The organism is Paracoccus sp. L-17 (genome assembly GCF_056857655.1).
Genome location: NZ_JBSXNM010000044.1, coordinates 112,705 through 169,093 on the forward strand (window position 1 = coordinate 112,705; position 56,389 = coordinate 169,093).

Here is a 56,389-nt window from a genome sequence, read left to right on the forward strand (position 1 = left end):
TTCATGCGCGATGTCGGTCATTCGCTGCAACCGGGCGGATCGGCGGTTTTCATCCTTCTGCGCAAGATGACCGCCGACAAGGTGCTGGCCCGTCTCGAGGGCTTTCACCATCGCGGCCGGATCCTGCAAACCTCGTTGTCCCAGGAGGATGAACAGAAGCTGCGGGATGCGCTGTCGGGCGGCGGCGTGCCGCCCGTCCCGCCGGCATCGCCCGCCGGTTGATCCGCGCAACCCGCGCTTGACGGCCCGAGGCGCGGCGTGACAAAGCCGCCCTCATGATCCTGCGCGCCCTCATCAGACCGCCTGCCGCGGATCCGGCGGATCCCCGGCCGGGCGGGCGCCGCCGCTGGCGCCCGCTGCGGCGGCTGGCGGTGTGGATGCGGTGGTTCGCGCTGCGCGTGTTCGTGCTGATGGCGATGCTGGTGGGGATCTATGCCTTCATCAACCCGCCGACGACCCTGACCATCGTCGGCGAGGCGCGCAAGCGGCCGATCACGCCGCGTGTCTGGGTCGATCTGGGCGACGTATCGCCCCAGATGCGGCGGGCCGTGGTCGCCGCCGAGGATGCGAATTTCTGTCGCCACTGGGGTTTCGACATGGACGAGATCCGGCGCGTCGTGGCCTCGGGATCCAGCCGGGGGGCCTCGACGATCAGCCAGCAGACCGCGAAGAACGTCTTTCTGTGGCAGGGCCGAAGCTGGCCGCGCAAGGCCCTGGAGACAGTCTTCACACCGCTGATCGAAGCCTTCTGGTCCAAGCGGCGGATCCTCGAGGTCTATCTGAACCTGGCCGAATTCGGACCGGGCGTCTTTGGTATCGGGGCGGCGGCGCGCGAATTCTATGGCACCACGCCCGATCGACTGGACGCGGTTCAGGCGGCGCGGTTGGCGGCGGTCCTGCCCTCGCCCAAAACGCGCGATCCGCGGCAAGCCTCGGCCCGGTCGCGGTCCATCGCCGATGGTGCGGCCACGATTCGCCGCGATGGGCGGGCGGATTGCTTCTAGCCGGGACCGCCGTGGTTGAAACACCGGGTATCGGGGCGTATCAAGACGGCCGATCGTCACGAGGAATGCCGAGCAGCCGATGAACACCAACACGCAGACCACGCGGCTTTATCATTCGACCCTGTCGCCCTTTTGCCGGAAGGTCCGCCTGGTTCTGGCCGAAAAGAAGATCGAGGTCGAACTGGTCGAGGAGAAATACTGGGAGAATCCGCCCGATCTGAAGCGCCGCAATCCGGCCGGCAAGCTGCCGGTCCTTCGTTTCCGCGGTACCATGCTGGCCGAAAGTCAGGCCATCGTCGAATATATCGACGAGGTCGTGTCCGAATCGCCGCTGATGCCCAGGGGTGCGCTGGACCGGCACGAGGTGCGCCGGCTTTGCGCCTGGTTCGACGACAAGTTCAACAGCGAAGTCACCCAGCCCATCCTGAACGAGCGGGTCTGGAAGAAGATCCTGCGTTCGGGCTATCCGGACAGCCGGGCGGTCAAGGATGGCCTGCGCGCGATCAAGGAGCACATGGATTATCTGGCCGGACTGCTGGAAGACCGCCGCTGGCTGGCAGGGGGCGCGATGTCTCTGGCCGACTTCACAGCCGCGGCGCATTTTTCCTGCCTGGACTACATCTCGGACGTCGATTGGGATCGGTCCGAGGTCTTGCGGGACTGGTATGCAACGATCAAGTCGCGCCCGGCCTTCCGGGGCGTCCTGGCCGATCAGGTGCCCGGCATCCAGCCGGCCCCGCATTATGCCGAACTCGATTTCGGATAGGCAAGCCGATGCGGGATTGCGTCCCGCGACGGCCGGGGGGCCGGCCCCCCGGACCCCCCGGGGTATTTCGGCAACGCAGATGAAAGAGGCGCTGGCGGCCGAGGCGCTGGCCGCCGGGTTTGCCAAGATGCGGGTGGCGCGACCCGATGCCATTCCCGAGGCGGCGGGCCGTTTGCGTGCGTTCCTGCAGGCCGGGCGGCACGGCCAGATGGGCTGGATGGCCGAGCGCAGCCATTGGCGAGGCGATCCGGCCGCCCTGTGGCCCGAGGCGCGGTCGGTGGTCATGCTGGCCGATCTCTACACGCCGGATCACGATCCGCTGGCCGTGCTGGAGGCGCGCGACCGGGCGGCGATCAGCGTCTATGCGCAGGGGCGGGATTATCACGATCTGGTCAAGAAGCGTCTGAAGCGGCTGGGTCGCTGGATGCTGACGCGCCATCAGGACGAGGCGATCAAGGTTTTCGTCGATACCGCGCCGGTGATGGAAAAGCCGCTGGCGCAGGCTGCGGGGCTGGGCTGGCAGGGCAAACACACCAATCTTCTGGCCCGTGATCTGGGTAGCTGGTTTTTCCTGGGCGCGATCTTCACCACGCTGGATCTGCCGCCCGATCCGCCGGAGGACGAGCATTGCGGGTCCTGCCGGGCCTGTCTGGACATCTGTCCGACCGGGGCCTTCCCGGCGCCGTTCCAGCTGGATGCGCGGCGCTGCATCTCTTACCTGACCATCGAGCACAAGGGGCCGGTCGATCCCGAATTGCGGCCCCTGATGGGCAACCGCATCTATGGTTGCGACGATTGCCTGGCGGTCTGCCCGTGGAACAAGTTCGCGCGCGAGGGATCGGAGATGCGCTATCGCGGGATCGCGGGGGCACCGACGCTGGCGGAGCTGGCGGAGCTGGACGATGCCGGGTTCCGGGCGCGGTTCGCGGGCTCGGCGATCAAGCGGATCGGGCGCAACAGGTTCATCCGCAACGTCTTGTACGCCATCGGTAATTCCGCCGATCGCCGGCTTGCGCCCGTGGCACGGAATCTGCGCGGCGATGCCGATCCGGTGGTCGCGGAGGCCGCCACATGGGCCGAGGCGCGGCTGACTGAGCGTTAGAGCAGGAAATCGTCGCTGTCGAGGCCAAGCTGGCCGTCCAGCCGGATATGCAGGTCGGCCCGCCCGTCACCGTCGAGATCTGCAAAGACATGGGTGTCGCCACCCGATTGCGTCCATCGAAGCTGGTTGTCACCGGAAAAGCCGCGCCTGCCGACAAATTGCAGTCGCAGGGCCGACAGATCCAGGAGGTCGATGCCGGGCCGGAAATCCTGGATGAAATCGGGCGATCCGATGCGGCTGTCGCTGACGGAATCAAAGCGGAAACGGTCGCGACCCGAGCCGCCTTCCAGTCGGTCCGCCCCCGCGCCCCCGATCAGCCAGTCGTCGCCCGCGCCGCCGATCAATCTGTCATTGCCAGCCCCGCCCCAGAGGCTGTCATCGCCGGTCTGCGCCGACAGAACATCGTTGCCGTCCGAACCGCCGATGCGGTCGTTGCCGCCCCCGCCCAGGATCGTGTCATCGCCCTGCTGCCCGGCCAGGTAATCGTTGCCATCATCGCCGTAGAGCCTGTCGTTCTGCGTGCCGCCATACAATCTGTCCGCCCCCGCGCCGCCGATCATCACATCGTCGCCGGATTCGCCGTAAAGCCGGTCATTGCCGCCGCGTCCCTCCAATCGGTCCCGGCCGCTGCCGCCACGGATGAAATCGTTGCCGGAATAGCCGTAGAGCCGGTCATCGCCGGCCTGCCCGTAAAGCCGGTTGTTGCCCCTGCCGCCACTGAGCCAGTCATCGCCGTCCCCGCCGACCAGGGTGTCGTCGCCATCCTCGCCGCGCAGTTGGTCATTGCCGCTGCCGCCCTCGAGCCAGTCGTTGCCGTTGCCGCCGAAGATCGTGTCCCGGCCCTCTTCTCCGAAAAGAAGATCGCGTCCCGAACCGCCGTCAAGCCGGTCTCTGTCCTCGCCGCCGCGCAGGAAATCGTTGCCGGAATATCCGAACAGCCGGTCGTTGCCCGATTGCCCGTAGAGCCGGTCGTTGCCGCCGCCACCGCTGATCCAGTCATTGCCATAGCCGCCGATGACGGTGTCGTTGCCGTCATCTCCGCGCAGTTCGTCGTTACCGTTTCCGCCTTCCAGCCGGTCGTCATCCGCGCCGCCTTGCATCAGGTCGTCGCCATTGCCGCCGTTGAGATAGTCGTCGCCGTCCTCACCCTCCAGCACATCGTTCCCGGTGCCGCCGTACAGCCGGTCATTGCCCGCCCCGCCGCGCAGCGTATCCTGGTTGGCACCGCCATCCAGCCGATCGTCACCGTCATGGCCGCCCAGCAGGTCGTCGCCGCCGAAACCGTAAAGCTTGTCGTTGCCGGTTCCGCCCGATAACCGGTCGCGCCCGGACTGGCCGATCAGCGTGTCGCGGCCGGCGCCTCCGATCAGGTAGTCATTGCCCGATACCGCCTCCAACCGGTCATTCCCATCGCCGCCGATCACGGTATCGTCGTCACCGCCCCCATAAAGCAGATCATCGCCATTCCCCCCTGCCAGCCAATCTCGACCATCGCCGCCCTGCACGATGTCGTTGCCGTCATTCCCGCCCAGCCGGTCGTTGCCGTCTTCGCCCGCCAGCAGGTCATTGCCCTGCCCGCCATAGATCATGTCGTTGCCGGGGCCGCCATAAAGCCGGTCATCGCCCGCATCGCCATAAAGCCGGTCGTTCTGGTCCTCGCCCAGCAACGTGTCCTGTCCCGATCCGCCACGCAGCAGGTCCTGGTCGGCGCCGCCGCGCAGCATGTCGCGCCCGGCCCCGCCGATCAGGGTGTCCCGGCCGCCGCCGCCGCCAAGCAGGTTGTCGCCCGCCGTCGCCTCCAGCAAATCGTCGCCGTCATTGCCCCAAAGGGTGTCGTTGCCGTTCCCGCCTGTGATCACGTCATCGCCGGAATTGCCATAGACGCGGTCGTTTCCGTCGCCGCCTTCGATGCGGTCATTGCCGCTGCCGCCGTAGATGTAATCGCCGCCGGCTTCGCCATAAATCTGATCGTCCTGGTTGTCGCCGAAGATCGTGTCCCGGCCGGCACCGCCATAAAGCAGGTCAGCGCCGTCATGTCCGCGCAGAAGGTCTTCGCCGTCTCCGCCGAAGACCGTGTCCGCACCGCCGCCGGCCGCGACCGTATCATTGCCCGCCTTTGCCTCGATCCGGTCCGGGCCGGCCTGTCCCAACAGGCGGTCCGGAGCCTCGGAGCCAAAGATCCAGCGGCCGACGGTCGAGGGCACCTCGGACGGGTCGATGGTGGAGGGGTCCAGTTCGGGCACCCAGTAATGGGCGATCGGGAACATCTCGTTGCCGAAATCTGATGCAGCCAGCGTGGTGCCATCGGCGGAAAAGATGTCAATGACCGAATTGCCGTAGAAAATCTTGATGCCATAGCTTTGCGGCGCGAAGGTCAGTTGCCATGTGCTGCGGATCATGCCCAGCATCGACAGATCCAGCCGGTCGACGCCCTTTTCGTAGTCGAGGATCGCAATCCGGCCGTCAAAGCGTGTGGCGACGAAGATGTCGGCGCCGGCGCCGCCGGTCATCGACACGCTCTGGCTTTTCGAGACAAGGATATCGTCGCCGTCCCCGCCGAACAGGCGCGTCGTGCCGTCGCGGGCGACGATCAGGTCATCGCGGGCGGTGCCGCCGGCATTGCCGGTCGTGCCGCTGCCGGTCATGCCCAGCCGGCCCGGATCGAATTCAAGCTGTGTGATTCCGGTCTCGGTGCCGCTGGCGACGAACAGCGCGATCTTGCCGCCCATCACCTGCGCCTCGATATCGCTGACATCGGCAAGGGTCAGCGCGTCCGTATCCTCGATCGTGGCCAGATGCAGAAGCCGTCCATCCGGCAGGACCGTGAAGACGCTGATCCCGTCATCGGCGCCGCCGGCAAAGACATAGGCGCGCCCATCCACCACGGCCGTCGCCATCGCGGTCGCGGACTGAAAGCGCGTCGTCCTTTCATCGATGACGTGATCGACCGCCGTCACCTCGCCGGTCGAGGAAAGCTGGAAGACCGACAGCGAGGACGAGGTTCCGCCCGCGACGATCAGAAAGGATTTGCCGCCGAACTGGACCGCCTCGATGTCGGTCGGGATGTAATAGCCGGTTCCCTGCGCCGAGGCATGAACCTTGCCACCATCCAGAACGCCGTCCTCGCCCACCAGGTGGGTCGAGATGAAATTGCCCAGGCCCGAGATCGCGACCAGCATCCGCTGGCCCTGGACCGTCAGGCCGATGATCTTGTCCAGCGCCGCGTCCGGCGGGGCGCTGCTGATCGGGATGCTGGCCGATGACGTATCCAGAAGACTTCCGTCATCGCCGATGCGACGCGTTTCCAGCGTCAATGTCCGCGCATTGGCCGAATAGAGAAATCGCCCCGCCTCGGTCTCGAACGTGCCGATCGCGCTGATCGCGGCGCCCGGTCCGGACCCGCCCAGGATCGTGCGGAAACTGCCCAGATCGCCGTTCGCGGCGACGGCGATTCCCAGATCCGCGGCCCCGCCCAACTGCCCCAGATGCAGTTGTGGCCCCTGGGCCAGGGCGAGAACGCTGATTTCGGGATTGCCCTGATAGCTGAATTTGTCGCCGAACGCGATGCTGTCGATGCGTGTCAGCGGCGTGCCCGATCCGTCGGTCGCAAAACTGGCGATCCCGCCCTGGAACGTGTTGCTGCTGACAAGCACCAGCCGTCCGCCGAACCAGACAATCGCCAGATCGGTGAGGTTAGACAGAAAGGCGTTGTCCGCGGTCCCCGTCGTGACCACGTGGCTATAGGTGAGCATGGTTCAACCGGCTGAGTTGGGCCGTCGGAGAAGGCTAGGTCAGGCGATTTAACAGGGCCTTAAACCGCGCCGCCGCGCCATCCGGATCTGATTTGCATTTTATGCAACCCGATGCCGCGGGGTGAGCGGGTCAGGTTCGGGGTGACGGCGCATTCGCAGCAGGCCGACCGAACGCCAGCGGACCATAAAGGATCAGACCCGGCTGCGTCACCCGCGTCCGGGCCATGATCCGGGCCAGGCTGTCAATGTCGGTGCGCAGCAGCCGCTGTTCGGGATGGCCGACCGCCTCGGCGAACAGCGCCGGGGTGGTGCCGGGCAGGCCGTGCACGCGCAGACCTTTCGCCAGTTCCGGGAAACTGCGCTGACCCATGAAGACGACGGTGGTGACCTGCGGATCGGCCAGGGCTGCCCAGTTGATGTCCTGCGGCAGATGGCCGGTCACGTCGGCACCGGTCACGAATTGCAGGCGCCGGGCGGTCAGGCGGCGGGTCAGCGGAATCGACGCGGCGGCTGCGGCGGCCGCGGCCGAGGTCACGCCGGGCACGATCTCGAACGGGATACCGGCCTCGGTCAGGGCCACGATCTCTTCCTCGAGCCGCCCGAAAATTCCCGCATCCCCCGATTTCAACCGAACCACGCGGCGGTTCCGGCGCGCATGTTCGACCAGCAGCGCGTTCACGTGTTCCTGCCGCGCCGAAGGCCGCCCTGCCCGCTTGCCGACCGAGATCATCTGCGCCGCCGGATCGGCGTGGTCCAGCACCGGCCCCGAGGCGAGATCGTCGAACAGGACCACATCGGCCTCGGACAGTCGCCGCGCGGCCTTCAGCGTCAGCAGTTCGGGATCGCCCGGCCCGGCCGAGACGAGCGAGACGAAGCCGGGGCGAAGGGCGGATCGGATCACGGGCAGGACTTTCGGGGTGGCGGGTCTGATCCAGCTATACCACCGACGGCGGGGCTGACAATGGCGCGCCCGGCCGGCTCCTTGCGCTTTGCTTGAAACTTTCGGCCGTTTCATGCGTGTCTTTGCAGGCAACTAACAGGGTTGGACGATGACGGTAATCTGCTGGTTTCGACGTGTGCTGCGGCTGGACGATCATCCCGCCCTGGTCGCGGCAGCCGGTTCGGGACCGGTCATCCCGCTTGTGATCCTGGATCCGGCAGAGGCGCGCGATCATCCGGCCAGCGCCCAGCGTCAGGCGCTGTCGCTGCCCCGGCTTCAGGCCGCGCTGCATGGCCGCAACAGTCGCCTGATCCTGCGCCGGGGCGATCCGGCCGAGGTTCTGGAACGGATCGCGCGCGAGACCGGCGCCACGGCAATCCACACGACCGAGGGCTTCCCCTTTGCCAGCGATCACGGGTTGAAGGCGGCCGCCCTGCGCGGCGGGGCCGCGTTGCACCTGCATCCGCTGGCCGATCTGGTGCCGCGCGGCTCGGTCACGACGCAGCAGGGCGGCATCTACAAGGTCTTCACGCCATTCTGGCGGGCGCTGCGCACGACCCGGATCGAGGCGCCGCTGAACCCGCCCTCGCTGACCCTGCCCGAGACATGGCCCGACAGCGACGGCACCGACTGGCCCGAGGCGAGGGCGGTAATGGATCGCGGCTGGCCGGTCGTGGCCGATCATGTCCAGCCCGGCGAGGATGCCGCGCGCGACCGGCTGGACGATTTCCTGCACGGGCCGGTGCGCGACTACGCCGATCACCGCGACCAGCCCTGGCGGGACGGCACCTCGAACCTGTCCGACGCGCTTGCCGTGGGCGAGATCAGCGCCCGGCGTATCTGGCATGTCGGGCAGGCGGCGCGCGAGGCGGGGCGGCAGGGGGTCGAGGGTTTTCTTCGCGAGGTGGCCTGGCGGGAATTCGCGCGGGAATTGTTCCACGAGATGCCGCAGATGGACCAGACCTGCTGGCGCGAGGAATGGAATGATTTTCCGTGGAAGCGCGACAACAACGACGCCGAAAATTGGCGACGCGGCCTGACCGGCGTCGCGATGGTCGATGCCGGGATGCGCGAGCTGTTCGTGACCGGACGGATGCATAATCGCGTCCGCATGATCGCCGGCAGCTATCTGACCAAGCATCTGCTGACCGATTGGCGCGTGGGCCTGGACTGGTTCGCCCGCACGCTGATCGACTGGGACGCGGCCTCGAACGCGATGAACTGGCAGTGGGTGGCGGGATGCGGGCCGGATTCCGCCCCCTATTTCCGTGTTTTCAACCCCGACACCCAGGCCGGAAAATTCGATGCCGCCGCGCGCTATCGCGACCACTGGCTGAAGCCTGATGCCAGGGGCGCGCAGGCTTTCGCCAGGGCGGCCCCGCGGTCGTGGCAGATCGATCTGGACCGGACGCCGATGCCTGCGATCTCTCTGTCGCAGGGCCGATCACGGGCGTTGACGGCTTACAAGGATTTCAAGGATTAGCATGATGAAGATGATCATCCTCTATTTCTCGACACTGATCGTGTTTCTTGCCGTGGATGTGGTGGGGATCAGATTTCTGATCCGGCCGATCTTCGAGCGTTCCATCGGCGATCTGCTGGCCGATCCGTTCCGGCTGGGCCCGGCTGCGGCCTTCTATGCCTTCTATGTGGTGGGGCTTTTGTATTTCGTTTCGGTCCCGGCCTTGCGGGACGGAGCGCCGGTGCAGGCTTTGCTGGCCGGCGCGCTGCTGGGGCTGATGTGCTATGGCACTTATGAATTCACCAGCCTTGCCATCATGCGCGACTGGTCATGGGCGCAGGTTGTCGCGGACACCGCCTGGGGCGGTTTTCTGACCGGGCTCTCGGCCTGGGCTGGTGTGACGATCGTCCGCATGGTCGGCTGATGCGGGCGCTGGTTCTGGGCGCTTCGGGCGGGATCGGCGCGGCGGTCTGCGATCGCCTGGCCCGGGACGGCGCCAGGGTGACGCGCCTGTCGCGCCGCGATGACGGGTTGGATCTGACAGACCCGACGACACCGGGCCCGCTGGCAGCCCGGCTGGAGCGGCCGTTCGATCTGATCTTCAACGCAACGGGCGCGCTGGTGATCGGCGGCCATGAACCGGAAAAAAGCTTCGCGGCAATCGACGCGCAGGCGATGGCGCGGCAATTCGCCCTGAACGCGACCGGCGTGGCGCTGGCGATCCGCCATTTTGCGCCGCTTCTGCGCGACAAGGGGCGGGCCGTCTTTGCCTCTCTGTCGGCGCGGGTCGGCTCGATCGGCGATAACGGGTTGGGCGGCTGGGTGTCCTATCGCGCAGCAAAGGCCGCGCAGAACCAGATCATCCGCACCGCCGCGATCGAATGGCAGCGGCACAATCCCGACAGCATCTTCGTCGCGCTGCATCCGGGCACGGTCGAGACACCCCTGACCGCAAAATATGCCGCCCGCTATCGGACCATCACGCCCGACCGCAGCGCCCGCGCGCTGCTGGACGTGATCGCCGGGCTGACGGCGCGGGACAGCGGCGGGTTTCGCGACTGGAAGGGCGAGGTGGTGCCGTGGTGATCGGCCTGGCCGTCGCAAGGGACGTGACAGCCTGACGGGCGCCCGCCGCCCGCGCCGGCGCTGCGAACGGCCTAGTCGCCGTCGCGGCTGAGCCTTCGGGTCAGGCGCAGCGAGGCGGCATAGGGCAGGGCGCGGATCAGCTTCAACGTCCGGGTCAGGCGATGCGGAAAATGGATCTCGAACTGCTTGCCGGCGAGCCCTTTCATGATCGCGGCGGCGGCCTTGTCGGCCGGCATGATGGCCGGCATCCGGAACCGGTTCCTGCGCGTCATCCGGGTGTCGACGAAGCCGGGGCAGATCAGCCGGACATCCACATCCGGTCGTTCGGCGCGCAGGCTTTCGGCCAGATTGATCACCCCGGCCTTGGTCGCGGAATAGATCTGGCCCTGCGGCAGCCCGACATAGCCTGCGACCGATCCGCACAATGCCAGCTGACCGTGCTTGCGCAGCAGCCTCGGTCCGACCTGTGCGATGTGAAAGCTGCCGGTCAGGTTCACGGTGACAAGCTGCGCGGCCTTCTCCGGATCCAGATCGGCGATCCGTCCGGGATCGTAAAGCGCCGCCAGATGCACGATCCGGTCCAGCTTGCCGCCCGCGGCGATCGCCGCCGCCGCGGCCTCGATCGAGGCGCGGTCGGCCACGTCGAGCGGCAGGATTTCGGCCTCGCCGGCTTCGGCCGCGACCTCTGCCAGCTTGTCCCTGCCGCGTGCCGACAGGATCAGATCCGCCCCTTCGCGGGCATAGGCCAGCGCCAGTTCGCGGCCGATCCCGTCGCTGGCGCCGATGATCCAGATCCGTTCAGCCATGGGACATGCGATATTGAATGACATCGGTGCGCCCGACGCTGAACGATGCGGCGCAGGCGGCAAGATAGAAACGCCAGACGCGGATGAATCCCTCGTCAAATCCCATCTCGCGGATCCGGGGCAGGCTTTCGTCGAAGCGGGCCAGCCAGTCGCGCAGGGTACGCGCATAATCCAGCCCGAAGTTGAACGTCTCCTCGATACGCAGCCCGACCGCCCGCGCCTCGGCCTCGAACCGGGTGGGCGAGGGCAGCATTCCACCGGGAAAGATGAAGCTGCGGATCATGTCGGGTCCGGCGCGATAACGGTCGAAATAGCGGTCGGCCACGGTGATTGTCTGCACCATCGCCCGGCCCTTCTGCGACAGGACCTGCGCCAGCTTGCCGAAATAATCGCGCCAGTAGCGTTCGCCGACCGCCTCGAACATCTCGATCGAGACGACATGATCGAAACGGCCGCTTTCGTCGCGGTAATCCTGCAACGCGATCTCGGCATTGCCGTCCAGCCTGCGCCGCGCGTATTCGGCCTGCTCGACCGACAGGGTCAGGCCCTTGGGCGCGAAATCGCCCCGCGACAGGGCGCGCTCGGCAAAGCCGCCCCAGCCGCAGCCGATTTCCAGCAGCCGCCCCGATTCGCCGGCCAGATTGTCGATGATGCGATCGTATTTTCGCTGCTGCGCGGCGCCCAGATCATCGCCATCGCTGAACAGCGCCGAGGAATAGGTCATGCTGGGATCCAGCCACAGCGAATAGAAATCGTTGCCCAGATCGTAATGCGCCGAGATATTGCGCCGCGCCCCGGTGCGGGTGTTGCGGTTCAGCACATATAATGCCCGCAGCGCCAGCATCCGCAGGCGGTTGCCATAGATATACCGCTCCAGCGCGTCCTCGTTCAGCAATGCCAGCGTCAGCAATGCCTCGAGGTCGGGGGTGTCGCACCAGCCGTCGCGATAGGCCTCGGTCATGCCGATGTCGCCCTTGGCGGCCAGCGCCGGAATGGTGCGCCAATCATGCACGATCAGCGCGGCCTCCGGCCCCGGAGCGGTGCCGCCGAAATGATGGACCTCGCCCTCGGGCGTGACGACGCGCAAGGTGCCGAGCCGCACCTTGCGGGCGGTGTCAAGAAATTCTCGTGTCAACTGGCGCTGAAACAACATGAACGACCCCCCAGTTCTTTCATTCTTCCCCGTCGCGATCCAGACCGGTCGCCTCTGACCTGCGGCCGGGACGCTGCGGCGGTTTTGGCAGATAACGAAGTCCACGGGCACGAAGTTTCACGGCCTGCCAGTGGATCAGGCCTATCACCTTCTGCGCCTGGAAAGGATGGCTCAGGGCGGCCCGGCGCAGTGCCGCCCGGTCCAGGGATTGCGCCGGCCCGACCATCGAGGTTCCCAATTGCCGGCTGCCCTCCGCGCTGGTCCAATCCACCCAGGCGCCGAAGCGGCCCGGCCCGCTGTCGAAGCGAAACAGATAGCGACCTTCGCGCGGCAGGAACGGCGAGACGTGGAAAATCTTTTCGCCCCCAAGCCGGTCCTCGCGGCGGATCGGCCCCCGGTCGGGCCGGTGGCACAGATAGAAATGCCGCTCGCCGAAGGTATTGGATACCTCGGCCAGCACCGCGCGCAGGTCCTGCCGGTCATCGCGGCACAGCCAGAAGCTGACCGGGTTGAAGCCATAGCCCGACGTGCGCGGTGCGGTGATCAGTGTCACCTCGCGCGCCTCGGCCAGTCCCGCATCCGACAGCACCCCCAGGATGAAATCGCGCAGGGATGTGCCGTCGCGATCACCGTAATCCCGGCGCCGCAGCGACCACAATCCGGGCCGGTCGATGGCCAGCGGCAGATCGCCTGCATCGATCCGGTCCACGGGCAGCGCCAGAAACGTGGTGCGATAGCGGAATTCGCGCGCCACGTCGCCGCGCCTGCCGTGCCAGATCCGGGCGGGTATCAGCGCGCCGTCCCACAGATCCGTCATGCGGCCTGCGCCTCGTCGGCCCAGGGGTCCTGTCCCAGAGGCCAGGCGATTCCCATCGCCTGCGCCACCCGCAGCGCCGACAGCAGTCCGTCCTCGTGAAAGCCGTATCGCGTCCATGCCCCGGCATAATAGACCCCGCCGCGCCCCTGAATCGAGGGCAAACGAACCTGCGCCGCCATCGTGGCCGTATCGAATTGCGGATGCGCCATGAGCGTCTCGTCATGGATGCCGCGCGGCTCGGTTTCCGGATTCAGGGTCACGATCAGAGGGCTTTCCGTTTTCAGGTTCTGAAGCCGGTTCATCCAGTAGGACAGGCTGACCGGCTGGTGCGGGTCAGGCCGTCGCCGCGCCGTGATATAGTTCCAGGCGGCCCAGGCGGCGGGGCGTCGCGGCATGAAGGCCGGATCGCTGTGCAGCACCATCCGGTTGGGCTGCGTGCGAAACACCGACAGGACGGCCCGCTCCTCGGCGTCGGGATGATCCAGCATCTCCAGCGCCTGCGGGGCGTGGCAGGCAAAGACCGCGCGGTCGAAACGCTGGGGCCCGTGGGGGCTGACGACGGTGACGCCCTCCTTGTCCCGGATCACGCGGAAAACCGGCGCGGCCATCGCGACGCGCGCCTTCAGCCGTGTCAGGATCGCATCGACATAGGCCCGCGCGCCGCCGGTCACGGTCAGCCAGTTCGGCTGCCCCGATGGCGACAGCAGACCGTGATTGTCGAAGAACCGCACGAAGCTGGCGGCCGGGAAATCCAGCATGGCGCGCGAGGGGGTGGACCAGATCGCCCCCGAGATTGGCAGCAGGAACATGTCGCGGAAATCCGCGCCCAGCCGCAATTCATCCAGCATCGCGCCCAGCGAATGACCGCTGGCGCCAAAGCGCGTCGCGTGGCGGAAGAAACGCAGGATGTCGCGCAGCATCAGCAGGTGGCGCGGATCGACGGCCCGCCGCCTCTGCGCGAACAGGGCCGCGGTGTTGCCGGTGCCGTATTCGTAGCGGCCACCCCCGAAACTGGCCGAGAAGGTCATGTCCGACGGCTCCAGCGCCACCCCCAGATGTTCCAGCAAAGGCACGAACAGCGGATAGGTGCGGCGGTTGCAGACGATGAAGCCGGTATCGACGCGGGCGCCCATCGCCTCGACCGTGCGGGTATGGCCGCCGGCACGAGGCTCGGCCTCGAAAAGGGTCACGTCATGATGCGAATCCAGAAGCCACGCGGTGCCAAGCCCGGATATGCCGCTGCCGATCACGGCGATACGGCGGCGGGGGCCCGGCAGGGCCGGCCGGGCTTCGCGGGGATGGGCAAGTCTGGTCACGAGGCTTCTCCTGCTGTCGGAACCAGACACGGCTGCCGGTGCGAAAATGGTGCAAGGCGCGCAGATTTTGCGATCCGTCGCAAAGCGGCCCTGCGCGCGACGATCCGGATTTTCCGGCCTCAGTCCAGCGGCTTCAGGCCGGCCTCGATCTGTGACCGGCGATCTTCCAGGAACGGCGGCAGCGACAGCGTCGTGCCCATCGTGTCGCGCGGCTCGTCGGCATCGAAGCCCGGTCCGTCGGTGGCAAGTTCGAACAGGTTGCCCGCCGGCTCGCGGAAATAGAGCGAACGGAAATAGAAGCGGTCGATCTCGCCCGACGTGGCGACGCGGGCGGCGCCGAGACGTTCGGCCCAGCCGCTTAGCGCAGCCTTGTCGGGCACGCGGAAGGCCACGTGATGCACGCCGCCCGCGCCAAGCCGTGCCCGGGGCAGGCCGGGCTGGACGGCGACATGCAGTTCCGCCGCCGCCCCGCCCGCCCCCATCTCGAAGACATGGACCTGCCCCGCGCCGTCGGGGGCGGGATAGTCGCGGACGCGGCGCATCTTCATCACTGTTCTCAGCAGGGCTTCGGTCGGGGCCAGTTCGGCCACCGAGATCGTGACCGGCCCCAGGCCGTGGATGCGGTGCTCGGCCGGAACCGGGCTGTCGGGCCAGGGCGTGCCCTCGGGGTCGGGCGCGGCGATCAGTCGCAGGCGCTGGCCTTCGTGATCTTCCAGATCCATCCCTGCGCGGCCGTCGATCAGGGTGACGCCACCATGCGGGACACCGCTGTCGCGCAGCCGCGAGGCCCAGTAATCCAGACCCGATTCGGCCACGCGCAGGCCGGTCAGGCTGATCGAATTGGTGCCGCGCCGGTCTTTTGCGGCCGGTAGATCGAAAAAGGTGATGTCGGTTCCCGGATTGCCCGCGCCGTCGGCGTAAAACAGATGATAGGCCGAGACATTGTCCTGATTGACCGTCTTCTTGACCCGGCGCAGGCCCAGGATCCGGGTGTAGAAGCGGTTGTTGCCGGGCGCGTCGGCGGTGATTGCCGTCAGATGGTGAAGTCCGGTCAGTTGCATGGGCTATTCCTCGGGTTTTCTCTCTGGCGCCCTGTCTGGCGGCCGGGGGCTTGTCCGCGCCGGGCGAAGGGCACAGGATGGTCCGGCCGCGATGAAACAGCGTCGGGCAAGGGGGTGATCATGCTGGTGGATCCGAATGCGCCGTTCTTCCGGCCGCTCTGGGTGCGTGTCCTCTGTGTCATTCTGCCGCTGATCTGGGCGGTGGTCGAGCTGCGGTCGGGCGCAGTGTTCTGGGCGATCCTGTTCGGCGCGGCGGGGTTGTATCTTGGGTTCGAATTGTTCCTGCGCCGCAAGGGCGATTAGCGGGATAACCCCGGGGCGCCCTCGATCCAGGCAAAACCGTTGGCGGGCAGCGACAGGATCCCCTCGCCCAGCATGGCCGAGGATGGACCGGTCAGGGCCGTGGCGTCGGTTTTCAGCCGAACCGGCCTTGCCGACAGGTTGAAGACACATGTCACGGCCTGTCCCTCGTGATCGCGGCGGAAAGCAAGGATCGGCTCGGCCAGCTCCAGAAACTCGGTCCTGCCCCATCGCAGCGCCGGCGTGGCCTTGCGAAACGCGATGATCGCGCGATAGGCGGCCAGCACGCTGTCATTGTCGGCCTGCTGGCCCGCGACTGCGCGCGCGGCCTGCGGTTCCTTGACCGGCAGCCAGGGGATCCCGGTCGAGAAGCCCGCATTGGCCTGCGTCCTGTCCCAGACCATCGGCGTGCGGCAGCCGTCGCGTCCCCTGACCTCGGGCCAGAAACGCAGCGCCGGGGGGTCGGTCAGTTCGGCATAGACCAGATCGGTTTCGGTCTGGCCCAGTTCCTCGCCCTGATAAAGGCTGATCGCGCCGGGAAACGACAGCAGCATCGCCGCCGATTGCCGGGCCAGCGCGTCGGGGTCGGTGGCATGGCCGGCCCAGCGGGTGACGTGGCGAACCACGTCATGGTTCGAGAAGGACCAGCAGGAATGACCGTCGGGGGCGCCTTTGCGGACGCCCTCGATCGTCTTGCGGAAATGCGCCGCGGTGAAATCGGGGCTGAGCATCTCGAAGCTGTAGCACATGTGCAGCCGGTCGTTTCCGGCGGTGTATTCGGCCATGATGTCGATGGCGGTCTGGCCGCCATCGCCGACCTCGCCCACCATCATGCGGCCGTCATATTCGTCGGTCAGCGCCCGCATCCGTTTCAGGAAGGCGATGTTGTCGGGCCGGTTCTTGGAATAGATGTGGCGTTGATAGCCATAGGTTTCGGGCCCGTCATGGTCGGGATTGGGCGGGTTGTCGCGCAACCTGTCGTCGTGGAAATAATAGTTCACCGTATCCAGCCGAAATCCGTCCACGCCTCGTTCCAGCCAGAAACGCATCGTGTCCAGCAGCGCGTCCTGCACCGGCCTGTGGTGGAAATTCAGATCCGGCTGCTGGATCAGGAAATTGTGCAGGTAATACTGGCGCCGTCGCGGCTCCCATTCCCAGGCCGGGCCGCCGAAGACCGAGGGCCAGTTGCTGGGCGGCGTGCCGTCCGGGTTTGGTTCCGCCCAGACATACCAGTCGGCCCTGGGGTTCCCGCGGTCCTGGCGCGACTGCTCGAACCAGGGATGCTTGTCGCTGGTATGGCTGAGAACCTGGTCGATGATCACCTTCAGCCCCAGGTCATGAGCGCGGGCAACCAGCGCGTCGAAATCCGCGATCGTGCCGAACAGCGGGTCGATGCCGGTATAGTCGGACACGTCATAGCCCATGTCCTTCATCGGCGAGGTGAAGATCGGCGACAGCCAGATCGCGTCGGCGCCCAGATCGGCCACATGGCCCAGCCGCCGCGCGATCCCCTTCAGATCGCCGATCCCGTCGCCGTCGTCGTCCTGAAAGCTGCGCGGATAGATCTGGTAGATCACGGCGTCGCGCCACCATTCTTTCATTGGAAACCCCGGCCATGACCTGTGTGTTGGGGTCAAGTCATGCATGAGAGTAGCCGGAAGGCCAACCGGAGTTTAGCGTCAAGCCAGACATTGCCCGAATCTTCGCGGCGGTTAGAGTGGGGACCATGGGAAAGACCGACCAGCCTTGCCCGCTGAACAGGCACGATCTGGATCTGCTGAGCGCGGGTCGTCACGATCGACCCTTCGACATCCTCGGCCCGCACGCCCAGGGGCGGCAGAATCGGATCGTGGCGTTCATGCCCGATGTCTCCGCGCTAGGCGTCGTCACGCAGGCCGGCGGCGAGATCGCAATGGAACGTCTCGAGGGCGACGTGTTCGCGGCGGTGGTTCCCGCCGGCCCATACCGGCTGAAGGCCAGATCGGGCGGCGGCGTGGAATGGGAATTCGACGATCCGTATCGCTTCGGCCCGGTTCTGGGCGATGTGGACCGCTATCTGATCGGCGAGGGAACGCATCGTCAATTGTGGCAGGCCCTCGGCGCGCATGTGATGGCGCATGAGGGCGCGCAGGGCACGCATTTCGCGGTCTGGGCGCCCAATGCCCGGCGCGTCTCGGTCATCGGGCAGTTCAATCACTGGGACGGTCGCCGCCATCCGATGCGGCGGGTGGGCGACAGCGGCGTCTGGGAAATCTTTCTTCCGGGCATCGCCGAAGGCGCGCTTTACAAATACGAACTGGTCGGCGCCGATGGCGGCGTCCTGCAGAAGGCCGATCCGGTTGGCTTCGGCAGCCAGCATCCGCCCGAAAAGGCCAGCGTCGTGCGCGACATTTCCGGATATGGCTGGGGCGACGCGGCCTGGATGGCTGGCCGCGTCGAGGCCCAGGACCGGACCGCCCCGATCAGCGTCTACGAGGTGCATCTGGGATCCTGGCGGCGGCGGTGGGACGATCATGGCCGGCCCCTGTCCTACAAGGAGCTTGCCCGCGATCTGATTGCCTATGTCAGCGATATGGGTTTCACCCATCTGGAACTGCTGCCGATCAGCGAATTCCCCTTCGACGGCTCATGGGGCTATCAGCCGGTGGGGCTTTATGCGCCGACGATCCGGTTCGGGCCGCCGCATGAATTCCGCGATCTGGTCGAGGCCGCGCACGAGGCCGGGATCGGCGTGTTGCTGGACTGGGTGCCGGGCCATTTCCCCACCGACGGGCACGGGCTGGCCCGCTTCGACGGCACGCCGCTTTACGAACATGCCGACCCGCGCGAAGGGTTCCATCAGGACTGGAACACGCTGATCTTCAATTACGGCCGAACCGAGGTCCGGAACTACCTGATCGCCAACGCCCTGTATTGGCTGAAGGAATATCATCTCGACGGGCTGCGCGTGGATGCGGTGGCCTCGATGCTGTATCGCGATTATTCACGCAAGGCCGGCGAATGGGTGCCCAACAGGCATGGCGGGCGGGAAAACCTGGAGGCCATCGCCTTCATCCAGGCCATGAACGTCGTCACCTATGGCGAGGTGCCCGGCATCATGAACGTGGCCGAGGAAAGCACGTCTTTCCCCAAGGTCTCGGCCCCGGTCGATGCGGGGGGGCTGGGCTTCGGCTTCAAGTGGAACATGGGCTGGATGAACGACACGCTGCGCTACATGCAGCAGGATCCGGTCCATCGCAAATATCACCACGATCAGATTACCTTCGGCCTGATGTATGCGTTTTCCGAGAATTTCGTCCTGCCGATCAGCCATGACGAGGTGGTCCATGGCAAGGGCAGCATGTTGCGCAAGATGCCCGGCGACGAATGGCAGCAATTCGCCAACCTGCGCGCCTATTACGGCTTCATGTGGGGTCATCCGGGCAAGAAGCTGTTGTTCATGGGCTGCGAATGGGGTCAGCCCGAGGAATGGAACCACAATGGCGAACTGAACTGGCACGCCGCCGGGCAGCCGCTGCACAAGGGTGTGCAATCGCTGGTCCGCGATCTGAACCGGCTTTATCGCGAAACGCCTGCGCTGCATGTCAAGGATTGCGATGCCGAGGGGTTTCAGTGGATCGCCACCGACCCGGCGCAATCGACCTATGCCTGGGTCCGGCGCGGCGGGGATGGCGACAGGCCGGTCGTGGTCCTGTGCAACTTTACCCCGGTCCCGCGCGATGGGTTCAGGATCGGCGTCCCGCAGAAGGGCCGCTGGCGCGAGGCGATCAACACCGACGCCGAAATCTACGGCGGCAGCGGCACCGGCAATCTGGGCGAGATCCAGGCGGACGGTCCGCCGCAGGACGGCCAGCCGGCTTCGGCCGAGGTCGTCCTGCCGCCGCTGTCGGTGGTCATTCTCGTGGCCGAGTGAGTTTTCAGGAGGGGAGTTTCGAAGATGGCAGAGACGAAAAGACTGAACCGCCGCGCGATGGCCTTCGTGCTGGCCGGGGGGCGTGGAAGCCGGCTTAAGGAACTGACCGACCGGCGCGTGAAGCCCGCCGTCTATTTCGGCGGCAAGACCCGGATCATCGATTTCGCGCTGTCGAACGCGATGAATTCCGGCATTCGCAAGATCGCCGTGGCCACGCAATACAAGGCCCACAGCCTGATCCGCCACGTCCAGCGCGGCTGGAACTTCTTTCGCGCCGAACGCAACGAATTCATGGACATCCTGCCCGCCAGCCAGCGCCTGTCCGAGGAACATTGGTATCGCGGCACCGCCGATGCGGTCACGCAGAACATCGACATCGTGGACAGTTATGATGTCGACTACATCGTCATCCTGGCCGGCGATCACATCTACAAGATGGATTACGAGGTCATGCTGCGCGAACATGTCGAAAGCGGTGCGGACGTCACCATCGGCTGCCTGACCGTTCCGCGGATGGAGGCCACGGCCTTCGGCGTGATGGCGGTGGACACGGCCGGGCGCATCACCTCGTTTCTGGAAAAGCCCGCCGACCCGCCGGGCACGCCCGACGATCCCGACAAGGCGCTGGCCTCGATGGGGATTTACGTCTTCAGATGGGATTTCCTGCGCGACCTGCTGACAAAGGATGCCGAGGATCCGGATTCCAGCCATGATTTCGGCAATGATCTGATCCCCGACATCGTGAAGAACGGCAAGGCGATGGCGCATCGGTTCGACGATTCCTGTGTGCGCGCGCCGGGCGCGCCGGCCTACTGGAAGGATGTGGGCACCGTCGACGCCTTCTGGCAGGCCAATATCGACCTGACGAATTTCACCCCCGAGCTGAACCTCTGGGACACCGAATGGCCGATCTGGACCTATTCCGAAAGCGTGCCGCCCGCGAAGTTCATCCATGACGAAAAGGATCGGCGCGGGATCGCGGTGTCGTCGATGGTATCGGGCGGATGCGTCATCTCGGGCACCGAGATCCGCAATTCGCTGCTGTTCACCCAGGTCCATACCAATTCCTATGCCTCGCTGGATCACGTCGTGGCGCTGCCCTATGTGACCGTCCATCGCCGCGCGCGGCTGACCAAGGCGGTGGTGGATGCCGGCGTGGTCATCCCCGAGGGCCTTGTCGTGGGCGAGGATTCGCGCGAGGACGCGAAATGGTTTCGCGTCAGCGAGGGCGGCGTCACGCTGATCACGCAGGACATGCTGGACAGGCGGGCGGCCTCTCTTTGATGCGGGTGCTGTCGGTCGCCTCGGAATGCGCGCCGCTGGTCAAGACCGGCGGGCTGGCGGATGTGGCGGGCGCGCTGCCCGCCGCGCTGGCCGCCCGGGACGTGCGGATGCAGACGCTGCTGCCGGGTTATCCGGCGGTGATCGGGGCGCTGAAGGATGGCGCGGCCGTCCAGACCTTCGACGACCTTTTCGGCGGCCCCGCCACGCTGCTGGCCGGTCGCGCTGCGGGGCTGGATCTGCTGGTCATCGACGCGCCCCATCTTTATGCGCGGCCGGGCAATCCCTATCTGGGCCCGGACGGGCGCGACTGGCCCGACAATCCCGAACGCTTTGCCGCGCTGTCGTGGGTTGGCGCGCGGATCGCGGCCGATGGCGCGGCGGAATGGCGGCCGCAGATCGTCCATGGCCACGACTGGCAGGCCGGGTTCGTGACCGAATATCTGCGGCAGATGCCGGCTTCGGACGTGCGCAGCGTGCTGACCATCCACAACATCGCCTTCACCGGCAATGCCGATCCCGGCCGGCTTCACGCGCTGCGGCTGGATCCGGCGCGGTTTCACAGCGATGGCTATGAATATTGGGGGATGATTTCGGCGCTGAAGGCCGGGCTGGTCGGGGCGGATGCGCTGACGACCGTATCACCCACCTATGCCCAGGAATTGATGACCCCGGAATTCGGCATGGGACTGGACGGCGTGATGCGACACCGGCGCGCGGCACTGACCGGTATCCTGAACGGCATCGACGAATCGGCCTGGGATCCGGCCACCGATCCCGCGATCACCAATTACAGGCGTCCGCGTGGCAAGGCCGCCAACAAGGCCGCCCTGCGGGCCGAGTTCGGCCTGCCCGATGCCGATGGCCCGCTTTGCGTCATCATCTCGCGCATGACCCAGCAGAAGGGGCTGGATCTGCTGCTGGAGGCGCTGCCTGCGCTGATAGACGAGGGCGGGCAACTGGCGGTGCTGGGTTCGGGCGATCCGCAGCTTGAAAACGCCTTCCGCGCGGCCGCCCTGGCCGATCACATCGCCGTCCGCATCGGCTATGACGAGGCACTGTCCCACCGGATGATCGCGGGGGGCGATGCGATCCTGGTCCCGTCGCGCTTCGAGCCTTGCGGCCTGACCCAGCTTTACGGGCTGCGCTACGGCACCGTGCCACTGGTCGCGCTGACCGGCGGGCTGGCCGATACCGTCATCAACGCCTCGCCCGCCGCACTGGCACGTGGTGTGGCAACAGGCATCCAGTTCAGCCCGGTCGATGCCGCAACGCTGCGGAACGCGCTGTCGCGCCTGTGCACCCTTTACAAGACCCCGCAAACATGGTCCCGAATCCAGGCGAATGCGATGGCGCAACCTGTCGGCTGGGATCAATCCGCGCAGGCCTATGCCGACCTCTATGCCGGGCTGACGACGACCAGATGAAAAATCCGATTGCGATGAAGGCCGGCCGCCCGACGCCGCTGGGGGCCACGTTCGACGGCGCGGGCGTGAATTTCGCCCTGTTCTCGCAGCATGGCGCGCGCGTGACATTGTGCCTGTTCGACGAGCGCAACCGCGAGACCGGGCGGATCGACCTGCCCGAACGCGATGGCCATGTCTGGCACGGCTATGTGGCCGGGCTGCGGCCGGGGCAACGCTATGGCTTTCGTGTCCATGGCCCCTATGACCCGCATCAGGGCCACCGGTTCAATCCCAACAAGCTGCTGATCGACCCCTATGCCAAGCGCCTGACCGGCAGCCCGCGCAATCATGACGCGCTGTTCGGCTATCGCGCCGGCCACGCCGACGAGGATCTCAGCTTCGATCGCCGCGACAGCGCCCAGTACATGCCCAAATGCGTCGTCGTCGATCCCAGCTTTTCGTGGGGCAAGGACCGTCCGCTGCGGACGCCCTGGACCGAGACCGTGATCTACGAGGCGCATGTGAAGGGTCTGACCGCCGGACGCAAGGACATTCCGGCCCGCGGGACGTTCCTGGCCATGGCCTCGGATCCGATTCTCGATCACCTGAACGCGCTTGGCGTCACCGCGATCGAATTGCTGCCGGTCCACGCCTTTGCCGATGACCGTTTCCTGACCGACAAGGGGCTGACGAATTACTGGGGCTACATGTCCTATGGCTTCTTCGCGCCCGAGCCGCGCTACATGTCGGGCGGCGACATCGCCGAATTTCAGCAGATGGTCGCGCGGTTCCACAAGGCCGGCATCGAGGTGATCCTGGACGTGGTCTACAACCACACCGCCGAGGGCAACCGGATGGGGCCGACCTTGTCCTTTCGCGGGCTCGACAACGCCTCTTACTACCGGCTGGGCGAGGATCGGCGCTATTACGTCAACGATGCTGGCACCGGAAACGTGCTGGATCTGGACAATCCCTTCGTGCTGCGACTGGTGATGGATTCGCTGCGCTACTGGGTCGAGACGATGCATGTCGACGGATTCCGTTTCGATCTGTGTTCGGTTCTGGGGCGCACGCAGGGCGTCTTCGACCGCGACGGACCATTCTTTCGCGCGGTGCGTCAGGATCCGGTGCTGAATCGCGTCAAGCTGATCGCCGAGCCCTGGGATATCGGGCCCGGCGGCTATCAACTGGGCGCCTATCCCGAGCCCTTCGCGGAATGGAACGACCGGTTTCGCGACCAGGTGCGCGGCTTCTGGCGCGGCGATGCGGGTCTGGTGGGAAAGCTGGCCAAGCGCGTGGCCGGATCAGCCGCGCGGTTCGACCATGACGGCCGGCCCGCAACCTCGACCGTCAACTTCGTCGCCGCCCATGACGGCTTCACGCTGATGGATACGGTCAGCTACGAGCACAAGCACAACGAAGCCAATGGCGAGGAAAACCGCGACGGCCACGACCACAACCTGTCGGGCAATTGCGGGGTCGAGGGGCCCTCGGATGATCCCGCCGTGGCCGAATGCCGCGCAAGGCGGCGGCGCAACCTGATGGCGACGCTGCTTTTGTCGCAGGGCACACCGATGATCCTGGCGGGCGACGAGCTGGGAAATTCGCAGGGCGGAAACAACAACGCCTATTGCCAGGACAACGAGATCGGCTGGGTGGACTGGTCCCGATCGGACCCGGATTTTCTGGATTTCTGCCGCCGCGCCATCGCCTTCCGCAAGGCCCAGCCGATCCTGCGGCAGCGGCGCTTCCTGCACAGCCAGCCGCGCGAACAGGACGGCCTGCCCGACCTGTTCTGGCACCGCGCCGACGGCCAGCCGATGACCAGTGAAGACTGGGCCGACCCTGAATTGCGCCTGCTGGCGGCCGAGATGCGGATGGCCTCGGGGACACCGGATTACGCGGCCTTGCCGGGGGCGGTCTTCGTGGTCTTCAATGCCGGTCCCCAGACAAGTGTGCGCCTGCCCGACACCAATGGCGACGGGCCCTGGCGGCGGCGGCTGGACAGCGCCCGCGACGACGAGCCGGACGAACAGGCCGGCGGCGTGGAAACCATCGCCGAAAACAGTGTCGCGGCCTTCGTTCTGGCGCCGCCCCGGACCGCGGCGGGCTGATCATGGCTGGCCTGCGGCGGGTCGCGCGCTCTTTTCAAGGCCATCGAAAGCTGGCAACACGTTCTCGCGGTCCGGTTGCGGGAATCGCCGCCTGACCCGATCGCCCGCCGCTGCCGCAACCGCGCGGCACGCGGACCCGTGATCCGCGCCTACCCAGGATGAGGCCCGACGTGACCCAGCTTCCCTCTGCGCAAGACCTTCGTGACCGGATCCTGCATCACCTGACCCATACCCAGGGCCGGGGCGAGGAGTTCGCCTCGACCTTCGACTGGCGCCTTGCCGTCAGCTATACCATCCGCGACCTGATCGTGACGCCGTGGATGGCGGCGCTGCGCGGGGCGCGCGACCAGGGCGCCAAGCGGGTCTATTACCTGTCGATGGAATTCCTGATCGGCCGGATCCTGGGCGATGCGATCGTCAATCTGGGTCTCGACCAGCGGATGGACGAGGCACTGACGATGCTGAACCTCGACAAGCAGGAAATCCTTGACGACGAACCCGACGCGGCCCTTGGCAATGGCGGTCTGGGACGGCTTGCGGCCTGTTTCATGGAATCGCTGTCCTCGCTGTCGGTGCCGGCTTTCGGCTATGGCATCCGCTACGAACACGGCCTGTTCCGCCAGCGGTTCGAGGCGGGGCAACAGGTCGAGACGCCCGAGGATTGGCTGAACCAGCCCCATCCGTGGGAATTCGTGCGCCTCGATTACAGCTTCACGATCGGCTTCAAGGGCCATGTCGAGGATCTGGATGGCCGCGCGGTCTGGCATCCGGGCGAAAGCGTGATCGCGCGGGCCTATGACATGCCGGTGGTCGGCTGGCAGGGCGGCTGGGCCAACACGCTGCGGCTGTGGGGGGCGCATCCGACCACGCTGCTGGACCTGCGCCGCTTCAACGCCGGCGATCACACCGCGGCGGCCGAACCCGAGGCCCTGGCCCGCACGATCAGCCGCGTGCTCTATCCCGATGACGGCACGGAATCGGGCAAGGAATTGAGGCTGAAACAGGAATATTTCCTGACCTCGGCCGCGCTTCAGGACATCCTGCGCCGCTTTCTGGCCGAACATGACGATCTGTCGCAACTGCCCGACAAGGTGGCGATCCAGCTGAACGATACCCATCCCGCCATTGCCGGACCGGAACTGATGCGGCTGCTGATGGACGATCACGGGATGGATTTCACCACCGCCCGCGATCTGGCGCGCGGGGTGCTGAACTATACCAACCACACCCTGCTGCCCGAGGCGCTGGAACGCTGGTCCACCTGGCTGATGGGCCGGGTCCTGCCGCGTCACATGCAGATCATCCAGATGATCGACGACGATCACCGCACATCCAGCGGCCGGCCCGACCGGGTGGCCATCGTCGATCACGACGAGGTGCGGATGGGCGAACTGGCCTTCATCATGGCCGGCAAGGTGAACGGCGTCTCGGCCCTGCATACCGACCTGGTCAAGGACACTGTCTTCGCCGATCTGAACAAGCTGCATCCGGGGCGGATCGTGAACCAGACGAACGGCGTCACCCCCCGCCGCTGGCTGCGCATGGCCAACCCGGCCCTGGCGCGGCTGCTGGACGACACGATCGGCGAGGGCTGGACCGGCGATCTGGACCAGCTGGCCGGGCTGGAACCCCATGCCGGCGATCCGGCTGTCCTGGAACGCCTGCGCAAGGCCAAGCGCGCCAACAAGGTCTGGCTGGCCCAAGGGCTGCTGGCCGATCTGGGCGTGAAGGCCGACGCGGACGCGATCTTCGACGTGCAGATCAAGCGGATGCACGAATACAAGCGGCAATTGCTGAACATCCTGGAAGCGATCGCGCTGTGGCGGCGCATCCATGACAACCCCAACGGCGACTGGACGCCGCGCGTCAAGATCTTCGGCGGCAAGGCCGCTCCGGGCTATTGGCTGGCCAAGACGATCATTCACCTGATCAACGACGTGGCCTCCACGATCAATGACGACCCGGTCACGCGCGATCTGTTGCAGATCGCCTATCCGCCGAATTACAACGTCTCGATGGCCGAGGACCTGATCCCCGCCGCCGACCTGTCCGAACAGATCTCGACCGCGGGCAAGGAGGCCTCGGGGACCGGCAACATGAAATTCACCATGAACGGGGCGCTGACCATCGGCACGCTGGACGGTGCGAATGTCGAGATCCGCGAAAAGGTCGGGGCCGAGAATTTCTTCCTGTTCGGCCTGACCGCCGAGGAAGCGGCGGCCGAGGTCGCGCGCCCCGGCCATGCCCGCCGCGCCATCGAGGCCAGCGAGGATCTGAAAGCTGCCCTGCAGTTGGTGGCCGAGGGCCGGTTCTCGGGCGGGCGGGCGGATTCCTATTTCGCGCTGCTGGACCGGACCTGGAACGACGATCCCTTCCTCGTGGCATCCGATTTCGAGGAATATTTCGCGGCGCAGCGCCGGGTGGACGCGGCCTATCGCGACCAGGCGGAATGGGATCGCATGGCCTGTCTGAACATCGCCCGGTCGGGCTTTTTCTCGTCAGACCGGACCATCCGTGGCTACATGGCCGATATCTGGAACGTGAAACCGGTCACGATGTGAACCGGCGCAACGGGGGCGGCGCCCTGCCGTTCCGACAGTGTGCCGGCGCCGGCGCCGGGGCGCTGCCGGACGCGGATTGGGCGCAGGCGCACGCCTGGCTGAACCGCAAGGCTTGCCGTTCGCAAGGATCATGGCTCTGGTCACAGAGGCGCGGGGTCTGGTAAGCGGGGCCGGTGGATCGGCGGGGGTGGCATGGCGGATCAGGATACGGGTTCGGTCGCGATCGTGCGGCGCAAGGCGGCGACCGCGCCGCGCCACCTGCGGCAGGTTCTGTCGCTGCATGATTTCGAACCGCTGGCAAGGCGTCGCCTGCCGCGCTCGGTCTTCGGCTATGTCAGCGGCGGGGTCGAGGCCGAGGTGACGCTGCGCGCGAACCGCGCCGCCTTCGACCGGATCGCCCTGCAGCCGCGCATCCTGCGCGACGTGTCGGTCCGGTCGCAGCGGCTGGCCCTGTTCGGTCAGGATCATGCCGTGCCCTTTGCCGTCGCGCCGATGGGATTCAGTTCGCTGGCCGCCTATGATGGCGACGTGGCCCTGGCCAGGGCGGCGCGGCAGGCGGGCAGCTTCGCGATCTGTTCGGCCGCCACGCTGACGCCGCTGGAACGGGTCGCGACCGAGGGCGGCAGCGGCTGGTTTCAGTGCTACATTCCCGGCGACCGGGCCCGGATCGAGGGATTGCTGGCCCGCGTCGCGCAGGCCGGCTTTCACACCCTGGTCGTGACCGGCGACGTTCCCGTCGCGGCGAACCGCGAAAACAATGCCCGAAACGGATTCGACGCGCCGTTTCGCATCACGCCGCAACTGATCTGGCAGGGCCTGACCCATCCGCGCTGGACCATCGGCACGCTGGGCCGCGAGATGACCGCGCGCGGAATGCCGCATTTCGAGAACATGGAGGCGGTGCAGGGTCCGCCGCTGTTCTCGCGCGATCTGGTCCGTTCGACCATCGCGCGGGACCGGCTGAATTGGGACGACCTGCGCTTTATCCGCGACCGCTGGCAGGGGCGCCTGCTGGTCAAGGGCGTGCTGCATCCGGCCGATGCGCAGACGGCCGCCGAGGCCGGGTGCGACGGCATCATCGTGTCGAACCATGGCGGACGTCAGCTTGACGGCTCTGTCGCGACGCTGGAGGTGTTGCCCGCGATCCGCGCGGCGGTGCCCGACATGGCGGTGATCTTCGACAGTGGCATAAGGCGCGGCACCGACGTGCTGAAGGCGTTGATGCTGGGCGCCGATTTCACGCTGGTCGGGCGGCCGTTCCTGTATGCGGCGGCGACCCACGGGGTCGAGGGCGTGCACCACGCGATGCGGCTGCTGGCCGATGAGGTCGATCGCGACATGGCGCTGCTGGGCGTGTGCAGCATCGCCGAGTTGCGCGATCAGATGCCGCTGCTGCTGCCGGCGGACTGGCGCGGCTGAGAACCGGCCCCGGCTTAGTACATGGCGATGCCGGGGAACAGGATCAGCATCGCCACGGCCAGCACCTGCAACAGGATGAAGGGCATCAGGCTGCGAAAGATCTCGCCCAGCGATATGTCGGGCGGGACGACCGATTTCAGGTAGAAGGCGGCCGGCCCGAAGGGCGGCGACAGGAAGCTGACCTGCATGTTCATCGCGAACAGCACCCCGAACCAGACCGGATCGAAGCCCAGCGTCTTGATGATCGGCACGAAGATCGGCATCGTCAGCAGCGCGATCCCCACCCAGTCCAGGAACATGCCCAGCACGAACAGGATCGCCATCATGAACAGGATGATGATCGTCGGGTTCTCGCTGATGCCGGTGATCAGTTCGGACACGAACTTGATCCCGCCCATCAGGTTGAAGACGCCAACCAGGGCCGAGGCGCCGATACCGATCCAGACGATCATGCCCACGGTCTGCAGCGTCTGCATGGCGGCGCCACGCAGCAGCGACCAGGTGAATTCGCCGCGCAGCATCGTGGACAGCATGACCCCGGCGACGCCGACCGCGCTGGCCTCGGTGACCGAGGCGATGCCGCCATAGATCGAGCCCAGCACCATGATCACCACCACGATGGGCAGGAACAGCCCCTTCAGAAGCCGCAGCTTTTCGGCCAGCGGGACAGGTTCGCGGACCGGATCGGGAACGGCGCCCGGCGTCAGGTAGGCGCGGGCCAGCACATAGGACACATAGAACAGCGCCAGCATGAAGCCGGGGATGAAAGCCGCGGTGAACAATTCCCCGATCGAAACATTCGCGGTCAGCCCGTAGATGATCAGCACGATCGAGGGCGGAACCATGGTGCCCAGGCTGCCGCCGGCGCAGACCACGCCGATGGCCAGGCGGCGGTCATAGCCCTGTCGCAGCATCTGGGGCAGGGCGATCAGGCCCAGAAGCACGATCTCGCCGCCGATGATGCCGGACATGGCGGCCAGGATGACGGCCACGAAGATCGTCTGCACCGCGACGCCGCCCCGGATACGGCCCCCGATCAGGCGCATCGCGTCGAACAGATCGCGCGCGATGCCGCTGCGGTCCAGGATCGCGGCCATCAGCACGAACATCGGCACCGACACGAAGACGAAGCTGGAGACGAAGGAATAGACCCGGCTGGTGATCAGCGGCACGACGTTCGGGCCGAACCAGCCAAGCGCGAAGATCAGCGTGACCAGCAGCGTCACGAAGGCCAGCGGAATACCCGTCACCAGAAGCGCCAGCAGCATCACGAACAGCAGGCCCGTCCCGGCCTCGATGCCCATCGATTGCAGCGAACCGAAAATCTCCATCAGCGGCGCGCCCTTGCGTAATTCACGGCGAGGATCACGAATTGCACGGCCATCACGGCCAGCGCGATCATCAGCAGGATCTTCAGGATGCCCGGATAGGGCGGGTTCCACGCGCTGCCCGAGGTTTCCAGGCGAAAGCTGCCATCTGGCCGCCATGCCGCGCGCTTGACCATCTGCCAGGCCGCCCATGCAAAGGCACCCGCCGACAGCGCGCAGACGGTCGAGATGACGATGTCGAACAGCCGCCGGATGCGCGGCGGCAGGATGTCGTAGATTAGAACGACGCGGATATGGCGGTCGCGAGAGGCGCAGAGGATGCCGCCGAAGACGAAGGCCGTGGCGCAGAGGAACACCGTCGTCTCATGTGCCCAGATGGTCGGCGAATTGAAGACATAGCGCAGGATCACCTCCTGGATCAGGATCAGCATCGAGGCGACCAGACCAAGCGCGGGCAGGATCGCCACGCGGTCGATCCAGCGGCCGAAGGCGCCTGCTTCGGGAATCGCGTGATGGTCCTCTCGGACGATCTCTTCCGGCTCGGTCATCTTCGCCCTCCGCTGCTGCGGGACCGGGCGACGCATGGCCGCCCGCTCCCTGGCGCTTATTGCTGAACCAGACCCTTCTCGTTCAGATAGGCGGTCAGCGTGTCATAGACCTTCTGCGCGGCGGGCGATTGCGAGGCCACCTTTTCCCACTCGCCCATCGCGATCTTGCGGAACTTGGCGCGTTCTTCGTCGGACCAGTCGTGAATCATGATCTTCCCGCCTTCCTTGGCGGCGGCGACGGCCTTTTCGTCCGCCTCGGCCAGCGCCTTGATCTGGCGCTGCGCAAAATCCGCGACAGATTGCGTCATCACCTGCTGAAGATCCTCGGGCAGTTCGTCCCACTTGGCCTTGTTCATCGAAATTTCGACCAGGGGCAGCGAATGGAAGCCCGGATAGACCGGATGCGGCGCCACGTCGTTCAGCCCCTGCGCCTGATTGGTCGAAAAGACCGAATAATCGGCGGCGTCGATCACATTCTTGTCCAGCGAGGTAAAGACCTCGGAGCCCGGCAGGTTCACCGGGGCCGCCCCGGCCGCGGCAAAGACCTCTTGCACCAGCCCTTCGGGCGCGCGCATCTTCAGGCCCTTCAGGTCGTCCACGCCGTCCAGCGGCTTGGCGCTGACAAAGGCTTCAAGGCCGGGCGTGGTGGCGCCGATGAATTGCAGGCCATAGGGGTTTTCGATCTCGTTCAGCAACTCCTTGCCGCCGCCATTGGCGACGAAATCCAGCATCTGCTGCGGATCGGACCATGCGCCGACCGGGTTGCCCATCAGCCCGAAGGCCGGGTCCTTGCCGGCGAAATAGCTGAGGTCGGTGACGTGGCCGTCGATGATCCCGGTCGCGATGGCGTCCTGGGTTTCGTTATAGGCGACGATCGAATCGACCGGCAGCAGGTCGATCGCGATCCTGCCATCCGATTTCTGGGCCACATCCTCGACCCAGGTCTTCTGCAACTCGAAATTCGGGTTGCCGGCCGGGTCCGAGGACTGGAACTTGAATTCGTATTCGGCGGCAAGGGCGGGCGCGGCCAGGGCCATGACGGCGGTGGCGGCCAGAAGCGTCCGGCGGGTCAGGTTGGTCATTCTTTCTCTCCTCCTGTGGCAGTCGTCACGGCCGCCAGCGCGGCGACCGCGATTTCGGTGATCCGGTCGGGCGGATTGGCCACGTCGATCCAGATCGCGTTTTCGGTCGTGGTATCAGGTGGCTGCAAGGCGGCCAACTGGCTGTCGATCAGGCTTGCCGGCATGTAATGGTCGCGCCGCGCCTGCATCCGGGCGGCGATGATGTCGCGGTCGCCGTGCAGGAACACGATGTCCAGCGGTCCGGTCCTTGCCCGCAGCCGGTCGCGATGCGCACGCCCAAGGGCCGAACAGGCCAGCACGGCCCGCTTCTGCGCCGCAACCACGGCGTCTCCCAGCCGGTCCAGCCAGCCCCATCGCATCTCGTCGGTCAGCGGCAGTCCGGCCCGCATCCGCGCGACGCTGGCGGAATCGTGGTAGCTGTCGGCCTCGATGAACCGGCCGTCCAGGGATTCGGCGATGGCCGCGGCAATGGTGGATTTGCCCACGCCGCAGATGCCCATGACCAGAACCGGACGCTGTTGCATGACCGATGCCCTCCCCTCTTCGCGGCCATCGTGCATGACAGCGCTGTCATCCGTCAAGACGCTTTTCTTCGCCACGGAACCGCGTAATCTGCCAAATGATGGAGAAATCGCGAAAAACGACCCTTTCGGAAGTGGCGGTGGCGGCGAATGTCAGCCCTATCACCGTCTCGCGCGCATTGCGCAGTCCCGAAAAGGTCTCGGCCGAGGCGAGAGAGCGAATCACGCGCGCCATCGCCGATCTGGGCTATGTTCCGGACCCGGCCGCCCGCGCGCTGGCCTCGGGACGGACCGATGTGGTGGGGGTGCTCATCCCCTCGGTGTCCAACAACGTGTTTTCCGATGTTCTGCATGGCATCTATGACGGAATCGCGGACAGCACGCTGTCGGTGCAGCTGGGCACGACCGGCTATTCGCCGCTGGCGGAAGAACGGCTGATCCGGGTCTTTCTGTCGCAGCGGCCCTCGGGGCTGATCGTTGCCGGGCACGAGCAATCGCCCGCCGCGCGGCGGCTGCTGGCCGAGGCCAATTGCCCGGTCGTGCAGATCATGGAGATCGGACCCCAGCCCATCGACCTGGCCGTGGGCCTTTCGCATTTCGACGGCGCGCGCGCTGCCACGGCGCATCTGCTGGATCGCGGTTACCGCGCGCCGGCCTTTCTGGGCGCGCAGATGGATCCGCGCAGCCAGCGTCGGCTGGCGGGGTTCCGCGAGGGTATTCGCCTGGCCGGTCGGGACGGGCCGGACCGCGTGGTGACGACGCCCGAACCGTCTTCGGTCAGCCTCGGCTGTCGGCTTCTGGCCGATTTGCTGGCCCGCCACCCCGAGGCTGACGCGGTTCTTTGCAACAATGACGATCTTGCCCTTGGCGTGCTGTTCGAGGCGATGCGGCGCAATTTGCCGGTTCCCGACAGGCTGGGCATCTGCGGTTTCAACGATCTGGAGATGATGGCTGCCGCCCAGCCGCCGCTGAGTTCGATCGCCACCGACCGGCATGGCATGGGCCGCATGGCGGTGCACCTGATCCGCCAGCGCCATGGCGGCACCGGCCCGGCCCGCGGTCACGCCCTGGATCTGGGTTTTGCCTTGCGCGCACGGGAAAGCACCGCGGGGCGCCGCGGCTGACCGCGCCGCGGCGGATCGCCGGCGCGGGCGCTTGGTCAGTCGCGGCCTTTTTCTAGATCGCGGTCCTTCCGGACGCCGGGCGGGGGTTGTGGAAATCGCCGTCGCGCCAGATCGCGCGAAGGGCCAGCGCCGCGTCAAGCCGGACCAGATCGGCGGCGCGCCCGGCGGCGATGCGGCCCAGCCTGTCGCCCGCGCGGATCAGATCGGCGGGGATCGAGGTGGCCATGGCCAGCGCGCGTTCGGGCGCCGCGCCCGCCTGTCCGACCAGCGTCGCGATGGCGCGGTCCATGCTGAGATCGGCGCCGGCCAGGGTGCCGTCTTCCAGCGTCAGCCGGCCGTCCCGGCGCAGGATCCGCCGTCCGCCCAGCCGCATTTCGGCAGCGTCGGTGCCCGCGAAGGCCATGCAGTCGGTGACCAGGAACAGACCCTCGGCGCGCGCGGCCAGCGCCACCCGCATCGCGGCGGGGTGGACATGGATGCCATCGGCGATCAGACCGGCATGGGCATCGCCCGCCAGCACCGCCCCGACCAGGCCGGGGCTTCGGTGGCCAAGCTGGCTCATCGCGTTGAAAAGATGCGTGGCGCACGCCGCGCCCGCGGCAAAGGCGGCACCGGCTGCGTCAAGATCGCAATCGCTGTGGCCAAGGCTGACGATGGCTCCGGCGCCCGAAAGCGCCGCAACCTGTTGCGGGCTGACGCTTTCGGGCGCCAGCGTGACCATCAGCGCGGGCAGGGCGCGCGCAGCCCCGCACAACCGCGCCAGATCGTCGTCCTGCATCGGCCGGATCAGCGCGGCGTCATGGGCGCCCTTGCGGCGCGGGTCCAGATGCGGACCTTCCAGATGCAGACCCAGAAAGCCGGGAACCCCGGCGCGCGCGGCCTCGATCCCGGCGGCGATGACGGCGGCGGTGGCCTCGGGGCGGTCGGTTATCAGCGTCGGCAGGATACCCGCGCAGCCCAGGTCGCGGTGGCTGGCGCAGATCGCGCGCAGGGCGGCAAGATCCGTGCCGCCATCCACCATCAGTCCGCCCCCGCCATTGACCTGAAGATCGACGAATCCGGGCGCGAGGATGCCGCCGATGCGATGGGTGACCGCGCCGGCCTTGGCCTCGGGCAGGATCGCGGCAATGCGGCCGTCCTCGATCACCAGCGCCCGGCCGTCCAGAAACCCTGCGCCGTCGAAGATGCGAGCGCCCGCGATGACCTGCCGCATCAGACCGTCTCCGTCACCTTGCGCAGGTGCGGGGGCTGGTCGGGATCGAAGCCGCGCCGCCATGCCAGCGCCTCGATGAAGGCATAGAAACTGGCGATCAGCGCCAGCGGCGCGATCAGCGGGTGAAGGCCGGGTTCCGAGGGCAGGCGCACAGCGCCCGCCACATCGGCGCCGGTCAGAAAGACCTCGGCCCCCTGCGCGGTCAGCCGTTCGGCGGTGGCGGCCAGCCGCGGCAGGGCGGCATCCTCGATCCCCAGGGCGAGGATCGGAAACGGCGGCTGGACGATGGCAGCGGGTCCGTGCAGCACCTCGGCTGCGCTGTAGCCTTCGGCGTGGATGCCCGCGACCTCCTTGAACTTCAGCGCGGCCTCGTTGGCGATGGCGATGGCCGGGCCGCGGCCCAGAACGAAGCACCGGCTGGCCCCGGTCAGCCGGTCGACCAGTGGCGACCAGTCCAGCGCCACCGCCCGCGCCAGAGCCTGGGGCGATGCCGCGATGGCGTCTTGCAGGGCGCGGTCCCGCTGCCATTCCGCCAAGAGCGACAGGCCCGCCAGCACCGAATTGACGAAGGTCTTGGTGGCGGCGACGCTTTTTTCCTCGCCCGCTGCCAGCGGCAGGCAATGGGCCGATGCGGCGGCCATCGGACTGTCAGCGTGATTGGTGATCGCGATCGACAGCGCGCCGCCCGCCGTGGCCGTCTGCACCATCTCGACGATGTCGGGGCTGCGGCCCGATTGCGAGATGCCGATACAGGCGCCGCGGGGCAGGCGCAGCGGCCGGCCATAGATCGAGGCGATCGAGGGTCCGACAGAGGCCACGGGTATCCCCGCCACCAGTTCGACCGCGTATTTCAGATAGGTCGCCGCGTGATCCGACGATCCGCGCGCGATGGTCGCGATCACCGCCGGATCGCGGGCGCGCAAGACATCGGCGGCGGCGACCACGGCCTCGTGCGATTGCGCCAGAAAGCGGGCGGCCGCATCGGGGATTTCGGCCACTTCGCGGGCCATGTTGCTTTGGCTCATCTGCTGGTCCTCTCGGCTCTGTCGCTATCGGGATGCATCTTCAGCTCCACCGCGAAATCATAGGCGTCGCCGCGATAGAGCGAGCGGGTGAATTCGACCACCGCGCCCGAGGCCAGATAGGCCACGCGTTCGATCCGCAGGCCGGCGACGCCGGGGGCGACGCCCAGCAGGTCGGCGTCGCGGCGGCCGAGATTGGCGGCCGAGATGCGCTGGACCGCGCGCAGCGGGCGCTGCCCGCGCGATTCCAGCAAGGCGTAAAGCGAGGTCTGGACCGATTCGGGGTCGGGCAGGATCGTGGCCGGCAACGAGGCCATTTCCACCGCCAGCGGCACGCCGTCCGAAACCCGCACCCGTTCCAGCCGCGCGACGCGGTCGCCCGTGGCAAGGCCAAGCGCCATCACCTCTTCGGGGCTGGGCGAATGCAGCCCGCGCGCCAGCCAGCGGCTGTCGATCTGCCGGCCGCGCCGGGCCATGTCCTCGGTGAACGAGGTCAGCAGCGACAGCGCCTGTTCCAGCCGTTCGACGCGGGGCGCGACGATGGTGCCCGATCCGCGCCGCTGGATCAGTTGGCCCGAGCCGACCAGCGCCTCGATCCCCTTGCGGATGGTGACGCGCGAGAGGCCGGTCATCGCCGCCATCTCGCGTTCGGGCGGCAGGCTGTCGCCGGGTTGCAGGCGGCCCGAGGCGATGGCCTCGGCGATGCGCCGGTGCAGTTGCAGATAGCGCGGGCCGGCCGCGCCGTCATCGAACTGGCCGGGCTGGAAAAGATCGCTCATGCCGCGCCCGCCATCTGCCGCGCCATCAGCACCGCGCCGTCAAGACTGTTGCCGATGGCTGCCTTGACCGGCCAGGGGTCGCCGAGGCGCGCGGCGTAATGCGGCCCCAGCCCGCCCAGGAAGACGACGGGCAGGCTGTCGCCGGCTTGCAGGGTGGTCAGGATTTCGCGGATCCGGGCGATGGCCGCGCCGAAGATGCGGCTGGCGGCGGGGTCGTCGGATGTGACGATGCGCGGCGCCAGCGCACCGAAATCGGCTGGACGCGCGGTGTTGCCGAAGGCGATGATGCCCTCGATGCCGCCGAACTGGTCCAGCATGTCGCGCAGCAGCGGCGTCATCGGCAGCAAGCCGTCGGCGGCGCGCATCGCATCGGCCAGCAGGCAGCGGCCCAGCACCGCGCCGCTGCCCTCGTCGCCCATCAGAAAGCCGCGGCCGCCGACCTGCCGGATGGTGCCGCCGCGCTGGATCGCGAAAACCGATCCGGTGCCAAGCGCGGCAAGGATGCCGTCCTGCGATCCAAGGGCGCCGCGCGCGGCGGTGATGCCGTCGTTGACGATCTGCATCCGGGCGAAGGGCAGAAGGCCCGCCAGTCGGTCACCCGCCGTCCGCATCGCGCCGCCCGCCAGGCCCAGGGCCGCGATCAGGTCCGAGGCCCGCGCGCCGCTGCCCTCCAGCGCCTGGGCCGTGGCTGACAGGATGTTGGCCGCCGCGCCCTGAACATCGGTATTGATATTGGCAGGCCCGCCGGTTCCACGCCCGATAACGGTGCCGTCCGCATCGGCCAGCGCCGCGCGGCAGCCGGTTCCACCGCCATCGATTCCCAGAAACAGCGCCATTCGGGCCTCCTCGCTGCGCAGAATACCAAAGCAATACCAAATGAAAAGACGAAACTGAATCGGGCTGTTTCCGCCCATTTCAAAGCCGGATTGATTCAGGGGGTTTACAATTGGTATTGCTTTGGCATCATGCAACACCAGAAGCCGGATTCGACCGGACATGCCGCGTCGCGACCGCACGCGGCCTTCAACCAGGGAGATTTTTCATGACGAGAATGCTTCGCCTCGGGCTGCTGACCAGCGCCCTGCTGGCCGGCGCCGCCTCGGCGCAGGACGCGACGCTGACCATCGAAAGCTGGCGCAACGACGACCTGCAGATCTGGCAGGACACCATCATTCCGGCCTTCGAGGAGGCCAATCCGGGCATCAAGGTCAATTTTGCGCCGAGCGCGCCGGCGGAATACAACGCGGTGCTGAATTCCAAGCTGGATGCGGGTTCGGCCGGCGATCTGATCACCTGCCGCCCCTTCGACGCCTCGCTGGAATTGTTCAAGAAGGGGCAGTTGGCGGATCTGAGCGATCTGGCCTCGATGGCGAATTTCTCGGACGTGGCGAAATCGGCTTGGCAGACGGATGACGGCGCCTCGACCTTCTGCGTGCCGATGGCCTCGGTCATTCACGGTTTCATCTACAACAAGACCGCTTTCGAGGAACTGGACCTGACGCCGCCGGAGACGGTGGATGAATTCTATGCCGTTCTGGACAAGATCAAGGAAGACGGCAGCTATATCCCGATGGCGATGGGCACCGCCGATCAGTGGGAAGCCGCGACCATGGGCTATCAGAATATCGGTCCCAGCTACTGGAAGGGCGAAGAGGGCCGCAAGGCGCTGATCGAGGGCGGCCAGAAGCTGACCGACGAGGGCTGGGTCGAGCCGTTCCGGCAATTGGCCAGGTGGAAGGATTATCTGGGCGACGGGTTCGAGGCGCAGACCTATCCCGACAGCCAGAACCTGTTCACGCTGGGCCGCGCCGCGATCTATCCTGCGGGAAGCTGGGAGATCGGCGTCTTCACCCCGCAAATCGGAGGCGCGTTCGAGATGGGGGCCTTTCCGCCGCCGGTGCCGGCCGCGGGCGATGGCTGTTATATCAGCGATCACACCGACATCGCCATGGGCATGAACACCAAGACCAGGTATCCCGAGGCGGCCAAAACCTTTCTCGAATGGGTCGGTTCGCCTGAATTCGCCACGCTCTATGCCAATGCGCTGCCGGGCTTCTTCTCGCTGAATGCGACGCCGGTCGAGATGCAGGATCCGCTGGCCCGGGAATTCGTCGGCTGGCGCGAGAATTGCCAATCCACGATCCGGTCGACCTATCAGATCCTGTCTCGCGGCACGCCGAACCTGGAAAACGAGACCTGGAACGCCAGCGCCAACGTCATCAACGGGACCGAAACGCCCGAAGATGCGGCGGCACGGCTGCAGGAGGGGCTGGCCTCGTGGTACGAGCCGCAGCAGAAATGATCCGCTGCCGGTCGTGACGACCCGCCAATGGCCGGGGGGCCTTCCGCCCCCCGGACCCCCCGAGGGTATTTTCGCAACGAAGAAGAGGTGAGGCGTGGCCCGGCGAAAGGAGTTCCGCTGGCATATCGCGGTGTTTCTGGCGCCCGCGGTGCTGGTTTATACGGCGATCATGATCGTGCCGCTGATCGGGACGCTGAACCTGGCCTTGTGGGGCGAAAGCGAGGCGGGGCCGGTCTTCGTCGGTCTGCGGAACTTTGCCACCCTGTTCGGCGATCCGCGGTGGTCGGCATCGTTCTGGAACGCCTTGGCCAACAATGCCTGGTTCTTTCTGGTGCACATGCTGGTGCAGAATCCGGTGGGCGTGATGCTGGCGGCGCTGCTGTCATCGCCACGTCTGCGGATGGCGGCCTTCTATCGCACCGCGATCTTCATTCCGACGATCCTGTCCTTTGTCATCGTCGGCTTCGTCTGGAAGCTGATCCTGTCGCCGATCTGGGGCATCGCGCCCGGGATGCTGGACGCGGTGGGCCTGAAGGCGCTGTTCGCGCCCTGGCTGGGCAAGGAGCAATATGCACTGACGACGCTGGCGCTGATCTCGGTCTGGCAGTTCGTCGGCATCCCGATGATGCTGATCTATGCCGCGCTGCTGTCGATCCCCGACGAGGTGATCGAGGCGGCCGAGATGGACGGCGTCACCGGCTGGGCGCAGTTCCGCAAGATCAAGCTGCCGCTGATCCTGCCCGCGATCGGGATCATCTCGATCCTGACCTTCGTGGGAAATTTCAACGCCTTCGATCTGATCTACGTGACGCAGGGGGCGCTGGCGGGACCGGATTTCTCGACCGACATCCTGGGAACGTTCCTCTATCGCACCTTCTTCGGCTTCCAGTTGCAACTGGGCGATCCCAACATGGGGGCGGCGATCGCGACGGCGATGTTCGGGATCATCCTGGTCGGTGTCTGCCTGTACCTGTTCGGGATCCAGACCCGGCTGCGGCGATACCAGTTCTGAGGATGCGGGCATGAGCGCAAGACATTCCCCCGCCCGCAGCATCGCCGCCCATGCGATCCTGATCCTGTATACCCTGATCGCGCTGTTCCCGGTCTTCGTGATCGTCATCAACAGTTTCAAGTCGCGCCGCGCGATCTTTGCCCAACCGCTGTCGCTGCCGACATCCGAGACCTTCGATCTGATCGGCTATCGGACGGTGCTGAAACAGGGCGATTTCCTGCAATATTTCCAGAATTCGATGATCGTGACCCTGGCCAGCCTGTTCTTCGTGCTGCTGTTCGGCGCAATGGCCGCCTTTGCCCTGTCGGAATACCGGTTTCGCGGCAACCTGCTGATGGGGTTGTATCTGGCGCTTGGGATCATGATCCCGATCCGGCTGGGAACGGTGGCGATCCTGCAAATGATGGTGGCCTCGGGGCTGGTCAACACCCTGACCTCGCTGATTCTCGTCTATACCGCGCAGGGGCTGCCGCTGGCGGTGTTCATCCTGGCCGAATTCATGCGCGGCGTGTCCGACGATCTGAAGAATGCCGGGCGGATCGACGGGTTGTCGGAATACCGCATCTTCCTGCGGCTGGTCCTGCCGCTGATCCGCCCCGCGATGGCCACGGTCGCCGTGTTTACCATGATCCCGATCTGGAACGACCTGTGGTTTCCGCTGATCCTGGCGCCTTCCGAGGCGACCAAGACGATCACGCTGGGAAGTCAGGTCTTCATCGGGCAGTTCGTCACCAACTGGAACGCGGTTCTGGCGGCGCTTGGGCTGGCCATCGTGCCGGTGCTGGTCCTGTATCTGATCTTCTCGCGCCAGCTGATTCGCGGCATCACCGCAGGAGCCGTCAAATGATCCGTGTCATGATCGCCGGAATGGGCAACATGGGTATCAGCCACGCGCTGGCCTGTCACGAAAGCCCTGATTTCCGGATCGTCGGGCTGGTCAATCGCAGTATTCCCGATCTGCCCGATTCGCTGCGGGATTATCCGCTGAGCCATGACTATGCCGAGGCGTTGGCGCGTCTGAAACCCGATCTGGTGGTGATCGCGACCTATTCCGACAGCCATGCCGATTTCGCGGTGGCGGCGATGCGAGCGGGGGCGCATGTCTTTGTCGAAAAGCCGCTGGCGACGAATGTGGCGGATGCGCGGCGGGTGGTGGATTGTGCCGCCGCCACCGGGCGCAAGCTGGTCGTGGGCTATATCCTGCGCCACCATCCCGGCTGGCAGCGGCTGATCGCCGAGGCCCGCGCGCTTGGCGGACCCTTCGTGTTCCGCCTGAACCTGAACCAGCAAAGCAGCGGGCCGTCCTGGGCGGTGCACAAGGCGCTGATGCGGACGACCTCGCCCATCGTCGATTGCGGGGTGCATTATGTCGATGTGATGTGCCAGATCACCGATGCGGCCCCCGTCGAGGTGCGCGGCATGGGGCTGCGGCTGTCGGACGAGATCGCGCCGGACATGTATAATTACGGCCAATTCCAGGTTCTGTTCGCGGATGGCTCGGTCGGCTGGTACGAGGCCGGATGGGGGCCGATGATGTCGGATGCCGCGTTTTTCGTGAAGGACGTGGTCAGCCCGAACGGCGCTGTCTCGATCCGGATGCCGGCCGATGCGCGGTCGGACGATATCGACACGCATACGCAGACCTCGACCCTGCGCATCCATCGCGTGGGGCGGGGGCACGAGGATCTGTCGATGCAGGGCGAGCCGGGACACCAGGAATTGTGCGATGCCGAACTGGCCTTCGTCGCGCGGGCGATCGCCGGGGATCTGGACCTGACGCGGCACATGCAGGACGCCGTGCAATCGCTGGCGGTCTGCCTTGCGGCGGATGAAAGCGTGCGCAGCGGCGCGCCGGTCAAGTTGTGAAGGGGGCGGCGATGGGCGCGCTGACACTGGCGAATGTCACCAAGCGCTTCGGCAAGGCCGAGGTCATCAGGGGCGTGGATCTGAGCGTGGAACCGGGCGAGTTCTGCGTCTTCGTCGGCCCGTCCGGATGTGGCAAGTCGACGCTTCTGCGGATGATCGCGGGGCTGGAAGACGTGACCTCGGGCGATGTGCTGATCGAGGGGCGGCGGATGAACGACGTGGCCCCGGCCAGGCGGGAAATCGCCATGGTGTTCCAGACCTATGCGCTTTATCCCCATCTCAGTGTGCGCGACAACATGGGGCTGGCGCTGAAACAGCTTGGCACGCCCAGGGCGCAGATCGTCGAGGCCGCCGACAAGGCTGCCGGAATGCTGGATCTGGCACCGCTGATGGATCGCAGGCCCGCGGAATTGTCGGGCGGGCAAAGGCAGCGGGTCGCCATCGGGCGGGCCATCGTGCGAACGCCCAGGCTGTTCCTGTTCGATGAGCCGTTGTCCAACCTGGACGCCGCCCTGCGCGTGGCCACCCGGATCGAGATCGCGCGGCTGCATCGCGAACTGGGCGCGACGATGGTCTATGTCACCCACGATCAGGTCGAGGCGATGACGCTGGCGGACAAGATCGTGGTTCTGCGCGACGGGCGGGTCGAACAGATCGGCCGGCCGATGGATCTGTACAACGATCCCGACAACACCTTCGTCGCGGGCTTCATCGGCTCGCCGCAAATGAATTTCCTGAAGGCCCGGCTTCTGGGGCTGGGGTTCGAGACACTGGGGATCCGCCCCGAACATCTGGCGATCTCGGCCGGGGCCGGGCAGATCGAGGGGCAGGTCAGCCATCTGGAAAAGCTGGGCGGAGAAACGCTGACCTATGTGCGCACCGAGGATCACGGCCTGCTGACCGTGCGGCAATTCGGCGAGCACGACCATCCCGTGGATGGCACGGTCCGGGTCACGCCCGATCAGGAACGGGCGTTCCGGTTCGACGCGGAAGGCAGGCGGCTGCGGGACTGACCGGGCGCGATCGCCCCGATGGCGGGCTGGTCATCCCCTGAATGGTTCCACGACAACAGCGCAACCGGTGACTACCTGTCGTCGCCGAACAGCCCGCGCAGCCCGCGTGTGACCAGGTTGCCAACCTTCGGGCGGGGCTGGGCCATGAAGGGCAGGGGGCGGCAGACCTCCATGGCGGCGATGCCGACGCGCGCCGTCAGGGCGCCGTTCACCACGCCCTCGCCGAAGCGGCGGCTGACCTTGGCCAGAACGCCACCGCCCGCGACCGTGTGGATCAGATCATCGCCCGCCGCCACGGCGCCGGTCGCGACCAGATGGGTCATCACCGTCCGTGCCAGCCGCCATCCTCCGACCGCGCCGGCGCGGCCGCCATAGATCTCGGCCATGCGGCGGATCATGCGCAGATTGGCTGCCAGCGCCGCCGCGACATCGGCCAGGGCCAGCGGGATCAGCGCCGTCGCCGCCGCCACAGTCCGGGATGCCGCCTCGATCTCGCGCCGCGCCTCCTGGTCCAGCGCGGCCAGCAATTCCGTCTCGGCCATCGTCAGCAGCGTGCGCGTGTCGAAGGCATCGGCCCGATTGTCGGCCAGCCGCTTGCGGCCCCATTCCATCTGCGGGCGCTTGTGATACAGGCGCAGCAGATCGTCCACGACCCGGCGGGCCTGATCCAAGCTGTCGTCGGCCAGCGCGGCACCTGCCTGTCGCTGGATGGCGTCGATCTTCGCGAACCGGGCCCAGGCCCGATATTCGCGCCATGCCATGCCAAGCGCGGCCAGCGTGAACAGCCCGAACAGGGCGATCCCGATCCAGCCGAGGATCGGATAGCTGTCCAGAAGCCGGTTGATGAAATCCAGCGCGGCGATGGACAGAAGAAAGGTGAACAGCGCCACGCCCGTATTGATGAAGAACCGCGTCAGCTTCGAGGGCGGCCGGCCGACGAGACGGGTCACCATTTCCATCGTGCGGGGGCGGGGCAGGGCCAGATCGGCCTCGTCTATGGGGGTCGCGTCGGCGGGGCTGGGGCCGTCCTCGCGCGGTTCGTGCCGGGCGGCGCGGGGTGCCTCGGGCCCCGCAGCCGTTCCGGGCGCGTCCAGCTCGATCAGAACCGGGCCGCGTTTGCGGGCAGAATCGTCGGTCACAGTCGGTCTCCGATCAGGAATTCCACGGCACGGTCCAGCCGGATATGGGGCGGGCCGTCGCCCGGACGCGCGGTCATCGGCGCCGGCGCAAAGTTCATGATGGCGTAATCGCCGTCCAGCCAGCCCTGCGCGCCCTCGCGCGCGGGATGCAGCAGCGCCGCCGGATCGGCGGGCAATTCGCCGGGATAGAAGGCCGCCTGACGCCCGTCCAGCAGCCGGCCGCGCACGGCGGGCAGTTCCTCGTTTTCCTGCCGGATCATTTCCTCGGTCGTTGCGCGCAGGGCGGCGATGGACATGGCCTCGGTGCGCGCGCCGCTGAAATCGGCGCGGTCGCGGGCCTCGCGGAGCATGGCCGACAGGATCGCGGTCAGGCGGTTGTGCTGGATGTGGTGCAGATGGTCGGCCTTGGTCGCGGCGAACAGGATGCGTTCCACGCGCCGGGTGCCCAGAAGCTGGGCCAGCCAGCCGGCGCGGCCCGGGCGGAAGGCGGTCAGGATATCGGCCATGGCGCGGCGCATGTCTTCGACCGCGCGCGGGCCCTGATGGATTGCGCCCAGCACATCGACCAGCACCACCTGACGGTCGATCCGGGCGAAATGGTCGCGGAAGAAGGGTTTCACGACCCGCGACTTGTAGGCGTCGAAGCGGCGGCGGAATTCGCGACCCAGCTTGCCATCGCGCAGGGTGCCCGGCAGCGGCGCAAAGGTCAGGGCGGGCGATCCGGCCATCTCGCCCGGAATCAGGAAACGCCCCGGCGTGCAGTCCGAAAAGCCCGCATCGCGGGCGGCGTTCAGATGCGCGGTATAGGTCTGGGCCAGGGTCTGGGCGGTCGGTTCGTCGAACCGCGTGCCGTCGATCCCCGACAGGGCTGCCATGTAGTCCTGCGCGCCGGGCCGGCCCTGCATCCGCGCCATGACCTCGTCCGACCAAGTCGCGAAATCGCGATCCATCAGCCGCAGATCCAGCAGCCACTCGCCCGGATAATCGACGATGTCCAGATGCACGATCTGCGGCCCGCGCAGGCCGGACAACAGCCCCTTGCGATCGATCCGCAGGGACAGGCGCAACTGGCTGACATGGCGGGTGCCGTCGGGCCAATGCGGGCCGGGGCCGGTCAGCGCCGCCAGATGACGTTCGAAATCGAAGCGGGGGATGGTGTCGTCGGGCTGCGGTTGCAACCAGGCGGCCTTCAGGCTGCCATCGGCGGCGGCGCGCAGCGCGTGCATCCGGCCGCGATCCATCAGGTTCGCGACCAGCGAGGTGATGAACACCGTCTTGCCCGCGCGTGACAGGCCGGTGACCCCCAGCCGGATCACCGGATCGCCGAGGCCAAGACCCGTCATCAGATCGCTGCCGATACCCATTCTGCCTGCCACCCTTTTGTCGTTGCCCCGAAGATAGGGGCCATGCGCGCGATTTCATAGATCGCGGCGCGGGCTTTCGCGCGGGCCGGGGCTTTGGCATAACCCTGCGGATGTCCGACCGCCTGCCCATCGAAGACGTTCTGCCGGCGCTTTGCGCGGCCCTGGCCGCGCATGGCCGCGCGGTTCTGGTCGCGCCTCCGGGGGCGGGCAAGACGACGCGGGTGCCGCTGGCCCTGCTGGATCAGATCGCGGGCCGGATCGTGATGCTGGAGCCGCGCCGACTGGCCGCCCGCGCCGCAGCCGAGCGTCTGGCCCATGGTCTGGGCGAGGGCGTCGGCGGGCGGGTCGGGTATCGCATCCGCGGTGAATCGGTGCCGGGAAGCCGGATCGAGGTCGTGACCGAAGCCATCCTGACCCGGATGATCCAGTCCGACCCCTCGCTGGAAGGCGTCGGCTGCGTGATCTTTGACGAATTCCATGAACGCAGCCTGAACGCCGATCTGGGCCTTGCGCTGGTCTGGGAGGCGCGAGGCGCGCTGCGCCCGGATCTGGCCGTTCTGGTCATGTCGGCGACGCTGGCGGCCGGGCCGGTGGCGGCGCTGATGGACGACGCCCCGGTCCTGCGTTCCGAGGGGCGGGCCTGGCCGGTCGAGACGCGCTGGCTGGACCGGCCCTTGCCGGCGGGGATGCGGCTGGCCGCCGAGGCCGCGCGGCTGATCCTGCAGGCCGAGGCGGAGACCCGCGAGTCAGGCGGCACGATCCTGGCCTTTCTGCCCGGCGAAGGCGAAATCCGGCGTGTCATGGGGCAACTGGGCGCGACGGATTGCGAGGTTCTGCCGCTCTATGGCGCGCTGGATGCCAAGGCGCAGCGGGCGGCCCTGTCCCCGCCGGGTGCACGGCGGCGGATCGTGCTGGCCACCGCCATCGCCGAGACTTCGTTGACGATCCCGCAAGTGCGGGTGGTGGTGGATAGCGGCGCGGCGCGGCGCGCGCGCTTCGCTCCGGGCAGCGGCATGTCGCGGCTGGTGACCGAGCGGGTCAGCCGGGCCGAGGCCGATCAGCGCCGCGGCCGGGCCGGGCGCGTCGCGCCGGGACTATGCTATCGGATGTGGGCCAGGGCCGAGGAAGGCGCGCTGCCGGCCTTTGCCCCGCCGGAAATCGCGGTGGCGGATCTGGCCGGGCTGGCGCTGGAACTGGCGGCCTGGGGGGCGGAACCGGGCGATCTGGCCTTCCTGACCCCGCCGCCACGGGCGGCGCTGGCCGAGGCGCGGGCGCTTCTGGCGGATCTGGGCGCGCTGGACGCGGCCGGGCGCATCACCGGCCACGGCAAGGCCCTGGCGCGGCTGCCGCTGCATCCGCGTCTGGGCCACATGCTGCTGGCGGCCGGTCCGGATGCGGCCGAGCTGGCCGCCCTGCTGTCAGAGCGCGATCCGCTGCGCGGGGCGGGGGTGGATCTGGCCCTGCGGCTGTCGCTGCTGCGCGACCCCGGGGGATTTTCCGAACGGCATCCCGGCGAGGTCGACCGGGCGGCGGTTCGGCACATCCGGCACCAGGCGCGACGGCTGCGCCAAATGATTGCGTCCCGCGACGGCGGGGGGGCCGTCTGCCCCCCCGCACCCCCCCGAAGGTATTTGCAAAGAGTGCGAGATGCCGGGGTCTGGGCGGCACTGGCCTTTCCGGACCGGGTGGGCGTGCGGCGGTCGGGTGACGAGGCGCGCTTCGTGCTGTCCGGCGGCAAGGGCGCCGTGATCGAGCCATCCGATTCCCTGGCCGGTCAGCGCCTGATCGTGGCGGTCGATCTGGACGGCGATCAGCGCGAGTCGCGCGTGCGGCTGGCCGCGGCACTGGACGAGGCCGAGCTGCGGGCGGTTTGTGGCGCGCGGATCGAAGAGGTCACGCTTTGCGAATGGTCCCGGCGCGAGGGCCGCGTGCTGGCGCGCGTGCAGGAGCGGCTGGGGGCCTCGGTGCTGACGGACCGGGCCTGGGCCGAGGTGCCGCCCGAGGCTGTGGCGCGGGCGGCGCTGGAGGGATTGCGGCAGGAGGGGCTGGTCTGGAGCGCGACTGCTGCGCGGCTGCGCGCGCGCATCGCCCGGGTGGCCGGGCTGGGGCCGGTTGATGATGCCGCCTTGCTGGAGGATGGAGTATGGTTGTTGCCCTGGTTGGGGAAGGTCAGGAATCGGACCGACCTGCGGGCGCTGGATCTGATGCCCGCCTTGATGGCGCGGTTGGGATGGGAGGGTCAGCGGCGCCTGGAGGCCGAGGTTCCAGCGCATTTCACCACGCCTCTGGGGCGCAGGGTGGCCATCGACTATGACCATGAGACACCCTCCATCTCGGTCAGGTTGCAAGAGCTATTCGGCGTCACGCGGCATCCGGTGGTGGCCGGCCGGCCGCTGCGCATCAGCCTCTTGTCGCCGGGCGGCAAGCCGGTGCAGGTGACGACGGATCTTCCGGGTTTCTGGGCTTCGTCCTATGCCGAGGTGCGCAGGGAGATGCGCGGTCGCTATCCCCGCCACCCCTGGCCCGAGGATCCGCGCGAGGCCGATCCGACGATGCGCGCCAAGCCGCGGGGAACGTGACGCCGCAGATGCGGCTATCGGATGCCGGCCCCGGATCGCGGTCAAGGCATCTTGGTCACGGGTCCGGCGGTTCTGGCTGCGCATGCTGCGGAAGGCCGGCAGATCGCGTTCCGGGGGCAGTCGGGAATTGCGGAACGGAGGCCGCAAAAGATCGCCGCTTGCTGCCATGCCGGAAGCGGCCCTGCCCCGGATTTTGCCATGGCCTGTCGCTCAGCAAGGTTCTTTCCATGCGTCGATGATCGCCACCGCTTCCTTCGCCGTCTCGACATATTGGAACAGGGACAGATCCGCGTCGCTGATCGTCCCGGCCTCGGCCAGTGCCTGCCAGTTGATGATCCGGTCCCAGAACGCGGCGCCGAACAGCAGGATGGGGACCGGTTTCATGCGGCCGGTCTGAATCAGGGTCAGGGTCTCGAACAATTCGTCCAGCGTGCCGAAGCCGCCCGGAAAGACGGTGATCGCCCGCGCTCGCATCAGAAAGTGCATCTTGCGGATCGCGAAGTAATGGAAGTTGAAGCACAGGGCGGGTGTCACATAGCGGTTCGGCGCCTGTTCGTGCGGCAGCACGATCCCAAGGCCGATCGATTGCCCCCCGGCCTCGTCCGCACCCAGATTGCCGGCCTCCATCACGCCGGGGCCGCCGCCGGTGCAGATCACGAATTCGCGGCCATAGCTTTCCATGCTGCGCTGCGTCATCGCATGGGCAAAGAGCCGGGCTTCCTCGTAATATCGCGACAAATCCGCCAGCGCCCCCGTGCGCGCGCCGTCTGCATCGGCGGGGGCGGGGATGCGGGCGCCGCCGAACATCACGACGGTCGATTCGATACCGCGCTCATCCATCACCATCTGCGGTTTCAGCAGTTCCAGTTGCAGCCGCACGGGCCGCAATTCCTCGCGCAGCAGGAAATCCCGGTCCGTGAAGGCAAGGCGGTAGGCCGGAGCACGGGTCTGGGCGGTGTCGAGCGTCCGGTCGGCGCGGTTGGCATCCTCGTCGCTGTGGGGCAGGGGATGGGCGCGGTCGCGGTCGTCACTCTGGGTCATCGGGGCCTCGTTCGGGGCGGCACGCGGATTGCGCGGCCCGTTCCCGACGCTTATAGCCCGAGGCGGATGTTTTCCACCCGGACACGACTTCAGAGAGAGGCCGCCATGACCGACCAGCTTGAACAAGCCATCGAAACCGCCTGGGACGACCGCGCCACGATCACCAGCGCCACCGGCGGCGCGGTGCGCGAGGCCGTCGAGGAAACGCTGAAGGCGCTGGATTCGGGTGCGTTGCGCGTGGCCGAAAGGCGCGGCGCCGACTGGCATGTGAACCAATGGGCCAAGAAGGCGGTGCTGCTGTCCTTTCGACTGAACGACATGGAACAGATGTCGGGCGGGCCGCAGGGCGGCGGCTGGTGGGACAAGGTCCCGTCGAAATTCGAGGGTTGGGGCGACAATCAATGGCGCGCGGCCGGGTTCCGCGCGGTTCCGGGTGCGATCGTGCGGCGCAGCGCCTTCATCGGCAAGGGCGCGGTGCTGATGCCTTCCTTCGTCAACCTGGGCGCGCATGTGGGCGAGGGAACCATGGTCGATACCTGGGCCACGGTCGGATCCTGCGCCCAGATCGGCCGCAACGTCCACCTGTCGGGCGGCGTCGGAATCGGCGGCGTGCTGGAGCCGTTGCAGGCCGGCCCGACCATCATCGAGGATGAATGTTTCATCGGCGCGCGTTCCGAGGTGGTCGAGGGTTGCATCATCCGCGAAGGCTCGGTCCTGGGGATGGGCGTGTTCATCGGCCAGTCGACCAGGATCGTCGATCGCGAGACGGGCAATGTCATGTATGGCGAGGTGCCGGCCGGTTCGGTCGTCGTCGCGGGGTCCATGCCTTCGAAGAACGGCGTGAACCTGTATTGCGCGGTCATCGTCAAGCGGGTGGATGCGAAGACGCGGGCCAAGACCTCGGTCAACGAATTGCTGCGCGATTGACGCTTTTCATCGACGCCGATGCCTGCCCGGTCAAGGCCGAGGCCGAACGGGTCGCGACCCGGCTGCGCGTGCCGATTGTGCTGGTCTGCAATGGCGGGCTGCGGATGCCCGCCCATCCGCTGGTCAGCCTGAAGATCGTGGCCGAAGGCCCGGACGAGGCGGACCGGTGGATTGCGGATCAATGCGGGCCGGGCGATGTGGTGGTGACCTCGGATCTGCCGCTGGCGGATCGCTGCCTCAAGGCCGGGGCACAGGTCGTCCGGCATGACGGCGAGGTACTGACGGCGTCGAATATCGGGCCGCGCCTGGCCAGCCGCGATCTGATGGCCGACATTCGCGCGGCCGACCCGTTTCATCAGGGCGGAGGCCGGACTTTCGGCAAGGCGGACCGGGCACGGTTCCTGCAATCGCTGGACGGCCTGCTGGTGAAGGCTCTGCGCCGCTAGCGGGTGCGCGCCTGTTTGTCGTTCGCTGCCTGTGCCGCCTTTCATGGCCGGTGCAGGGCGGAGCCGGTCGGTCAGGTCTGGCCGGTCAGGGCCATGATCAGCGGAAAGGTCGCGATGCTGCCGATGGTCGAGATCAGGATCGCGGCCGAGACCCGCTGCTGCGCCACCCCGAAATACTGCGCAAGAATATAGACATTGCCCGCCACCGGCAGCGCCGCGGCGGCGATCATCACGCCTGCGGCGAAGGGCTGGACCCCCAGCAGCCAGGCCGCGATTCCCACCGCTGACGGATGGAGCACCAGCTTGGCGAAACCAAGCCAGCCCGACGCCGCCAGTCGCCGCGCCTGCCGGCCCGCAAGGCTGGCGCCGATGGCAAACAGCGCGCCCGGCGTCGCCGCCGCGCCCAGCAGAACCAGGAATTCGTCCAGCGGTCCAGGCATGGGCAGGCGCAGGCCGGACCAGACCAGCCCCGCCGCCATCGACAGGATCATCGGATTGGCCACGATCCCGCGCAGCACGGGCAGCACGGTCGTCAGCCGCAGCCCGCCGCTGCGCGCGGCGTGGATGATCAGCGTGATCAGCGTCGAAAACACCAGCATGTCGATGACCAGAACCATCAGAACCGGACCCACGGCCTGTGGACCCAGCAGCATGACCAGCATCGGCACGCCCAGAAAGCCGGTATTGCCGATCATGCAGCATTGCGCCTCCATCGCTGCCTCGGGCGTGGGCAGCGCTCGGGCGCGGGCCACCGCGAAGCCGGTCAGCCAGATCAGCGCCGAGCCCGACAGATAGGCCGAAACGAAGCGCGGATCGAACAGTGCCGCCAGATCGAGATTCGCCGCAAAGCGGAACAGCATTGCCGACAGGGCGAAGAAGAAGACGAATTTCGTCAGCCAGGCGGCCGCCTGTTCGGGGAAAAAGCGGGTCCGGGCGGCCATCCAGCCCAGTCCGATCAGCCCGAAGAAAGGCAGCGTCTTCAGGAATACGGCCAGCATCAGAAGACGGACATGATCTCGGACAGCGCCTTCTTCTGCTTGGCGGCGGCCGGCACCGTCGCATCATCGGCGGGCAGGCCCACCGGCAGGATCATCACCGGCTTTTCGCTGTCGGGCCGAGCGCATAGATGATTCAGGAACTTCATCGGGTTGGGCGTATGCTCCAGCGTTACCAACCCGGCGTGATGGATCGCGGCGATCAGCATCCCGCAGGCGATGCCGACGCTTTCGGGAACGTAATAATGCTTGTGTCGCTGGCCGTCGCGCATCCCGTATCGCTGGGCGAAGACGACGATCAGCCAGGGCGCGGCGGTCAGATGCGGCTTGTCGGGCCCGGTTCCCACCGGCTCCAGCGCCGCCAGCCAGGCATCGCCGCCGCCGCCGGCATAGAAGGCGCGTTCCTCCTGTTCGGCGGCGGCGCGGATGCGGGCCTTCATCGCCTCATCGCGGATCGCCGCGAAATGCCACGGCTGCTGGTTCGCCCCCGAGGGCGCGCTGCCGGCGGCGTCGATGCAAGCCGCGATCACCTCGGCCGCGACCGGCGCATCGCTGAAATCGCGAACCGAATGGCGCCGCCGCATGTAGTCGCGAAAGGCGCGCGCGGCCCGAAGCGAGGCATCGGGCGGCAATTGCACGCGGTCGGGCAGGGCCAAGGGCCGGTAGGTCAAGCGTTCCCCCATCGCGACGGGGCCATCAGCCGGATCCGATCAGCACCCCCGTCGCGAAGACCAAACCACCGCCCACCACCACTTGCAAGGCCGCCCGCCAGAAGGGCGTCTGCATCCAGCGGTTCTGGATCCAGGCGATCGTCCACAATTCGATGAAGACGACGACAAAGGCGATGATGGTCGCGGTCCAGAAATGCGGGATCAGATAGGGCAGCGCATGGCCCAGCCCGCCAAGCGCGGTCATCACCCCCGAGGCGATGCCCCGCTTCAGCGGCGATCCGCGCCCCGACACCACCCCGTCATCCGAGGCGGCCTCGGTGAACCCCATGCTGATTCCGGCCCCAAGGCTGGCGGCCAGCCCGACCAGAAACGTCGTCGCCGGATCCTGCGTGGCGAAGGCGGTCGCAAAGATCGGCGCCAGGGTCGAGACGCTGCCATCCATCAGCCCGGCCAGTCCGGGCTGGACCCAGGTCAGGATGAAGTCGCGATGGGCCACGTCCTCCTCGGCCTCGCCGGCCTCGTCGGTCAGATGATCCCCTGCCAGTTCGTCCGCCCGTGCCTCGTGGCCGCGTTCGGCCGCGGCCAGATCGCCCAGCAGCTTGCGCGTGCCCGCGTCCGAACTGGCCTGCGCCGCGCGGGCATAGAATTCGGCCGCGTCATGTTCCATCAGCGCCGCCTCGGCGCGGATCGACCGAAGCGACAGATTCTGCATCATCCAGGCAGGGCGGCGGCCGTAATAGCCGGCCACGTGTTCGCGCCGGATCACCGGGATCGCCTCGCCGAACCGGACCCGATGCGCCTCGATCAGGCGGCGGCGATGATCGTCTTCTTCCGCGCCCATCCCTTCGAAGACCTGCGCCGTCGCGGGATAGTCGGGCCGCAGGAAATCGGCCCAGTTGCGATAGATGCGGGCGTCATCCTCTTCCGAGGAAATCGCCAGCGCCAGCACCTGCTGTTCGGTCAGGTCATCAAATCTCTTGCGGTTCGACAGGATCGGCAATCTCATCTTCGGTCCTCAAATATTCCCGGGCGTGAGGCCGCTTGCGGCCGAGGGGGCGGAAGGTCCCCTTTCCACGGTGAATTCATGCGCGCCATCGCCCAGTTCGCGCATCTCGATCATGACATGGCCCGCCTCGGCGCAGAAATGCGGCACATCGACCACCGCCATCGGATCGGTGGCGACCAGCCGCAGCCGCGTGCCCGCGGGACGATCCAGCAGGATCTTGCGCAACCGCAGGACCGGCAGCGGACACAGCAGGCCGCGCGCGTCGATGACCGGGATCGCGGTCACGATTCCCCCGTGGTCCGTGCAAGGCACCAGCCGGCCAGTTCCGCTGGATCGACACGTTCGCCCATGCCGTCGCAGAAGCCGGCGAAGGCGTCGCGCTGTTCCGGCGGCACATGCAGCAGGACCGGAAGGCCGTCGGCCACGGCCTGGGCGATCACGGCGCGGAAACCGCGTCCGACGGCCTCTTGCCGGCCGAATTTCGGAACGATCAGCAATTCCGCCCCCGCCAGTCGCGCGCCGACACGGGCGGCGGCCATTTCCAGCGCCCCCGGATCCAGGCGGCAGCCGGCCGAGCCCCCGCCCAGCGATTGCGAGATCCGGATCGGGCGGTCTTCTTCGCCGATGACCAGAACCTCCATGTCGCAGGCGCAATCGGCGCCCTGATCGATGTTGATCTGGATCGCCCCGGCCACCCGCAATCCCGCCGCCGAGAGGTCGCGGGCCAGCCGGGCAAGGGTCCGGTCCGCCTCGCCCGGCTTCGTCTCGTCATCCAGTCCGAACCAGCCCAGCATTTGCGCGATCTCCCTAGACGCCACTGTCGAGGGCGAATTTCATCAGGCCGTTGACTCCGTCCACGCCCAGCTTCTTCTTCAGCGCCGACGAGGTATTGGCGGCGGTCTTGTAGCTGACATCCAGTTCATCCGCGATGGCCTGAAGGCTGAAGCCGCGCCCGATCAGGGCCAGAACCTGTCTTTCGCGATCCGACAGCGCCGCCAGCGGATCGGCCGCGGCACCGGCGCGCAGCGTGGCCAGCGCCAGCGCCTGCTTGGCCGACAGATAGAATTCGCCCGCCTCCAGCGTGCGGATGGCGGCGCGGAAATCGTCGGGGGCCGCGTTCTTCGACAGGAACCCCTGCGCCCCCGCCTGCAACGCGCGGGCCGCAAAGCCGGTCTGGTCGTTCATTGAAAAGATCAGGATCCGCGCCTGTGGCACGGCCGCGCGCAGGGGCGCGACCAGATCCAGTCCACCGGTGCCGGGCAGGCTGATATCCAGCACGATCAGGTCGGGTGCGGGCGCTTCCTCCTGCAACAGGCGCAGCGCCTCGTCGCCCGACATGGCCTGCGCCACGCGCTCATAGCCCATCTCGCGCAGCAGCCGCGATGCCCCCAGATGGGTGATCGGGTGATCGTCGATGACCAGCGCGGTCTTCATCGCATGGGCCTCACAGCGGCTGCGACAGGGGCAGGATCGCCTCGATCGCGGTTCCGGTTCCGTCCGATGACAGGCTCATGCGGCCGCCCAGCAGCGTGATCCGCTCGCGCATCCCGGTCAGCCCGGTGCCCTCGCGGCTGTCCGGGTCAAGCCCCTTGCCGTCATCGGCAAGGATCATGCGCCAATGCGCCGGGTCGGTCCAGAGCCGGATATCGATGTGGCGGGCATCGGCATGGCGCAGGGCGTTGGTGATTCCCTCTTGCAGGATGCGGAACAGCGTCAGCGCGACGGATTCGTCGGGTTCCGGCAGGTCGGGGGCCAGCGACAGGCGGATGTCGGTGCGCGGAAAGCGGCGGCCCATGTCGTCGACGTATTCGGCCAGCACCGCCGCCAGCGGCAATTGGCCGATCGACACCGGCCGCAGATCCTCCAGAAGCGACCGGTTCACCCGCGCGATCTGATCGGCGATGGCGGCGATCGAGCTTGCGTGATCGCGGATCGTGTCATCGGGTGCCGCGTCGCGCAGGGCGTCGGCCTCGACCCGCAGGCCGAACAGGCAGGGCCCCATCTCGTCGTGCAGGTCGCGGGCGATGGCCTTGCGTTCCTGGTCGGCGCGGCTGACGACGCGGCGTTGCAGGCGGGCGCGGTCGGCCTGCGCCTTTTGCAGCGCGCCGGCCAGCGCATCGACCCCGGCCGCGACCGGGGCCAGGTCGCGCTGCGGCAATGTCCCCACGCGCGCGTCCAGATCGCCGCGCCGCAGATCGGCGAGCCGGGCGGCGATGGTCGCGACCGGGCGCAGAGCCTGGCGGACGGCCACAAAGATCAGCAGCATCTGCACCGCCGCCGCCAGCGCCGAAAGGCCCAGGATCGTGCGCATTTCGCGCCAGGCGGCAGCAATCCCGGCCGTGGGATCGCCCACGACATAGACAAAGCCCCGCGGCCGCCCCGCCAGCACCGCCGGAAGACGGATTTCCTGCGGATCGGGTGCGACGAGCCGGGCGAACCAGCCGGGCGCGCTACCGCTGGTCTCGGCCGGCGCGGCGACGGGCGTGATCTGCCCGGTCCGCGCATCCAGCACGCCGATCCGGGTATGGCGCGGCGGAACCAGGCGTTGCGGCAGCGCCGCCATCAACCGGTCGGGCGGCACCGCGCCCTGCATCGTGCCGATCGTGGCAAGAACCAGCGCCCGGGCGGTCTCGGTGGCAAGCCGGGTTTCGGTTCCTATATCGCGCCGGATCGCGTTCAGGCTGGCCGCCGCGAGCGCGGCGAAAAGCCCCGCCTGAACGGCGAGGATCACCAGCAGGATGCGCGGGATCAGGGGCAGGCGTCTCATGGCGGCAGATTGGCGCGGCGGCACGCGCGCGTAAATGGGCGAAAGGGGGGGGCTCTGCCCCCGTCCCGTTCCGGGACTCCCCCGAGGTATTTGGAAAGAGTGCGAGGGTGGGCTTTTCGTGCCGTGGCGGGCGGCGTAGAGAGGGCGAATGACAGATTACGACGCACTTTCCGCCCGGATCGGGGCGCTGGCCCGGGGCGAGACCGACGAGGTTGCGCTGATGGCGACGCTGGCCTGCGAAATCCATCATGCGGACGACCGTTTCGACTGGACCGGGTTCTATCGCGTGGCCGGCCCGGAATTGTTGAAGATCGGTCCCTACCAGGGCGGGCATGGCTGTCTGGTGATTCCCTTCTCGCGCGGGGTTTGCGGGGCAGCGGCGCGGACAGGCAGAGTGCAGCTGGTGTCCGATGTCGCCGATTTTCCCGGCCATATCGCCTGCGCCGCCTCGACCCGATCAGAGATCGTGTTGCCGGTTTTCGGCCGCGCCGGGCGGCTGATCGGGGTTCTCGACATCGACAGCGACCAGCCCGATGCCTTCACCCCCGAGGATGCGCGACGTCTGGAGCTGATTCTGGCGGAGGTGTTTGGTGGGCTCTGATATGTTGGTGCGGTTTTCCGGCCGGGTCGGAACGCCCGAGCCAAGGGGAGGCCAACGCGGCCTGCGCCGGCACGTCCGGCCGAGGTTCGGCGGCGAGGTTCGCGACCCGGTGTGGCCGACATGATCTGGGAGACCATCGCCAATATTCCCCTTGCGCAGATGATGGCCTTCATCGCGGGCGGGCTGGTGCTGAATTTCGCCCCCGGCCAGGATGTGTTCTTCGCCAGCGCCTGCGGGATCCAGGGCGGACCCAGGGCCGGGGCGCTGGCCGGTCTGGGCGTCGGTCTGGGCGTCATGATGCATGTGACGCTGGCGACCGTAGGTCTGGGCGCGGTGGTCGCGGCCCATCCCGGCGCGCTGCGGGCCATCAAATATGCGGGCGCGGCCTATCTGCTGTGGCTGGCCTGGAAAAGCTGGCGGGCGGGGCCGGTCAATCCTGCCGCGCGGGGCAGCGTCAGGCCGTGGAACATCATCCGGCGCGGCTTTCTGTCGAATGCGCTGAACCCCAAGCCGGTGCTGTTCCTGCTGGCGTTCCTGCCGCAATTCACCAGCGTCGCCTGGGGCCCGATCTGGCAGCAGATCCTGGGGCTGGGCCTGATCTTTGTCTTCACCGGGACGCTGGTGACCATCGGCTACGGCGTCGTCGGCGGCTATGCGGGCCATGTCATCGGGCGTCGTCTGGGCGTGGTCAACAAGATCGCCGCCGTCATGTTCGCGGGGCTGGCGATCCGGCTGATCGCGAAATGAGTCAGGCGGATTTCGTCTATGCTCCGCCTTCCGAGGC

The 56,389-nt window shown here is 67.1% G+C and carries 52 protein-coding genes (2 of these 52 running past the window's edge); 26 read left to right on the forward strand and 26 right to left on the reverse strand.

Annotation, left to right across the window (positions count from 1 at the left end; genetic code table 11):
- The 4 genes from AC13CR_RS14925 to queG form a co-directional block, all read left to right on the forward strand.
- Positions 1–222 carry the 3' portion of a DUF1269 domain-containing protein gene (locus AC13CR_RS14925; protein WP_292952674.1) on the forward strand. It extends 306 nt beyond the left edge of the window, so only the last 222 of its 528 coding nucleotides appear in the window; its start codon lies beyond the left edge, outside the window; the stop codon is at positions 220–222.
- Between the two features lie 53 nt (positions 223–275).
- A complete protein-coding gene (gene mtgA / locus AC13CR_RS14930; protein ID WP_414692488.1) occupies positions 276–1,004 on the forward strand; it encodes a monofunctional biosynthetic peptidoglycan transglycosylase in 729 nt (242 codons plus the stop codon).
- A 79-nt stretch (positions 1,005–1,083) separates the two neighbouring features.
- Positions 1,084–1,770, forward strand: coding sequence for an FtsZ-binding protein FzlA (gene fzlA, locus AC13CR_RS14935; protein ID WP_292978168.1), 687 nt, complete (start codon positions 1,084–1,086; stop codon positions 1,768–1,770).
- A 79-nt stretch (positions 1,771–1,849) separates the two neighbouring features.
- Positions 1,850–2,872, forward strand: coding sequence for a tRNA epoxyqueuosine(34) reductase QueG (gene queG / locus AC13CR_RS14940; RefSeq protein ID WP_482900864.1), 1,023 nt, complete (start codon positions 1,850–1,852; stop codon positions 2,870–2,872).
- Here queG and AC13CR_RS14945 read toward each other — a convergent pair.
- Positions 2,869–6,624: a calcium-binding protein gene (locus AC13CR_RS14945; protein ID WP_293014958.1), complete on the reverse strand. Its 3,756-nt coding sequence runs from the start codon at positions 6,622–6,624 to the stop codon at positions 2,869–2,871. The genes queG and AC13CR_RS14945 overlap by 4 nt on opposite strands.
- A 130-nt stretch (positions 6,625–6,754) precedes the next feature.
- Positions 6,755–7,525, reverse strand: a complete 771-nt coding sequence (gene cobA / locus AC13CR_RS14950) for a uroporphyrinogen-III C-methyltransferase (RefSeq protein WP_292952659.1) — start codon at positions 7,523–7,525, stop codon at positions 6,755–6,757.
- A gap of 148 nt (positions 7,526–7,673) precedes the next feature.
- Between cobA and AC13CR_RS14955 the strand changes: the two genes are divergently transcribed.
- From AC13CR_RS14955 to AC13CR_RS14965, 3 genes are read left to right on the forward strand one after another with little or no spacing between them, the layout of a single operon-like run.
- Positions 7,674–9,047, forward strand: a complete 1,374-nt coding sequence (locus AC13CR_RS14955) for a cryptochrome/photolyase family protein (protein WP_482900865.1) — start codon at positions 7,674–7,676, stop codon at positions 9,045–9,047.
- Between the two features lie 4 nt (positions 9,048–9,051).
- On the forward strand, positions 9,052–9,450 hold the full coding sequence (locus AC13CR_RS14960) for a DUF2177 family protein (protein WP_292952653.1): 399 nt from the start codon (positions 9,052–9,054) through the stop codon (positions 9,448–9,450).
- A complete protein-coding gene (locus AC13CR_RS14965; protein WP_349675817.1) occupies positions 9,450–10,112 on the forward strand; it encodes an SDR family NAD(P)-dependent oxidoreductase in 663 nt (220 codons plus the stop codon). Before AC13CR_RS14960 ends, AC13CR_RS14965 begins: the two co-directional genes overlap by 1 nt.
- Before the next feature lie 71 nt (positions 10,113–10,183).
- Here AC13CR_RS14965 and AC13CR_RS14970 read toward each other — a convergent pair whose 3' ends face one another.
- From AC13CR_RS14970 to AC13CR_RS14990, 5 genes are all read right to left on the reverse strand, one after another.
- The gene (locus AC13CR_RS14970; RefSeq protein ID WP_292952650.1) at positions 10,184–10,918 is read right to left on the reverse strand and encodes an SDR family NAD(P)-dependent oxidoreductase; all 735 of its coding nucleotides are present in this window, start codon (positions 10,916–10,918) and stop codon (positions 10,184–10,186) included.
- Complete coding sequence (locus AC13CR_RS14975; RefSeq protein ID WP_482900866.1) at positions 10,911–12,071, reverse strand: class I SAM-dependent methyltransferase; 1,161 nt, start codon at positions 12,069–12,071, stop codon at positions 10,911–10,913. Before AC13CR_RS14975 ends, AC13CR_RS14970 begins: the two co-directional genes overlap by 8 nt.
- Positions 12,072–12,090: 19 nt before the next feature.
- Complete coding sequence (locus tag AC13CR_RS14980; protein ID WP_292952643.1) at positions 12,091–12,888, reverse strand: DUF1365 domain-containing protein; 798 nt, start codon at positions 12,886–12,888, stop codon at positions 12,091–12,093.
- Entirely contained in the window at positions 12,885–14,204 is a 1,320-nt protein-coding gene (locus AC13CR_RS14985) for an NAD(P)/FAD-dependent oxidoreductase (protein WP_482900867.1), read from the reverse strand. The genes AC13CR_RS14980 and AC13CR_RS14985 overlap by 4 nt, the downstream gene beginning before the upstream one ends.
- 119 nt (positions 14,205–14,323) lie before the next feature.
- On the reverse strand, positions 14,324–15,265 hold the full coding sequence (locus AC13CR_RS14990; RefSeq protein WP_292952637.1) for a ring-cleaving dioxygenase: 942 nt from the start codon (positions 15,263–15,265) through the stop codon (positions 14,324–14,326).
- Positions 15,266–15,385: 120 nt separating this feature from the next.
- Here AC13CR_RS14990 and AC13CR_RS14995 point away from each other — a divergent pair, with 120 nt between their 5' ends.
- The gene (locus AC13CR_RS14995; protein WP_292952634.1) at positions 15,386–15,568 is read left to right on the forward strand and encodes a hypothetical protein; all 183 of its coding nucleotides are present in this window, start codon (positions 15,386–15,388) and stop codon (positions 15,566–15,568) included.
- Here AC13CR_RS14995 and AC13CR_RS15000 read toward each other — a convergent pair.
- Complete coding sequence (locus AC13CR_RS15000; protein WP_292978165.1) at positions 15,565–17,166, reverse strand: alpha-glucosidase; 1,602 nt, start codon at positions 17,164–17,166, stop codon at positions 15,565–15,567. The two genes, AC13CR_RS14995 and AC13CR_RS15000, sit on opposite strands and share 4 nt — an antisense overlap.
- A 125-nt stretch (positions 17,167–17,291) precedes the next feature.
- On the opposite strand from AC13CR_RS15000, the gene glgB reads away from it, so the two are divergent.
- The 6 genes from glgB to AC13CR_RS15030 all read left to right on the forward strand — a co-directional run bounded on the left by glgB (position 17,292) and on the right by AC13CR_RS15030 (position 28,259).
- Positions 17,292–19,478 carry a 1,4-alpha-glucan branching protein GlgB gene (gene glgB, locus AC13CR_RS15005; RefSeq protein ID WP_482900868.1) on the forward strand — a complete coding sequence of 729 codons (2,187 nt, stop codon included), beginning with the start codon at positions 17,292–17,294 and terminating at the stop codon, positions 19,476–19,478.
- Positions 19,479–19,502: 24 nt separating this feature from the next.
- Positions 19,503–20,762 carry a glucose-1-phosphate adenylyltransferase gene (glgC, locus tag AC13CR_RS15010; protein ID WP_292953882.1) on the forward strand — a complete coding sequence of 420 codons (1,260 nt, stop codon included), beginning with the start codon at positions 19,503–19,505 and terminating at the stop codon, positions 20,760–20,762.
- The gene (glgA, locus tag AC13CR_RS15015) at positions 20,759–22,186 is read left to right on the forward strand and encodes a glycogen synthase GlgA (RefSeq protein ID WP_446232510.1); all 1,428 of its coding nucleotides are present in this window, start codon (positions 20,759–20,761) and stop codon (positions 22,184–22,186) included. Before glgC ends, glgA begins: the two co-directional genes overlap by 4 nt.
- Positions 22,183–24,279, forward strand: a complete 2,097-nt coding sequence (gene glgX / locus AC13CR_RS15020; RefSeq protein WP_292953888.1) for a glycogen debranching protein GlgX — start codon at positions 22,183–22,185, stop codon at positions 24,277–24,279. The genes glgA and glgX overlap by 4 nt, the downstream gene beginning before the upstream one ends.
- Positions 24,280–24,437: 158 nt before the next feature.
- Positions 24,438–26,840, forward strand: coding sequence for a glycogen/starch/alpha-glucan phosphorylase (locus tag AC13CR_RS15025; protein WP_292953891.1), 2,403 nt, complete (start codon positions 24,438–24,440; stop codon positions 26,838–26,840).
- A gap of 192 nt (positions 26,841–27,032) precedes the next feature.
- Entirely contained in the window at positions 27,033–28,259 is a 1,227-nt protein-coding gene (locus tag AC13CR_RS15030) for an alpha-hydroxy acid oxidase (protein WP_292953894.1), read from the forward strand.
- A gap of 14 nt (positions 28,260–28,273) precedes the next feature.
- Here AC13CR_RS15030 and AC13CR_RS15035 read toward each other — a convergent pair whose 3' ends face one another.
- The 4 genes from AC13CR_RS15035 to AC13CR_RS15050 are packed head-to-tail and all read right to left on the reverse strand — an operon-like array spanning position 28,274 to position 31,741.
- The gene (locus AC13CR_RS15035; RefSeq protein WP_292953897.1) at positions 28,274–29,590 is read right to left on the reverse strand and encodes a TRAP transporter large permease; all 1,317 of its coding nucleotides are present in this window, start codon (positions 29,588–29,590) and stop codon (positions 28,274–28,276) included.
- Positions 29,590–30,135 (reverse strand): TRAP transporter small permease subunit, encoded by a 546-nt coding sequence (locus AC13CR_RS15040; RefSeq protein ID WP_292953900.1) that lies wholly within the window; start codon positions 30,133–30,135, stop codon positions 29,590–29,592. Before AC13CR_RS15040 ends, AC13CR_RS15035 begins: the two co-directional genes overlap by 1 nt.
- Positions 30,136–30,191: 56 nt before the next feature.
- Positions 30,192–31,217: a TRAP transporter substrate-binding protein gene (locus AC13CR_RS15045; RefSeq protein ID WP_292953903.1), complete on the reverse strand. Its 1,026-nt coding sequence runs from the start codon at positions 31,215–31,217 to the stop codon at positions 30,192–30,194.
- Positions 31,214–31,741 carry a gluconokinase gene (locus AC13CR_RS15050; RefSeq protein WP_292953906.1) on the reverse strand — a complete coding sequence of 176 codons (528 nt, stop codon included), beginning with the start codon at positions 31,739–31,741 and terminating at the stop codon, positions 31,214–31,216. The genes AC13CR_RS15045 and AC13CR_RS15050 overlap by 4 nt, the downstream gene beginning before the upstream one ends.
- Before the next feature lie 98 nt (positions 31,742–31,839).
- Between AC13CR_RS15050 and gntR the strand changes: the two genes are divergently transcribed.
- On the forward strand, positions 31,840–32,862 hold the full coding sequence (gene gntR / locus AC13CR_RS15055; RefSeq protein WP_292953909.1) for an HTH-type transcriptional regulator GntR: 1,023 nt from the start codon (positions 31,840–31,842) through the stop codon (positions 32,860–32,862).
- 52 nt (positions 32,863–32,914) lie between these two features.
- Here the strand turns inward: gntR and nagA are convergent, their stop codons facing one another.
- Genes nagA through AC13CR_RS15075 form a run of 4 tightly spaced genes read right to left on the reverse strand, consistent with a single transcriptional unit; the run spans position 32,915 to position 36,712 of the window.
- Positions 32,915–34,075: an N-acetylglucosamine-6-phosphate deacetylase gene (gene nagA / locus AC13CR_RS15060; protein WP_292953911.1), complete on the reverse strand. Its 1,161-nt coding sequence runs from the start codon at positions 34,073–34,075 to the stop codon at positions 32,915–32,917.
- The gene (locus AC13CR_RS15065) at positions 34,075–35,100 is read right to left on the reverse strand and encodes an SIS domain-containing protein (RefSeq protein WP_292953914.1); all 1,026 of its coding nucleotides are present in this window, start codon (positions 35,098–35,100) and stop codon (positions 34,075–34,077) included. Before AC13CR_RS15065 ends, nagA begins: the two co-directional genes overlap by 1 nt.
- A complete protein-coding gene (locus AC13CR_RS15070; protein ID WP_292953917.1) occupies positions 35,097–35,876 on the reverse strand; it encodes a GntR family transcriptional regulator in 780 nt (259 codons plus the stop codon). The genes AC13CR_RS15065 and AC13CR_RS15070 overlap by 4 nt, the downstream gene beginning before the upstream one ends.
- Positions 35,873–36,712 (reverse strand): glucosamine kinase nucleotide-binding domain-containing protein, encoded by an 840-nt coding sequence (locus AC13CR_RS15075; RefSeq protein WP_292953920.1) that lies wholly within the window; start codon positions 36,710–36,712, stop codon positions 35,873–35,875. Before AC13CR_RS15075 ends, AC13CR_RS15070 begins: the two co-directional genes overlap by 4 nt.
- 206 nt (positions 36,713–36,918) lie before the next feature.
- On the opposite strand from AC13CR_RS15075, the gene AC13CR_RS15080 reads away from it, so the two are divergent.
- The 5 genes from AC13CR_RS15080 (at position 36,919) to AC13CR_RS15100 (ending at position 42,069) form a co-directional block, all read left to right on the forward strand.
- Positions 36,919–38,178: an ABC transporter substrate-binding protein gene (locus tag AC13CR_RS15080; RefSeq protein WP_292953923.1), complete on the forward strand. Its 1,260-nt coding sequence runs from the start codon at positions 36,919–36,921 to the stop codon at positions 38,176–38,178.
- 94 nt (positions 38,179–38,272) lie between these two features.
- Positions 38,273–39,190, forward strand: a complete 918-nt coding sequence (locus tag AC13CR_RS15085) for a carbohydrate ABC transporter permease (protein WP_292978162.1) — start codon at positions 38,273–38,275, stop codon at positions 39,188–39,190.
- 10 nt (positions 39,191–39,200) lie between these two features.
- Entirely contained in the window at positions 39,201–40,037 is an 837-nt protein-coding gene (locus tag AC13CR_RS15090) for a carbohydrate ABC transporter permease (protein WP_292978161.1), read from the forward strand.
- The gene (locus tag AC13CR_RS15095) at positions 40,034–41,056 is read left to right on the forward strand and encodes a Gfo/Idh/MocA family protein (protein ID WP_446233668.1); all 1,023 of its coding nucleotides are present in this window, start codon (positions 40,034–40,036) and stop codon (positions 41,054–41,056) included. The genes AC13CR_RS15090 and AC13CR_RS15095 overlap by 4 nt, the downstream gene beginning before the upstream one ends.
- An 11-nt stretch (positions 41,057–41,067) precedes the next feature.
- Complete coding sequence (locus AC13CR_RS15100; RefSeq protein WP_292978159.1) at positions 41,068–42,069, forward strand: ABC transporter ATP-binding protein; 1,002 nt, start codon at positions 41,068–41,070, stop codon at positions 42,067–42,069.
- Positions 42,070–42,140: 71 nt separating this feature from the next.
- Here the strand turns inward: AC13CR_RS15100 and AC13CR_RS15105 are convergent, their stop codons facing one another.
- Positions 42,141–43,208, reverse strand: coding sequence for a YcjF family protein (locus tag AC13CR_RS15105; protein WP_292958371.1), 1,068 nt, complete (start codon positions 43,206–43,208; stop codon positions 42,141–42,143).
- Positions 43,205–44,572 carry a YcjX family GTP-binding protein gene (locus AC13CR_RS15110; protein ID WP_446232513.1) on the reverse strand — a complete coding sequence of 456 codons (1,368 nt, stop codon included), beginning with the start codon at positions 44,570–44,572 and terminating at the stop codon, positions 43,205–43,207. Before AC13CR_RS15110 ends, AC13CR_RS15105 begins: the two co-directional genes overlap by 4 nt.
- Before the next feature lie 110 nt (positions 44,573–44,682).
- On the opposite strand from AC13CR_RS15110, the gene hrpB reads away from it, so the two are divergent.
- Positions 44,683–47,151, forward strand: a complete 2,469-nt coding sequence (gene hrpB, locus AC13CR_RS15115; protein WP_446238519.1) for an ATP-dependent helicase HrpB — start codon at positions 44,683–44,685, stop codon at positions 47,149–47,151.
- 210 nt (positions 47,152–47,361) lie between these two features.
- On the opposite strand, the gene AC13CR_RS15120 is transcribed toward hrpB, so the two are convergent.
- On the reverse strand, positions 47,362–48,192 hold the full coding sequence (locus tag AC13CR_RS15120; RefSeq protein WP_292958365.1) for an LOG family protein: 831 nt from the start codon (positions 48,190–48,192) through the stop codon (positions 47,362–47,364).
- A 105-nt stretch (positions 48,193–48,297) separates the two neighbouring features.
- Between AC13CR_RS15120 and dapD the strand changes: the two genes are divergently transcribed.
- Entirely contained in the window at positions 48,298–49,119 is an 822-nt protein-coding gene (dapD, locus tag AC13CR_RS15125; RefSeq protein ID WP_292958363.1) for a 2,3,4,5-tetrahydropyridine-2,6-dicarboxylate N-succinyltransferase, read from the forward strand.
- Complete coding sequence (locus AC13CR_RS15130) at positions 49,116–49,565, forward strand: YaiI/YqxD family protein (protein WP_292958361.1); 450 nt, start codon at positions 49,116–49,118, stop codon at positions 49,563–49,565. The genes dapD and AC13CR_RS15130 overlap by 4 nt, the downstream gene beginning before the upstream one ends.
- Positions 49,566–49,636: 71 nt before the next feature.
- Here AC13CR_RS15130 and AC13CR_RS15135 read toward each other — a convergent pair whose 3' ends face one another.
- Genes AC13CR_RS15135 through AC13CR_RS15165 form a run of 7 tightly spaced genes read right to left on the reverse strand, consistent with a single transcriptional unit; the run spans position 49,637 to position 55,004 of the window.
- On the reverse strand, positions 49,637–50,563 hold the full coding sequence (locus AC13CR_RS15135; RefSeq protein WP_292958359.1) for an AEC family transporter: 927 nt from the start codon (positions 50,561–50,563) through the stop codon (positions 49,637–49,639).
- On the reverse strand, positions 50,563–51,243 hold the full coding sequence (locus tag AC13CR_RS15140; protein WP_292958357.1) for a nitroreductase family protein: 681 nt from the start codon (positions 51,241–51,243) through the stop codon (positions 50,563–50,565). Before AC13CR_RS15140 ends, AC13CR_RS15135 begins: the two co-directional genes overlap by 1 nt.
- Positions 51,244–51,256: 13 nt before the next feature.
- A complete protein-coding gene (gene mbfA / locus AC13CR_RS15145; RefSeq protein ID WP_292958355.1) occupies positions 51,257–52,237 on the reverse strand; it encodes an iron exporter MbfA in 981 nt (326 codons plus the stop codon).
- A gap of 9 nt (positions 52,238–52,246) precedes the next feature.
- Entirely contained in the window at positions 52,247–52,522 is a 276-nt protein-coding gene (locus AC13CR_RS15150) for a sulfurtransferase TusA family protein (protein ID WP_292958353.1), read from the reverse strand.
- On the reverse strand, positions 52,519–53,031 hold the full coding sequence (locus AC13CR_RS15155) for a DUF2478 domain-containing protein (protein ID WP_292958351.1): 513 nt from the start codon (positions 53,029–53,031) through the stop codon (positions 52,519–52,521). Before AC13CR_RS15155 ends, AC13CR_RS15150 begins: the two co-directional genes overlap by 4 nt.
- Before the next feature lie 13 nt (positions 53,032–53,044).
- Complete coding sequence (locus AC13CR_RS15160) at positions 53,045–53,671, reverse strand: response regulator transcription factor (protein WP_482900869.1); 627 nt, start codon at positions 53,669–53,671, stop codon at positions 53,045–53,047.
- Positions 53,672–53,681: 10 nt separating this feature from the next.
- Positions 53,682–55,004, reverse strand: coding sequence for an ATP-binding protein (locus tag AC13CR_RS15165; protein WP_482900870.1), 1,323 nt, complete (start codon positions 55,002–55,004; stop codon positions 53,682–53,684).
- A gap of 148 nt (positions 55,005–55,152) precedes the next feature.
- Here AC13CR_RS15165 and AC13CR_RS15170 point away from each other — a divergent pair, with 148 nt between their 5' ends.
- The 3 genes from AC13CR_RS15170 to AC13CR_RS15180 all read left to right on the forward strand — a co-directional run.
- Complete coding sequence (locus AC13CR_RS15170) at positions 55,153–55,605, forward strand: GAF domain-containing protein (RefSeq protein ID WP_292958345.1); 453 nt, start codon at positions 55,153–55,155, stop codon at positions 55,603–55,605.
- Positions 55,606–55,725: 120 nt separating this feature from the next.
- The gene (locus AC13CR_RS15175; protein ID WP_292958343.1) at positions 55,726–56,352 is read left to right on the forward strand and encodes a LysE family translocator; all 627 of its coding nucleotides are present in this window, start codon (positions 55,726–55,728) and stop codon (positions 56,350–56,352) included.
- Positions 56,349–56,389: the start of an RluA family pseudouridine synthase gene (locus AC13CR_RS15180; protein WP_292958341.1), read on the forward strand. Its footprint extends 616 nt past the window's final position; 41 of the gene's 657 nt are visible here — the first part of the coding sequence; it begins with the start codon at positions 56,349–56,351; the stop codon falls past the right edge of the window. Before AC13CR_RS15175 ends, AC13CR_RS15180 begins: the two co-directional genes overlap by 4 nt.

What these genes read in the sequence shown, in the direction of transcription:
- hrpB (WP_446238519.1), top strand. Translation starts at nt 44,683, where the DNA reads ATGTCCGACCGCCTGCCCATCGAAGACGTTCTGCCGGCGCTTTGCGCG.
- AC13CR_RS14955 (WP_482900865.1), top strand. Translation starts at nt 7,674, where the DNA reads ATGACGGTAATCTGCTGGTTTCGACGTGTGCTGCGGCTGGACGATCAT.
- AC13CR_RS15175 (WP_292958343.1), top strand. Translation starts at nt 55,726, where the DNA reads ATGATCTGGGAGACCATCGCCAATATTCCCCTTGCGCAGATGATGGCC.
- AC13CR_RS15080 (WP_292953923.1), top strand. Translation starts at nt 36,919, where the DNA reads ATGACGAGAATGCTTCGCCTCGGGCTGCTGACCAGCGCCCTGCTGGCC.
- mbfA (WP_292958355.1), bottom strand. Translation starts at nt 52,237, where the DNA reads ATGAGATTGCCGATCCTGTCGAACCGCAAGAGATTTGATGACCTGACC.
- AC13CR_RS14970 (WP_292952650.1), bottom strand. Translation starts at nt 10,918, where the DNA reads ATGGCTGAACGGATCTGGATCATCGGCGCCAGCGACGGGATCGGCCGC.
- AC13CR_RS15065 (WP_292953914.1), bottom strand. Translation starts at nt 35,100, where the DNA reads ATGAGCCAAAGCAACATGGCCCGCGAAGTGGCCGAAATCCCCGATGCG.
- mtgA (WP_414692488.1), top strand. Translation starts at nt 276, where the DNA reads ATGATCCTGCGCGCCCTCATCAGACCGCCTGCCGCGGATCCGGCGGAT.
- AC13CR_RS15025 (WP_292953891.1), top strand. Translation starts at nt 24,438, where the DNA reads ATGAGGCCCGACGTGACCCAGCTTCCCTCTGCGCAAGACCTTCGTGAC.
- AC13CR_RS15050 (WP_292953906.1), bottom strand. Translation starts at nt 31,741, where the DNA reads ATGCAACAGCGTCCGGTTCTGGTCATGGGCATCTGCGGCGTGGGCAAA.
- glgC (WP_292953882.1), top strand. Translation starts at nt 19,503, where the DNA reads ATGGCAGAGACGAAAAGACTGAACCGCCGCGCGATGGCCTTCGTGCTG.
- AC13CR_RS15110 (WP_446232513.1), bottom strand. Translation starts at nt 44,572, where the DNA reads ATGGGTATCGGCAGCGATCTGATGACGGGTCTTGGCCTCGGCGATCCG.
- AC13CR_RS15095 (WP_446233668.1), top strand. Translation starts at nt 40,034, where the DNA reads ATGATCCGTGTCATGATCGCCGGAATGGGCAACATGGGTATCAGCCAC.
- glgX (WP_292953888.1), top strand. Translation starts at nt 22,183, where the DNA reads ATGAAAAATCCGATTGCGATGAAGGCCGGCCGCCCGACGCCGCTGGGG.
- AC13CR_RS15090 (WP_292978161.1), top strand. Translation starts at nt 39,201, where the DNA reads ATGAGCGCAAGACATTCCCCCGCCCGCAGCATCGCCGCCCATGCGATC.
- AC13CR_RS14960 (WP_292952653.1), top strand. Translation starts at nt 9,052, where the DNA reads ATGAAGATGATCATCCTCTATTTCTCGACACTGATCGTGTTTCTTGCC.
- nagA (WP_292953911.1), bottom strand. Translation starts at nt 34,075, where the DNA reads ATGCGGCAGGTCATCGCGGGCGCTCGCATCTTCGACGGCGCAGGGTTT.
- AC13CR_RS14990 (WP_292952637.1), bottom strand. Translation starts at nt 15,265, where the DNA reads ATGCAACTGACCGGACTTCACCATCTGACGGCAATCACCGCCGACGCG.
- AC13CR_RS14995 (WP_292952634.1), top strand. Translation starts at nt 15,386, where the DNA reads ATGCTGGTGGATCCGAATGCGCCGTTCTTCCGGCCGCTCTGGGTGCGT.
- AC13CR_RS15170 (WP_292958345.1), top strand. Translation starts at nt 55,153, where the DNA reads ATGACAGATTACGACGCACTTTCCGCCCGGATCGGGGCGCTGGCCCGG.
- AC13CR_RS15000 (WP_292978165.1), bottom strand. Translation starts at nt 17,166, where the DNA reads ATGAAAGAATGGTGGCGCGACGCCGTGATCTACCAGATCTATCCGCGC.
- AC13CR_RS15040 (WP_292953900.1), bottom strand. Translation starts at nt 30,135, where the DNA reads ATGACCGAGCCGGAAGAGATCGTCCGAGAGGACCATCACGCGATTCCC.
- AC13CR_RS14980 (WP_292952643.1), bottom strand. Translation starts at nt 12,888, where the DNA reads ATGACGGATCTGTGGGACGGCGCGCTGATACCCGCCCGGATCTGGCAC.
- dapD (WP_292958363.1), top strand. Translation starts at nt 48,298, where the DNA reads ATGACCGACCAGCTTGAACAAGCCATCGAAACCGCCTGGGACGACCGC.
- AC13CR_RS14945 (WP_293014958.1), bottom strand. Translation starts at nt 6,624, where the DNA reads ATGCTCACCTATAGCCACGTGGTCACGACGGGGACCGCGGACAACGCC.
- AC13CR_RS15070 (WP_292953917.1), bottom strand. Translation starts at nt 35,876, where the DNA reads ATGAGCGATCTTTTCCAGCCCGGCCAGTTCGATGACGGCGCGGCCGGC.
- AC13CR_RS15030 (WP_292953894.1), top strand. Translation starts at nt 27,033, where the DNA reads ATGGCGGATCAGGATACGGGTTCGGTCGCGATCGTGCGGCGCAAGGCG.
- fzlA (WP_292978168.1), top strand. Translation starts at nt 1,084, where the DNA reads ATGAACACCAACACGCAGACCACGCGGCTTTATCATTCGACCCTGTCG.
- AC13CR_RS14975 (WP_482900866.1), bottom strand. Translation starts at nt 12,071, where the DNA reads ATGTTGTTTCAGCGCCAGTTGACACGAGAATTTCTTGACACCGCCCGC.
- AC13CR_RS15100 (WP_292978159.1), top strand. Translation starts at nt 41,068, where the DNA reads ATGGGCGCGCTGACACTGGCGAATGTCACCAAGCGCTTCGGCAAGGCC.
- AC13CR_RS15120 (WP_292958365.1), bottom strand. Translation starts at nt 48,192, where the DNA reads ATGACCCAGAGTGACGACCGCGACCGCGCCCATCCCCTGCCCCACAGC.
- AC13CR_RS14965 (WP_349675817.1), top strand. Translation starts at nt 9,450, where the DNA reads ATGCGGGCGCTGGTTCTGGGCGCTTCGGGCGGGATCGGCGCGGCGGTC.
- AC13CR_RS15075 (WP_292953920.1), bottom strand. Translation starts at nt 36,712, where the DNA reads ATGGCGCTGTTTCTGGGAATCGATGGCGGTGGAACCGGCTGCCGCGCG.
- gntR (WP_292953909.1), top strand. Translation starts at nt 31,840, where the DNA reads ATGGAGAAATCGCGAAAAACGACCCTTTCGGAAGTGGCGGTGGCGGCG.
- AC13CR_RS15140 (WP_292958357.1), bottom strand. Translation starts at nt 51,243, where the DNA reads ATGGGGGAACGCTTGACCTACCGGCCCTTGGCCCTGCCCGACCGCGTG.
- glgB (WP_482900868.1), top strand. Translation starts at nt 17,292, where the DNA reads ATGGGAAAGACCGACCAGCCTTGCCCGCTGAACAGGCACGATCTGGAT.
- AC13CR_RS15155 (WP_292958351.1), bottom strand. Translation starts at nt 53,031, where the DNA reads ATGCTGGGCTGGTTCGGACTGGATGACGAGACGAAGCCGGGCGAGGCG.
- AC13CR_RS15045 (WP_292953903.1), bottom strand. Translation starts at nt 31,217, where the DNA reads ATGACCAACCTGACCCGCCGGACGCTTCTGGCCGCCACCGCCGTCATG.
- AC13CR_RS15160 (WP_482900869.1), bottom strand. Translation starts at nt 53,671, where the DNA reads ATGAAGACCGCGCTGGTCATCGACGATCACCCGATCACCCATCTGGGG.
- AC13CR_RS15135 (WP_292958359.1), bottom strand. Translation starts at nt 50,563, where the DNA reads ATGCTGGCCGTATTCCTGAAGACGCTGCCTTTCTTCGGGCTGATCGGA.
- queG (WP_482900864.1), top strand. Translation starts at nt 1,850, where the DNA reads ATGAAAGAGGCGCTGGCGGCCGAGGCGCTGGCCGCCGGGTTTGCCAAG.
- AC13CR_RS15035 (WP_292953897.1), bottom strand. Translation starts at nt 29,590, where the DNA reads ATGGAGATTTTCGGTTCGCTGCAATCGATGGGCATCGAGGCCGGGACG.
- AC13CR_RS15165 (WP_482900870.1), bottom strand. Translation starts at nt 55,004, where the DNA reads ATGAGACGCCTGCCCCTGATCCCGCGCATCCTGCTGGTGATCCTCGCC.